60 protein-coding genes are annotated in these 53,097 nt (G+C 70.6%); 26 read left to right on the top strand and 34 right to left on the bottom strand.

The window, feature by feature from the left end:
- Positions 1 to 42: 42 nt before the first annotated feature.
- On the top strand, positions 43 to 276 hold the full coding sequence (locus ABE488_RS01975) for a glutaredoxin family protein (RefSeq protein ID WP_346446884.1): 234 nt from the start codon (positions 43 to 45) through the stop codon (positions 274 to 276).
- A 17-nt stretch (positions 277 to 293) separates the two neighbouring features.
- Here the strand turns inward: ABE488_RS01975 and ABE488_RS01970 are convergent, their stop codons facing one another.
- The 3 genes from ABE488_RS01970 to ABE488_RS01960 are packed head-to-tail and all read right to left on the bottom strand — an operon-like array spanning position 294 to position 2,098.
- Positions 294 to 854 (bottom strand): YceI family protein, encoded by a 561-nt coding sequence (locus tag ABE488_RS01970; RefSeq protein WP_346446883.1) that lies wholly within the window; start codon positions 852 to 854, stop codon positions 294 to 296.
- A 3-nt stretch (positions 855 to 857) separates the two neighbouring features.
- On the bottom strand, positions 858 to 1,436 hold the full coding sequence (locus ABE488_RS01965; RefSeq protein WP_346446882.1) for a cytochrome b: 579 nt from the start codon (positions 1,434 to 1,436) through the stop codon (positions 858 to 860).
- Positions 1,433 to 2,098, bottom strand: a complete 666-nt coding sequence (locus ABE488_RS01960; protein ID WP_346446881.1) for a YceI family protein — start codon at positions 2,096 to 2,098, stop codon at positions 1,433 to 1,435. Before ABE488_RS01960 ends, ABE488_RS01965 begins: the two co-directional genes overlap by 4 nt.
- A gap of 151 nt (positions 2,099 to 2,249) precedes the next feature.
- On the opposite strand from ABE488_RS01960, the gene ABE488_RS01955 reads away from it, so the two are divergent.
- The 5 genes from ABE488_RS01955 (at position 2,250) to pdeM (ending at position 11,842) form a co-directional block, all read left to right on the top strand.
- Positions 2,250 to 5,801, top strand: coding sequence for an ATP-binding protein (locus tag ABE488_RS01955; protein ID WP_346446880.1), 3,552 nt, complete (start codon positions 2,250 to 2,252; stop codon positions 5,799 to 5,801).
- 80 nt (positions 5,802 to 5,881) lie between these two features.
- Positions 5,882 to 6,886, top strand: a complete 1,005-nt coding sequence (locus tag ABE488_RS01950) for a ligase-associated DNA damage response exonuclease (RefSeq protein ID WP_346445115.1) — start codon at positions 5,882 to 5,884, stop codon at positions 6,884 to 6,886.
- A gap of 25 nt (positions 6,887 to 6,911) precedes the next feature.
- Positions 6,912 to 8,618, top strand: coding sequence for an ATP-dependent DNA ligase (locus ABE488_RS01945; protein ID WP_346446879.1), 1,707 nt, complete (start codon positions 6,912 to 6,914; stop codon positions 8,616 to 8,618).
- Between the two features lie 61 nt (positions 8,619 to 8,679).
- The gene (locus ABE488_RS01940; protein ID WP_346446877.1) at positions 8,680 to 11,178 is read left to right on the top strand and encodes a ligase-associated DNA damage response DEXH box helicase; all 2,499 of its coding nucleotides are present in this window, start codon (positions 8,680 to 8,682) and stop codon (positions 11,176 to 11,178) included.
- Entirely contained in the window at positions 11,171 to 11,842 is a 672-nt protein-coding gene (gene pdeM, locus ABE488_RS01935) for a ligase-associated DNA damage response endonuclease PdeM (RefSeq protein ID WP_346446875.1), read from the top strand. Before ABE488_RS01940 ends, pdeM begins: the two co-directional genes overlap by 8 nt.
- Positions 11,843 to 11,845: 3 nt before the next feature.
- Here the strand turns inward: pdeM and hemE are convergent, their stop codons facing one another.
- The 5 genes from hemE to ABE488_RS01910 form a co-directional block, all read right to left on the bottom strand.
- Positions 11,846 to 12,964, bottom strand: a complete 1,119-nt coding sequence (gene hemE, locus ABE488_RS01930) for a uroporphyrinogen decarboxylase (RefSeq protein ID WP_346446873.1) — start codon at positions 12,962 to 12,964, stop codon at positions 11,846 to 11,848.
- Positions 12,964 to 13,224, bottom strand: a complete 261-nt coding sequence (locus ABE488_RS01925) for a WGR domain-containing protein (RefSeq protein WP_346446871.1) — start codon at positions 13,222 to 13,224, stop codon at positions 12,964 to 12,966. Before ABE488_RS01925 ends, hemE begins: the two co-directional genes overlap by 1 nt.
- Before the next feature lie 68 nt (positions 13,225 to 13,292).
- Entirely contained in the window at positions 13,293 to 14,387 is a 1,095-nt protein-coding gene (gene aroB, locus ABE488_RS01920; RefSeq protein ID WP_346446870.1) for a 3-dehydroquinate synthase, read from the bottom strand.
- 89 nt (positions 14,388 to 14,476) lie between these two features.
- A complete protein-coding gene (locus ABE488_RS01915; RefSeq protein ID WP_346446868.1) occupies positions 14,477 to 15,037 on the bottom strand; it encodes a shikimate kinase in 561 nt (186 codons plus the stop codon).
- 68 nt (positions 15,038 to 15,105) lie between these two features.
- A complete protein-coding gene (locus ABE488_RS01910) occupies positions 15,106 to 15,915 on the bottom strand; it encodes a kinase (RefSeq protein ID WP_346445176.1) in 810 nt (269 codons plus the stop codon).
- Positions 15,916 to 15,974: 59 nt separating this feature from the next.
- Between ABE488_RS01910 and pdxH the strand changes: the two genes are divergently transcribed.
- Both pdxH and ABE488_RS01900 read left to right on the top strand, forming a co-directional pair.
- The gene (pdxH, locus tag ABE488_RS01905) at positions 15,975 to 16,613 is read left to right on the top strand and encodes a pyridoxamine 5'-phosphate oxidase (protein WP_346445221.1); all 639 of its coding nucleotides are present in this window, start codon (positions 15,975 to 15,977) and stop codon (positions 16,611 to 16,613) included.
- 117 nt (positions 16,614 to 16,730) lie between these two features.
- A complete protein-coding gene (locus tag ABE488_RS01900; RefSeq protein WP_346446867.1) occupies positions 16,731 to 17,348 on the top strand; it encodes an NAD(P)-dependent oxidoreductase in 618 nt (205 codons plus the stop codon).
- A 55-nt stretch (positions 17,349 to 17,403) separates the two neighbouring features.
- Here the strand turns inward: ABE488_RS01900 and ABE488_RS01895 are convergent, their stop codons facing one another.
- Positions 17,404 to 17,877 (bottom strand): DUF4426 domain-containing protein, encoded by a 474-nt coding sequence (locus tag ABE488_RS01895; RefSeq protein ID WP_346446866.1) that lies wholly within the window; start codon positions 17,875 to 17,877, stop codon positions 17,404 to 17,406.
- Positions 17,870 to 18,712, bottom strand: coding sequence for a pyrroline-5-carboxylate reductase (proC, locus tag ABE488_RS01890; protein ID WP_346446865.1), 843 nt, complete (start codon positions 18,710 to 18,712; stop codon positions 17,870 to 17,872). Before proC ends, ABE488_RS01895 begins: the two co-directional genes overlap by 8 nt.
- A gap of 170 nt (positions 18,713 to 18,882) precedes the next feature.
- Between proC and ABE488_RS01885 the strand changes: the two genes are divergently transcribed.
- The 4 genes from ABE488_RS01885 (at position 18,883) to ABE488_RS01870 (ending at position 22,807) form a co-directional block, all read left to right on the top strand.
- Positions 18,883 to 19,920, top strand: a complete 1,038-nt coding sequence (locus ABE488_RS01885; protein ID WP_337244275.1) for a type IV pilus twitching motility protein PilT — start codon at positions 18,883 to 18,885, stop codon at positions 19,918 to 19,920.
- A 106-nt stretch (positions 19,921 to 20,026) separates the two neighbouring features.
- Positions 20,027 to 21,157 (top strand): PilT/PilU family type 4a pilus ATPase, encoded by a 1,131-nt coding sequence (locus tag ABE488_RS01880; RefSeq protein ID WP_346446864.1) that lies wholly within the window; start codon positions 20,027 to 20,029, stop codon positions 21,155 to 21,157.
- A 108-nt stretch (positions 21,158 to 21,265) separates the two neighbouring features.
- Positions 21,266 to 22,045, top strand: a complete 780-nt coding sequence (locus ABE488_RS01875) for a M48 family metallopeptidase (protein ID WP_346446863.1) — start codon at positions 21,266 to 21,268, stop codon at positions 22,043 to 22,045.
- A 135-nt stretch (positions 22,046 to 22,180) separates the two neighbouring features.
- Positions 22,181 to 22,807 carry a superoxide dismutase gene (locus ABE488_RS01870; RefSeq protein WP_183427425.1) on the top strand — a complete coding sequence of 209 codons (627 nt, stop codon included), beginning with the start codon at positions 22,181 to 22,183 and terminating at the stop codon, positions 22,805 to 22,807.
- Between the two features lie 76 nt (positions 22,808 to 22,883).
- Here the strand turns inward: ABE488_RS01870 and ABE488_RS01865 are convergent, their stop codons facing one another.
- A complete protein-coding gene (locus ABE488_RS01865) occupies positions 22,884 to 23,423 on the bottom strand; it encodes a DNA-3-methyladenine glycosylase I (RefSeq protein ID WP_346446862.1) in 540 nt (179 codons plus the stop codon).
- 100 nt (positions 23,424 to 23,523) lie between these two features.
- On the opposite strand from ABE488_RS01865, the gene ABE488_RS01860 reads away from it, so the two are divergent.
- The 5 genes from ABE488_RS01860 (at position 23,524) to ABE488_RS01840 (ending at position 27,692) form a co-directional block, all read left to right on the top strand.
- Positions 23,524 to 23,979: a peptidylprolyl isomerase gene (locus tag ABE488_RS01860; RefSeq protein WP_346446860.1), complete on the top strand. Its 456-nt coding sequence runs from the start codon at positions 23,524 to 23,526 to the stop codon at positions 23,977 to 23,979.
- Positions 23,980 to 24,165: 186 nt separating this feature from the next.
- Positions 24,166 to 24,720 (top strand): YqgE/AlgH family protein, encoded by a 555-nt coding sequence (locus ABE488_RS01855; RefSeq protein WP_346445185.1) that lies wholly within the window; start codon positions 24,166 to 24,168, stop codon positions 24,718 to 24,720.
- Complete coding sequence (gene ruvX, locus ABE488_RS01850) at positions 24,717 to 25,205, top strand: Holliday junction resolvase RuvX (RefSeq protein WP_346445186.1); 489 nt, start codon at positions 24,717 to 24,719, stop codon at positions 25,203 to 25,205. The genes ABE488_RS01855 and ruvX overlap by 4 nt, the downstream gene beginning before the upstream one ends.
- 70 nt (positions 25,206 to 25,275) lie before the next feature.
- Entirely contained in the window at positions 25,276 to 26,223 is a 948-nt protein-coding gene (locus tag ABE488_RS01845; RefSeq protein WP_346446858.1) for an aspartate carbamoyltransferase catalytic subunit, read from the top strand.
- Positions 26,224 to 26,294: 71 nt separating this feature from the next.
- Positions 26,295 to 27,692: an amino acid permease gene (locus ABE488_RS01840; protein WP_346446857.1), complete on the top strand. Its 1,398-nt coding sequence runs from the start codon at positions 26,295 to 26,297 to the stop codon at positions 27,690 to 27,692.
- Positions 27,693 to 27,750: 58 nt separating this feature from the next.
- Here ABE488_RS01840 and ABE488_RS01835 read toward each other — a convergent pair whose 3' ends face one another.
- From ABE488_RS01835 to ABE488_RS01760, 16 genes are all read right to left on the bottom strand, one after another.
- Positions 27,751 to 28,581, bottom strand: a complete 831-nt coding sequence (locus ABE488_RS01835; RefSeq protein ID WP_346446855.1) for a prolyl oligopeptidase family serine peptidase — start codon at positions 28,579 to 28,581, stop codon at positions 27,751 to 27,753.
- 25 nt (positions 28,582 to 28,606) lie between these two features.
- Positions 28,607 to 29,245 carry a DUF1294 domain-containing protein gene (locus ABE488_RS01830; protein WP_346446853.1) on the bottom strand — a complete coding sequence of 213 codons (639 nt, stop codon included), beginning with the start codon at positions 29,243 to 29,245 and terminating at the stop codon, positions 28,607 to 28,609.
- Between the two features lie 11 nt (positions 29,246 to 29,256).
- Positions 29,257 to 30,618 (bottom strand): magnesium transporter, encoded by a 1,362-nt coding sequence (mgtE, locus tag ABE488_RS01825; protein WP_337244287.1) that lies wholly within the window; start codon positions 30,616 to 30,618, stop codon positions 29,257 to 29,259.
- 137 nt (positions 30,619 to 30,755) lie between these two features.
- The gene (gene ptsP / locus ABE488_RS01820; RefSeq protein ID WP_346445191.1) at positions 30,756 to 32,489 is read right to left on the bottom strand and encodes a phosphoenolpyruvate--protein phosphotransferase; all 1,734 of its coding nucleotides are present in this window, start codon (positions 32,487 to 32,489) and stop codon (positions 30,756 to 30,758) included.
- A gap of 58 nt (positions 32,490 to 32,547) precedes the next feature.
- Positions 32,548 to 32,817, bottom strand: a complete 270-nt coding sequence (locus tag ABE488_RS01815; RefSeq protein ID WP_241945511.1) for an HPr family phosphocarrier protein — start codon at positions 32,815 to 32,817, stop codon at positions 32,548 to 32,550.
- A 42-nt stretch (positions 32,818 to 32,859) separates the two neighbouring features.
- The gene (locus tag ABE488_RS01810; protein WP_337244290.1) at positions 32,860 to 33,252 is read right to left on the bottom strand and encodes a PTS fructose IIA subunit family protein; all 393 of its coding nucleotides are present in this window, start codon (positions 33,250 to 33,252) and stop codon (positions 32,860 to 32,862) included.
- Positions 33,253 to 33,365: 113 nt separating this feature from the next.
- On the bottom strand, positions 33,366 to 34,235 hold the full coding sequence (gene rapZ / locus ABE488_RS01805) for an RNase adapter RapZ (protein WP_346445192.1): 870 nt from the start codon (positions 34,233 to 34,235) through the stop codon (positions 33,366 to 33,368).
- Entirely contained in the window at positions 34,232 to 35,191 is a 960-nt protein-coding gene (gene hprK, locus ABE488_RS01800) for an HPr(Ser) kinase/phosphatase (protein WP_337244292.1), read from the bottom strand. Before hprK ends, rapZ begins: the two co-directional genes overlap by 4 nt.
- A complete protein-coding gene (locus tag ABE488_RS01795) occupies positions 35,188 to 35,661 on the bottom strand; it encodes a PTS sugar transporter subunit IIA (RefSeq protein WP_346445193.1) in 474 nt (157 codons plus the stop codon). The genes hprK and ABE488_RS01795 overlap by 4 nt, the downstream gene beginning before the upstream one ends.
- Before the next feature lie 185 nt (positions 35,662 to 35,846).
- A complete protein-coding gene (gene raiA / locus ABE488_RS01790; protein ID WP_183427396.1) occupies positions 35,847 to 36,173 on the bottom strand; it encodes a ribosome-associated translation inhibitor RaiA in 327 nt (108 codons plus the stop codon).
- A 135-nt stretch (positions 36,174 to 36,308) separates the two neighbouring features.
- Positions 36,309 to 37,751 (bottom strand): RNA polymerase factor sigma-54, encoded by a 1,443-nt coding sequence (locus ABE488_RS01785; RefSeq protein ID WP_346446852.1) that lies wholly within the window; start codon positions 37,749 to 37,751, stop codon positions 36,309 to 36,311.
- A gap of 36 nt (positions 37,752 to 37,787) precedes the next feature.
- On the bottom strand, positions 37,788 to 38,507 hold the full coding sequence (lptB, locus tag ABE488_RS01780) for an LPS export ABC transporter ATP-binding protein (RefSeq protein ID WP_346445195.1): 720 nt from the start codon (positions 38,505 to 38,507) through the stop codon (positions 37,788 to 37,790).
- Positions 38,507 to 39,073, bottom strand: a complete 567-nt coding sequence (gene lptA / locus ABE488_RS01775; RefSeq protein WP_346446850.1) for a lipopolysaccharide transport periplasmic protein LptA — start codon at positions 39,071 to 39,073, stop codon at positions 38,507 to 38,509. The genes lptB and lptA overlap by 1 nt, the downstream gene beginning before the upstream one ends.
- The gene (gene lptC / locus ABE488_RS01770; RefSeq protein ID WP_346445197.1) at positions 39,051 to 39,614 is read right to left on the bottom strand and encodes an LPS export ABC transporter periplasmic protein LptC; all 564 of its coding nucleotides are present in this window, start codon (positions 39,612 to 39,614) and stop codon (positions 39,051 to 39,053) included. The genes lptA and lptC overlap by 23 nt, the downstream gene beginning before the upstream one ends.
- Entirely contained in the window at positions 39,611 to 40,162 is a 552-nt protein-coding gene (locus tag ABE488_RS01765; RefSeq protein WP_346446849.1) for an HAD hydrolase family protein, read from the bottom strand. The genes lptC and ABE488_RS01765 overlap by 4 nt, the downstream gene beginning before the upstream one ends.
- Positions 40,163 to 40,195: 33 nt before the next feature.
- Positions 40,196 to 41,134, bottom strand: a complete 939-nt coding sequence (locus tag ABE488_RS01760; protein WP_346446988.1) for a KpsF/GutQ family sugar-phosphate isomerase — start codon at positions 41,132 to 41,134, stop codon at positions 40,196 to 40,198.
- 235 nt (positions 41,135 to 41,369) lie between these two features.
- On the opposite strand from ABE488_RS01760, the gene ABE488_RS01755 reads away from it, so the two are divergent.
- The 6 genes from ABE488_RS01755 (at position 41,370) to ABE488_RS01730 (ending at position 45,515) form a co-directional block, all read left to right on the top strand.
- The gene (locus ABE488_RS01755) at positions 41,370 to 41,618 is read left to right on the top strand and encodes a BolA/IbaG family iron-sulfur metabolism protein (protein WP_241945522.1); all 249 of its coding nucleotides are present in this window, start codon (positions 41,370 to 41,372) and stop codon (positions 41,616 to 41,618) included.
- Complete coding sequence (murA, locus tag ABE488_RS01750; protein ID WP_346445199.1) at positions 41,618 to 42,877, top strand: UDP-N-acetylglucosamine 1-carboxyvinyltransferase; 1,260 nt, start codon at positions 41,618 to 41,620, stop codon at positions 42,875 to 42,877. The genes ABE488_RS01755 and murA overlap by 1 nt, the downstream gene beginning before the upstream one ends.
- A 2-nt stretch (positions 42,878 to 42,879) precedes the next feature.
- Positions 42,880 to 43,179 carry an EF-hand domain-containing protein gene (locus ABE488_RS01745; protein ID WP_346446847.1) on the top strand — a complete coding sequence of 100 codons (300 nt, stop codon included), beginning with the start codon at positions 42,880 to 42,882 and terminating at the stop codon, positions 43,177 to 43,179.
- A 317-nt stretch (positions 43,180 to 43,496) separates the two neighbouring features.
- On the top strand, positions 43,497 to 44,477 hold the full coding sequence (locus ABE488_RS01740) for a transglutaminase family protein (protein WP_346446846.1): 981 nt from the start codon (positions 43,497 to 43,499) through the stop codon (positions 44,475 to 44,477).
- Positions 44,477 to 45,151, top strand: a complete 675-nt coding sequence (locus ABE488_RS01735) for a hypothetical protein (RefSeq protein ID WP_346446845.1) — start codon at positions 44,477 to 44,479, stop codon at positions 45,149 to 45,151. The genes ABE488_RS01740 and ABE488_RS01735 overlap by 1 nt, the downstream gene beginning before the upstream one ends.
- Positions 45,132 to 45,515: a hypothetical protein gene (locus ABE488_RS01730; RefSeq protein WP_346446844.1), complete on the top strand. Its 384-nt coding sequence runs from the start codon at positions 45,132 to 45,134 to the stop codon at positions 45,513 to 45,515. Before ABE488_RS01735 ends, ABE488_RS01730 begins: the two co-directional genes overlap by 20 nt.
- Here ABE488_RS01730 and ABE488_RS01725 read toward each other — a convergent pair.
- From ABE488_RS01725 to purM, 6 genes are read right to left on the bottom strand one after another with little or no spacing between them, the layout of a single operon-like run.
- Complete coding sequence (locus ABE488_RS01725; protein WP_346446843.1) at positions 45,512 to 45,682, bottom strand: hypothetical protein; 171 nt, start codon at positions 45,680 to 45,682, stop codon at positions 45,512 to 45,514. The two genes, ABE488_RS01730 and ABE488_RS01725, sit on opposite strands and share 4 nt — an antisense overlap.
- Positions 45,683 to 45,697: 15 nt before the next feature.
- The gene (locus tag ABE488_RS01720) at positions 45,698 to 46,414 is read right to left on the bottom strand and encodes a DUF3108 domain-containing protein (RefSeq protein ID WP_346445201.1); all 717 of its coding nucleotides are present in this window, start codon (positions 46,412 to 46,414) and stop codon (positions 45,698 to 45,700) included.
- On the bottom strand, positions 46,415 to 47,131 hold the full coding sequence (locus tag ABE488_RS01715; protein ID WP_346446842.1) for a DUF3108 domain-containing protein: 717 nt from the start codon (positions 47,129 to 47,131) through the stop codon (positions 46,415 to 46,417).
- A 7-nt stretch (positions 47,132 to 47,138) separates the two neighbouring features.
- Positions 47,139 to 47,798 carry a phosphoribosylglycinamide formyltransferase gene (purN, locus tag ABE488_RS01710; protein WP_346446840.1) on the bottom strand — a complete coding sequence of 220 codons (660 nt, stop codon included), beginning with the start codon at positions 47,796 to 47,798 and terminating at the stop codon, positions 47,139 to 47,141.
- The gene (locus ABE488_RS01705; protein WP_346446839.1) at positions 47,795 to 48,238 is read right to left on the bottom strand and encodes a hypothetical protein; all 444 of its coding nucleotides are present in this window, start codon (positions 48,236 to 48,238) and stop codon (positions 47,795 to 47,797) included. Before ABE488_RS01705 ends, purN begins: the two co-directional genes overlap by 4 nt.
- 9 nt (positions 48,239 to 48,247) lie before the next feature.
- The gene (purM, locus tag ABE488_RS01700) at positions 48,248 to 49,291 is read right to left on the bottom strand and encodes a phosphoribosylformylglycinamidine cyclo-ligase (RefSeq protein WP_346445205.1); all 1,044 of its coding nucleotides are present in this window, start codon (positions 49,289 to 49,291) and stop codon (positions 48,248 to 48,250) included.
- Positions 49,292 to 49,439: 148 nt separating this feature from the next.
- Between purM and ABE488_RS01695 the strand changes: the two genes are divergently transcribed.
- Genes ABE488_RS01695 through hda form a run of 3 tightly spaced genes read left to right on the top strand, consistent with a single transcriptional unit; the run spans position 49,440 to position 52,430 of the window.
- Positions 49,440 to 50,525 (top strand): DUF2066 domain-containing protein, encoded by a 1,086-nt coding sequence (locus tag ABE488_RS01695; RefSeq protein ID WP_346446838.1) that lies wholly within the window; start codon positions 49,440 to 49,442, stop codon positions 50,523 to 50,525.
- 16 nt (positions 50,526 to 50,541) lie between these two features.
- A complete protein-coding gene (locus ABE488_RS01690; RefSeq protein ID WP_346445207.1) occupies positions 50,542 to 51,729 on the top strand; it encodes an AI-2E family transporter in 1,188 nt (395 codons plus the stop codon).
- Complete coding sequence (gene hda / locus ABE488_RS01685) at positions 51,726 to 52,430, top strand: DnaA regulatory inactivator Hda (protein WP_346445208.1); 705 nt, start codon at positions 51,726 to 51,728, stop codon at positions 52,428 to 52,430. Before ABE488_RS01690 ends, hda begins: the two co-directional genes overlap by 4 nt.
- A gap of 25 nt (positions 52,431 to 52,455) precedes the next feature.
- On the opposite strand, the gene moaB is transcribed toward hda, so the two are convergent.
- Positions 52,456 to 52,974, bottom strand: a complete 519-nt coding sequence (gene moaB / locus ABE488_RS01680; protein WP_346445209.1) for a molybdenum cofactor biosynthesis protein B — start codon at positions 52,972 to 52,974, stop codon at positions 52,456 to 52,458.
- Between the last annotated feature and the right edge of the window lie 123 nt (positions 52,975 to 53,097).

The raw sequence follows: 53,097 nt of genomic DNA, 5'->3' as shown, positions 1-53,097 counted from the left end.
TTCTACGGCCCGCTTCCCGTTTTATGCCTGACGCGACGCCGCATGACGACCCCGGCCCTGATCCTGTACCAGCGCGACGACTGTCATCTGTGCGATCTCGCGCTCGAGGTGCTGGCGCAGGCGCGCGCGCCTGCGTTCGACAGCGTCTTCATCGATGACGACGACGCGCTTGAGACGCGCTACGGCAACCGGGTGCCCGTACTGCACGATGCCACGCGCGGCGTCGAACTGGACTGGCCGTTCGACGCCGACGCGGTGCGGCGGATGCTGGCCTGACGGCGGGCGGCGCGACGTCAGTTCGCAGGCTTGAGGTAGACCCGGGTGGCGACCGCGATTTCGTCGGGGATCGTGCCGGTGTCGGCCCATTCGCCGCCGCCGACGCCGAAATCCAGGCGACGCACGGTCGCCCGGCCCGAGAGCAGCGGGCGCGGGCCCGGGGTCCAGGTGAAGGTCAGCGTGACCGGCTTGCGCACGCCGCGCAGCGCGAGCTCGCCGTCGGCGGCGTATCGGCCGTTGCCCAGGTCGCGGAACCGGGTCGCGGTGTAGGTCGCCTGGGCGAAGCGGGCGGCATCGAAGAACGACGCGCCGCGCATCTCGCCGTCGTAGTCGTCGTTGCGGGTGGTCGCGGTCGCGATCGGGATCGTCACTTCAAGCTTCGCGCCGGTCAGGTCGGCCGGATCGAACGCGAGCGTCGTGCGAAAGTCGGGGAACGTGCCGGTGAACACCTCGCCCTGGTACTTGCCGGCGAAGGCCAACGACGAGCCTGCGGCCTGCACGTAATCGGCGGCGGAGGCGGAGAGCGGCATCGCGACGGCGAGCGCGGCCGCGAACAGAAAGCGGGGAGCGAGGGGCATCGGTCAGTCCTGGGGTGAGGGTGGGGAGGCAGAGCGTAACCATCCACGCGGCAGCATCCGTGCCAGCGTGGCATCGCGCAGGAACAGGTGGTGATACAGCGCGGCTGCCGCATGCAGCAGCGCCAATGCCACCAGCGTCCAGAACAGCAACTCGTGCGCCTGGCCGGCCAGGCCGCGCAAGTCCGGGCTGCGCGCGACCAGCGCCGGCAGGTTGAACAGGCCGAACCACTGCAGCGGGTAGCCGGCGGCCGAATTGAACGTCCAGCCGCTGAGCGGGATCGCCAGCAGCAGCGCGTACAGCAGCCAATGCGTGAGCGTGGCGAGGCGGTCCTGCCAGCGCGGGGTGCCGGGGACCGGGCGTGGCGCGCCGGCGAACAGCCGCCAGGCCAGCCGCAGTGCCGCGAGTGCGAGGATCGTCAGGCCCAGCGATTTGTGCAGCGCATAGACCTGGACCTTGGTCGGGCTGGGCCGCATGTCGCCCATCGTCAGGCCGATGATGCCGACCGCCAGGATCAGCACCACGACGGTCCAATGCAGCAGTTGACTGACCGCGCCCCAGCGCTCGACATTCTTCAGGGTCATGGGGTGTCGTCTCCAGGCGAGTGGGTGCCCGCCGCGGCGTCGTCCGCATCCGCGTCGGCATCGTCGCGGCCCGCGCCCCGCTCGCGCACTGCTTCGAGTTCGATGCGCAGGCCGACCGTGTCGCCGATCATCGACGGCCAGGCGTCGATCCCGAAGTCCGCCCGCGACAGCTGTGCGGTCGCCGAGAATCCGACCATGCGTCGGAACGGCGGCATCGGGTGGCGACGTGCGGCGTTGAACGTCGCATCGAGCGCGACCTCGCGGGACACGCCGCGCAACGTCAGCGTGCCGTGGACGATGGCATGCGTGGCATCGCGCGGCTCGATGCGGCTGGAGACGAACGTGGCGGACGGATGCTGCTCGGTGTCGAGCAGATTGCGCGCGCGGACGGCGCGGTTCCAGCGGTCGTCGCCGAAGTCGACGCGCTCGAGCGGCACCGAGACCTCGACCCGCGCGCTCGACCAGTCCGCAGGATCGAAGATCAGCGTGCCCTGGCTGCCCGACACCGTGCCGATCGCCTTCGACAGGCCGGCGTGTTCGATGTCGAGCATCACCCGGGTGTGCACCGGGTCGAGCGCGTACTGCACCGGTCGCGCGGCCGCTGGCGCGCAGCTCAGCGCCAGCAGCAGGCAGGGGACAAACAGGCGCCGCGGCAGTCGCATCGTCTCAGGCTCCGGTCGCCGCGGACGGCATGCGTGGATTCTAGGCCCGAATCGCACGGTCGCGCAGCTGCGGCGCCGCTTGCATCCGGGACGATGCGTTGCGAGCATCGCGCGTTGCGGGCAAGGCCGCGGGGAAAGGGATGTCGGGCCCATGTGGAAGCGTGTCGCCGCTCTGGCGCTGATCTGGACGTTCGCCTGCGGTGTCCTGGCCGCGACGCCGGAGATGCCGCGCCTGCGGGTGCTCGGCGTCGCCGACGGCCTGCCCACGTCAGACGTCACCGGCATCGCCCAGGACAGCGACGGCTTCGTCTGGATCGCCACCGCAGATGGCCTGGCCCGCTACGACGGCGCCGGGTTTGTGGTCTGGCAGCATGATCCCGAAGCGGCGGACGCCTTCCCCGGCAACAATCTGCAGGCGCTGCACGTCGACCACGAGGACCGCGTCTGGGTGGCCGCCCAGGAAGGCGGCGTGGCGGTGATGGACCGCGACCGCTCGGCGGGCTTTCGACCCTATCGGATCGACGCCCATCCCGAAGCGCGGCTCGGCGATGTCTGGGATTTCGCCAGCCGCCCGGGCGAGATCTGGATGGGCCTGGGCACCGATGGTGTCTACGGCCTGCGCGCCGATGGCAGCTTCGTGCATCTGCGTCATGATCCCGGCGACCCGCGCACGCTGCCCAGCGACAACGTCGTCAGTCTGTCATTCGACAGCGACGGCATGCTGTGGATCGCGACGATGGCGGGCCTGGCCCGTTACGACGGTCGCCGCGTCTGGCGCGAGCCGCTGCCGGGCGGCGACATGCCGCTGACGGTCACCGACGTCCAGGCGATGGGCGACGAAGTCTGGGCCTCGAGCGCGCGCGGGCTGTTTGTGCGCACGCGCGATGGTCAGTGGCACTGGCGTCCGTGGTCGGGCATGTTCGCCCGCCCCAACAGCGTGCTGTCGATGCTTGCCGATCCGCGCGGCGGCTACTGGCTGGGCACGCGTCGCGGCCTGTGGCGGTTGTCGGAGGATGGGATCCCGACCCCGGTGCCGGTCGGCAGGGACGCCTCGCGGCCGTTTCCGGCGCGGGCGATGTTCCTGCAGCCCGACGGCGCGCTGTGGGCATCGGCGCCGGGCGAGGGCGTCGGCTTCCTGCGCTCGGACTGGCGGCACGTCGCCGAGCTGGTACGCGGAGAGCGCGGCCTGCAGGGCCACGGATACGCGACGATCGCGCCGGCCAACGACGGTGGGCTGTGGCTGGGATCGGAAACCGGCGTCGTGGAACACGTCGACCAGGCGCTGCAGGTCTCCCGGCTCGACGGCACAGCACGCGCGCGCCTGGCCAACCAGCGCATCCTCGGCATGGCCGAGACGCGCAGCGGCGTGTTGTGGATCGGGCATGTCGGCGGGCTGTTCCGGCACGGACCCGACGGCACGCTGAGCGAGTGGGAGGGCGAGCCAGGGACCTCGGTCGCGCACGGCGTGGGCTACAACATCGTGCGCGCCGCCCCCGACGGCACGTTGTGGACCGGCAGCATGGGCGGCTACGGGGTCGAGCACCGCGACGGCGACACCGGCCGCATGCTGTGGCAGGCCGGCGACGATCCGCTGGTCCATGAGGGCGTCTACGGCTTCGACGTCGCGCCCGACAACACCGCCTGGGCGGCGTCCGTTCCGGGACTGGGCTACTTCGACCCGCAGGCCGGTCGGTTCGTGATCGTCAGCGGCGAGCAGCCGTACTACGCGGTCGCGGTGCAGGGCGAGGACACCGTCTGGGCGGCCGGGCGCGACGGCCTGGAGCGCTGGCAGCGCGCGGGCGGGAGCTGGGCGCGGCAGGAGCGGATCGGCACGCGCGAGGGGCTGCCGTCGGTGATGCCGATGGGGCTGGCGGTCGACGTGCGCGGACGGGTCTGGGTCTCCACCCGGCGCGGGCTCTACCGTTGGGATCCGCAGGCCCGGCGCATGCGCCGCTACGGCAGCGAGCACGGCCTGTCGTCGCAAGAGATGCTGTTCCGCTCGATCGCGGTCAGCAGCAGCGGCCTGCTCGCGGCCGGCACCGCGGTCGACTCGGTGGCCATCATCAACACCGCCTCGGAGGAGACCGGTCGGGTGAACGAGCCGAAGCTGCGCGTCCTGGGTCTGGACGTGCGCCGCGACGGGCTGTGGCAACCGCTGGATGGCACCAACCCCGAACTGTTCCCCGACGACCGCGAACTGCGCGTTTCGGCCCGGCTGCTGTCCTACGACGACCCGGGGTCGAACCACTACTGGACCTGGCTCCAGGGGCTGGACACTGGCTGGATCGACCAGGGCGCAAACGGCGACCGGGTGTTCTCGAGCCTACGACCCGGCAACTACGTGCTGCGCATCCGCGCCAGCGACGCCTATGGCAACGCCGCGCCGATGCAGGAACTGCGGTTCCGGGTGTTGCCGCCGTGGTGGCAGACCTGGTGGGCGCTTACCTTGTTGATCTGCGCGATGGGAGTGTTCGCACTGTGGGGCGCATCGATCTATCGCCGGCGTGTGCGGCGGCGCGCGGAACTGCAACTGGCCGGACGCCAGCGCGAACTCGCCGAGCAGGCGTCGCTGGCCAAGAGCCGGTTTCTGGCTACGCTCGGCCACGAGGTTCGCACGCCGATGACCGGTGTGCTGGGCATGAGCGAGTTGTTGCTCGACACGCCGCTCGATGCCCGGCAGCGCGGCTACACCGAATCCATCCGCCGCGCCGGCGACCACCTGATGCGCCTGGTCAACGATGCGCTGGATCTGGCGCGGATCGAAGCGGGCAAGCTCGAACTCGATCCACAGCCATTCGAGCTGCGCGCGCTGATCGAGGACATCGTCTCGCTCTCCGCGCCGATGGCCCGGCACAAGGCGCTGGGCTTTGAGGTCGTCTTCGACGATGGCGTGCCGGCCTGGGTGCACGGCGATGCGGTGCGTGTGCGGCAGATCCTGCTGAACCTGATCGGGAATGCGATCAAGTTCACCGACGATGGGCGGGTGGGGCTGCGAATCGCGCGTCCGCCCGAGGGCCTGCGCTTCCAGATCAGCGATACCGGGCCGGGACTCAGCCCCGAGCAATGCCAGCGGCTGTTCCGGCGCTTCGAGCAGGCCGACGGTGCGCGGACCGCGGCGCGCTACGGCGGCAGCGGCCTGGGGCTGGCGATCAGCCAGGAGCTGTCGCTGGCGATGGGCGGCCGGATCGATGTCGAGAGCACCCTCGGGGAAGGCACCCGGTTCACGGTCGTGCTGCCGCTGGCCGAGGTCGCCACGCCGCCGCGGCGCACGCGCTTCGAAGGCCACGAGCGCATCACTGCGGCGGTCGGGCTGGTGGTCCTGCTGGTCGAGGACGACCAGACCGTGGCCGACGTGATCCGGGGCCTGCTCGAGGCGCAGGGCCACCGGGTCGCGCATGCGATGCACGGGCTCGCCGCGCTGACCGAAGTGCGGACCCAGGTGTTCGACATCGCGCTGCTCGACCTGGACCTGCCCGGCATCGACGGCCTGACGCTGGCCGGCATGCTGCGTGCCCAGGGCTTCGACCGCCCGCTGGTCGCGGTGACCGCGCGCGCCGATGCCGAGGCCGAGCCGGCGGCGCGTGCGGCCGGTTTCGACGGCTTTTTGCGCAAGCCGCTGACCGGCGAGATGCTGGCCGACGCCCTGGCCCAGAGTTGGCGGCCGATCCACGAAGGCGGCGGCCTGGACGACCTCGAGGGCTGAGCGGCGGCTTGGCATCGCCTGCACGGCGGCGTCGCCAGACTGCCGCCATGGCCGCTTCCCGTCCGCCGTCCACCGCCCGCATGCCGAAAGCGCGGCGCGACGACCTCATCCAGTTGCGCCCCGAGGGCCTGTACTGCCCGGCCGGCGATTTCCATATCGATCCGTGGCGTCCGGTGCCGCGGGCGGTGATCACCCATGGCCACGGCGACCATGCGCGCACCGGCATGGGCGCTTACCACACCGCGCGCGCCGGGCTGCCGATCCTGGAGTGGCGCCTGGGCGAGCAGATCTACGTCGCGCACGACTACGGCGCGCCGTTCCAGATGGGCGCGGCGATGGTCTCGCTGCATCCGGCCGGCCACGTGCTGGGCTCGGCCCAGGTGCGGGTGGAGGTCGATGGCGAGGTGTGGGTCGCCTCGGGCGACTACAAGCGCCAGCACGACCCGACCTGCGCACCGTTCGAGATCGTGCGCTGCGACACCTTCATCACCGAGGCCACGTTCGGCCTGCCGGTGTACCGCTGGCCCGACACCGCGGAGGTTGCCGGTGAGATCGAGGCCTGGCGCGCGCAATGCGAGACGCGGGGCGAAGCGGCGGTGCTGTTCTGCTATGCGCTGGGCAAGGCGCAACGCGTGCTGGCCGAACTGGCCGCGCACACCGATCGGCCGGCGCTGCTGCACGGTGCGGTCGCGGCCGGCGTCGAAGTCTACAGGCGCGCCGGCATCGCGATGCTCGACACGCTGCCGGTCGCTGAGACCGACCGGGGCGCGGACCTCGCTGGCCGGTTGATCATCGCGCCGCCATCGGCGGCTGGCAGTGCGTGGATGCGCCGGTTCCGGCGCGCGCAGCAGGGCTTCGCATCGGGTTGGATGCGCATCCGCGGCAACCGGCGCCGCCGCAACTACGATCGCGGCTTCGTGGTGTCCGATCACGCCGACTGGCCCGATCTGATGCGGACCGTGCGCGAGACCGGCGCCGCGCGGGTGATCGCGACCCACGGCAACACCGATGCGATCATCCGCGCGCTGCGCGAAGACGGCATCGCGGCCGAAGCCTTCCGCACCGATTTCGGGGACGAAGAATGAGCGTCGGGCGCAGGAGGGCGGGCGTATGAGGCGTTTCGCCCGTCTGTACCGGGAGCTCGACCGCAGCACTGCCACGCTCGACAAGCGCGCGGCACTGGTCGACTACTTCCGCGACACGCCACCGCACGACGCGGCGTGGGCGTTGTTTCTGCTGGCCGGCGGCAAGGTGGCCGGGGCGGGCCGGCGCATCGCCAACACCCGCGAATTGCGCGAGTGGATCGGCCAGGTCGCAGGGTTGCCCGATTGGCTGGTCGACGACAGCTACGACCAGGTCGGCGACCTGGCCGAGACGTTGGCGCTGCTGCTCGATGACCCCACGGCGCCGGCCGAGGACGTGTCGTTGGCAGACTGGATCGAACGGCGGCTGATTCCGTTCGCCAATCGCGACCCCGAAGTCCGGCGCACGCTGGTGGTCGAGGCCTGGGCCTCGCTGGCCTTCGATGAGCGACTGGTGTTCAACAAATTGCTGACCGGTGCGCTGCGCGTGGGCGTCTCGCAGCGACTGGTGCAGCAGGCGCTGGCGGAGATGAGCGGGTTGGACATCGCGCGCATCGCCCAGCGCATGCTCGGCAGCTGGACGCCAAGCGCGCAGTTCCTGCGTGACCTGCTTTCGCCCGACGAACTGCCCGGCGATCGGCGCCAGCCGTATCCGTTCTTCCTCGCCTCGCCGCTGGAGCAGGCGCTGCGTCCCGACGCGGCGGGCGAGGACGCGGGCACCGATGTCGAGGCGGCTCCCGATACGGATGCTGCGGCACCGGCGCTGGCGAACGATCCCGATGCGGTCGCGCGCGCACTCGGTCCGATCGACGACTGGCTGCTGGAATGGAAGTGGGATGGCATCCGCCTGCAGCTGATCCGTCGCGGCGCGGACATCGCGCTGTGGTCGCGCGGCGAGGAACGCCTCGACGGGCGCTTCCCCGAGATCGAGGCGGCGGCACTGACGCTGCCGCGCGATTGCGTTTTCGACGGCGAACTCCTCGCCTGGCGGTCGGGCGAACCCGCGCCGATGCCATTCACCGCGCTGCAGACCCGCATCCAGCGCCGCAAGCCCGGGCCCAAGACGCTGGCCGACACGCCGGTCCGCGTGCAGGTCTACGATCTGCTTGAACTCGACGGCGAGGACTGGCGCGACCGGCCGCAGGCCGAGCGTCGGGCGATGCTCGAGGCCCTGGTCGCCGCGCACGACGATCCGCGCATCGTGATCTCGCCGCGCGTGGACGCCGCCGACTGGGCGCAGGCCGCCGCGCTGCGCGCCGATGCCCGCGCGCGCGGCGTCGAGGGCTTGATGCTCAAGCGCGCCGACGCCCGCTACCAGGCCGGCCGGCGTCGCGGCGACTGGTGGAAGTGGAAGATCGACCCGCTGACCATCGACGCGGTGCTGATCTACGCACAGGCCGGCCACGGCCGGCGCAGCACGCTCTACACCGATTACACGTTCGCGCTGTGGGACGGCGACGCGCTGGTGCCGGTCGCCAAGGCCTACTCGGGGCTGGACGACCGCGAAATCCTCGCGCTCGACAAGTGGATCCGCGCCCATACCCTGGAGCGCTTCGGCCCGGTGCGTTCGGTCACCGCGCACCACGTCTTCGAGCTCGGCTTCGAGGCGGTCAACCGTTCGAGCCGGCACAAATCCGGCATCGCCGTGCGCTTTCCGCGCATCCTGCGCTGGCGCCGCGACAAGCCGATCGCCGAGGCCGATCGGCTCGAGACCTTGCGGGCGCTCGCGCGGTGACGGCGTCGTCCGGCGATCGCGCTCGGGCTTGGCGCCTGTGGCTGCGTCGTGGTGGGAGCCAATGACGCGGCTGCGCGGCCCCGATGCGCCGCTGCGCGCCTGGTTCGCCGCCCAGGGTTGGCGTCCGGCGCCGTTCCAGCGTGAGGTCTGGCGTCGGTATCTCGCTGGCGAGTCGGGCCTGTTGCAGACCCCGACCGGCAGCGGCAAGACGCTGGCGGCCTTCGGCGGGCCGTTGCTCGAAGCGCTGGCCGCGCGTCGGCGCGCGTCCGGCCGAGCACCGGCGGCCCCGGTGAAGCGCCCCGCGCGCGGTGGCAAGGACGCGGCGCGCAGGCTGCAGGTGCTGTGGATCACGCCGCTGCGCGCGCTTGCCGTCGACACCGTGCGCGCGTTGCGCGCGCCGATCGAGGCGGTCGGCCTGGACTGGACGGTCGCCATGCGCACTGGAGACGCCAGCGCGCGCGACCGGCGGCTGGCGCGCAGCGGCCAGGCCGAGGTGCTGGTGACCACCCCCGAATCGCTGTCGCTGCTGCTGTCCTATGCCGACACCGCGCCGCTGCTGGCGTCCGTGCGCTGCGTGATCGTCGACGAATGGCACGAACTGCTCGGCAACAAGCGCGGCGTGCTGCTGCAGCTGGCGCTGGCGCGGCTGCGTCGGCTCGAACCGGCGCTGCGCATCTGGGGCGTGTCGGCGACGCTCGGCAATCTGGAGCAGGCGCGCGATGCGTTGCTGCCGCATTGTCCGCAGGCCCAGGTGGTCGCGGGCGTGGCGCCCAAGCGTTTCACGCTCGACACGCTGCTGCCCGGCGAGGACGAGCGCTTTCCGTGGGCCGGCCATCTGGGCCTGGCGCAGCTGCCGCGCGTGCTCGAGCGCTTGATGGCCGAGCGCACCAGCCTGCTGTTCGCCAACACCCGATCGCAGGCCGAACTGTGGCACCGCGCGCTGTCGGCGGTATGGCCGGAGGCGCCCGAGACACTGGCGCTGCATCACGGCTCGCTCGACCCGAAGCTGCGGGCGGCCGCCGAGCAGGGCCTGCGCGCCGGCAGCGTGCGCTGCGTGGTCGCCACCTCCAGCCTCGATCTGGGCGTCGACTTTCCCGCCGTCGACCAGGTGCTGCAGATCGGCAGCCCGAAAGGCGTGTCGCGGTTGCTGCAGCGTGCCGGGCGTGCGCGCCACCGCCCGGGCGAGGCCGGCCACGTGGTCTGTGTGCCCACGCATGCACTGGAGCTGGTCGAGTACGCCGCCGCCCGCGCCGCCGTTGCCGCGGGCACCATCGAATCGCGTCCGCCGCCGGTGCTCAGCCTTGATGTGCTGGCCCAGCATTGCGTGACGCTGGCGCTGGGGGGCGGCTTCGAGGCCGACGCACTCTACGAGGAGGTCCGCAGGACCCATGCATTTCGCACGCTCGACCCGCTGGCCTGGCGCGCGGTGCTCGATTTCATCGTCCAGGGCGGCGCGGCGCTGGCGCATTACCCCGACTTCCGCCGCGTGGTGCGCGGCGAGGACGGGGTCTACCGGGTCGAGGACCGGCGCATCGCGCTGCGCCATCGGCTGTCGATCGGCACGATCGCCAGCGACGGCGCGGTGCGTGTGAAGCTGCTGCGCGGTGGTGGACTGGGCTCGGTCGAGGAAAGTTTCGTCGGTCGGTTGCGACCGCACGACCGGTTCCAGTTCGCCGGCCGCACGCTGGAGTTGGTGCGGCTGGAAGACATGACCGCGTACGTGCGCGTGGCCAAGGCGGGCAGCGGCACGGTGCCCAAGTGGCAGGGCGGACGGATGTCGCTGTCGGGCATGCTGGCGCACGAGGTCGAGCGTCTGTTCGCCGGCCCGCGCGATGCGCCGGAGTTGCGCGCGATCGGTCGGCTGCTGGACCTGCAGCAGCGGCTGTCGGCGCTGCCGGCGCCGGGCCGCCTGCTGGTGGAATGGATCCGCGCGCGCGGTGCGCGGCACCTGTTCGTGTTCCCGTTTGCCGGGCGTCAGGTGCATGAGGGCCTGGCCGCGCTGCTGGCGCTGCGCTGGGGGCGCCTGCACGCCAACAGCTTCTCGTTCGCCGCCAACGATTACGGGTTGGTGCTCTCGCCGGCGCAGGAGGTCGAGTTGGACGCGCTCGATGTCGAGACGATGCTCTCGCCCGAGGCGCTGATCGATGACCTGCGCGAAAGCCTGAATCTGGCCGAGCTCGCCCGCCGCCAGTTCCGCGACATCGCCCGCGTCGCCGGTCTGCTGCCGCCGTCGCTGCCCGGACGTGCGCCGCGCTCGATGCGCCAACTGCAGGCCTCCAGCGGCCTGCTGTTCGACGTGCTGCGCCGGCACGACCCCGATCACATGCTGCTGGCGCTGGCCGAGCGCGAGGTGTTTGCCGCGCAACTGGACGTGGTGCACCTGCGCACCACGCTCGAGGACTGCAGTGCCCGCAGACTCGACCTGCACCCGCTGCGGACGTTCACCCCGCTGTCGTTCCCGCTATGGGCCGAGTCGATGCGCGGCCAGCTCAGCACCGAGGACTGGCGCACACGCGTGCAGCGCGCCGCCGCACAACTGGAGCGGCGCAACCGTGGCTGACGGCACTCTGGAGATCGAGATCGGCGGCGAACCGCTGCGGCTGTTCGCCGAGCGTGCGCTGCTGTGGCCGCGGCGGCGCACGCTGGTCGTGGCCGACGTGCATCTGGGCAAGGCGCAGCACTTTCGCGAGGCCGGCATCGCGCTGCCGCGGGGCGGGACCGAGCACGACCTCGAACGGCTCGACAGGCTGATCGAAGCCAGCGGCGCGACGCGACTGCTGGTGCTCGGCGACCTGTTGCACGCGGGTGCGCGCGACGCGCCGTGGCGCGCAGCCTGGCAGGCCTGGCGCGCCGGCCGCCCTGCGCTGTCGGTCGACCTGGTCGGCGGCAATCACGATCGCGCCCTGCGCGCCGCGCCCGAGCTGGCGCGCACGCTCGGCCTGCGCCTGCACGGCGCGCTGTTGCACGAGCCGCCGTTCGCGTTCGTGCATGACGTCGACGACGCGGTTGCGGCCGATGTCGCGGGCTACCGCCTCGGCGGCCACCTGCATCCGGTGGTGCGTCTGCCGGGCCTGCCCCGCTTGCCGGCCTTCGTATTCGCGCACGATGCCGGCCTGCTGCCGGCGTTCACCGCGTTTGCCGGCGGCCTGCCGATCGCACCATCGCCGGGCCTGCGTCTTTATCCCTGCGCGCCGGGGGCGGTGGTGGCGCTGCCGGTGGGTTGACCGTCAGCGCGCGCTGTAGGCGTGCACCTCGTCGACGAGCACCGCGACGTGGTCGGGGTTCATGTCCGGCGACATGCCGTGGCCGAGGTTGAACACGTGGCCGTCGCGCGAGCCCTGGTTGCCGGCGGCGTAGCTGTCGAGCGCTCGCCGCACTTCGCTGCGGATCGCATCGGGCGCGCCGTACAGCGTCGCCGGGTCGAGGTTGCCCTGCAGGGCGACGCGGCCGCCGGTGCGGCGCGCGGCATCGCCGAGCTCGATCAGCCAGTCCACGCCGACACCGTCGGCGCCGGTCTGTGCGAGGTCTTCGAGGTAGGCGGCGGTGCCCTTGCCGAACAGGATCAGCGGTGCGCGGTCGGCGCCGTCGCCGCGCTCGAGCTCCTTGGCGATGCGTGCCAGGTACGGCAGCGAGAACTCGCGGTACATCGCCGGGCTCAGCACGCCGCCCCAGGTGTCGAACACCTGCAGCGCCTGCGCACCGGCGGCGCGTTGTGCGGCCAGGTAGGCGATCACCGCGTCGGTGTTGACCGACAGCAGCGCGTGCAGCGCCTGCGGGTCGTTGAGCGCCATCGCCTTGATGCGCGCGAAGTCCTTGCTGCCACCGCCCTCGACCATGTAGCAGGCCAGCGTCCACGGGCTGCCCGAGAAGCCGATCAGCGGCACCGCACCGTCGAGCTCACGACGGATCAGCCGCACCGCGTCCATCACATAGCGCAGCTCGGTCTCCATGTCCGGCACACCGAGCCGGGCGATCGCCGCGGCGTCGCGCACCGGGTGGCGGAACTTGGGGCCTTCGCCTTCGACGAAGTACAGCTCCAGGCCCATCGCATCGGGGATGGTCAGGATGTCGGAGAACAGGATCGCCGCGTCGAGCGGGAAGCGGCGCAACGGCTGCAGCGTGACTTCGCAGGCGATGTCCGGCTGCTTGGCCATGCCCAGGAAGCTGCCGGCCTGGCGACGGGTCTCGCGGTACTCGGGCAGGTAGCGCCCAGCCTGGCGCATCAGCCAGACCGGCGTGCGGTCCACGGGCTCGCGGCGCAGTGCGCGCAGGAAGCGGTCGTTCTTCAGGGGTGCGGACAAGGCGTTCTTCCTTACTCGGTGCGTCGGCGTGCGCCGCGCGGGCATCAGGGGGCGGGCGGCACCGTCGTTGCGTGTGTGCCGACCAGATGGAAACCGCGCCGCAGCTGGGTGTCGCGCGCACGTTGGAGTGCGCTCAGCGCACTGGGCTCGTCGGCGTACTGCTGGCTGCGCAACTGGCTGCGACCGCCGATCTGCCCCGACTCGCGCACCAGCGTCCAGCCGCCGAGCAGGTCGGGCTGCAGCATCAGCTGGACGAAACGCGCGGCCTCGTGGCCCTGGGCCGGTTGTTGCAGCAGCAGTCGCATGGGCGGCATTGTACGGGGCGCAGGCAAGGCGCGGGCCGCGTTGCGGGGAACGCGGTGTCGCAACGGCGTCAGCCGGTGCGCAGCACGCCGATCACTGCGCTTTCGGGCACGTCGGCCAGCACCTGCGCGCGGCCGGCGCCGGACCAGACGATGAAACGCAGGCCGCCGGCCTGGGCCTTCTTGTCGAGCCGCATGTGCGCCAGCAGCCGTTCGGGATCGAGGCCTGCCGGCAGCGCGACCGGCAGGTCCAGGCGGGACAGCAACGCGGAAAGGCGTGCGGTGTCGTCGGCCGGCGCCAGACCCAGCGCTTCGGACAGGCGCGCGGCGAGCACCATGCCGACCGCGACCGCCTCGCCGTGGTTGAGTCCGTCGTAGCCCTGCTCGGTCTCGATCGCGTGGCCGAAGGTGTGGCCAAGGTTGAGCAGCGCGCGTTCGCCGTGCTCGAAGGGATCGCGCGCGACGATCGCGGCCTTGTGCGCGCAACTGCGCGCGACCGCCTCGGTCAGCACGGCCTCGTCCATGGCCAGCAGCGCTGGTGCTTGGGCATCGAGCCAGTCGAGAAAGGGGGCATCGGCGATCGCGCCGTACTTGACCACTTCGGCCAGGCCGGCGCGCAACTCGCGCGCAGGCAGGGTGCGCAGCGCCCCGGTATCGGCAATCACCGCGCGCGGCGGATGGAAGGCGCCGACCAGATTCTTGCCTTGCGGCAGGTCGACCGCGGTCTTGCCGCCGACCGACGAATCGACCATGGCCAGCAGCGTGGTCGGCAGTTGCACGCAGTCGATGCCGCGCATCCAGCACGCCGCGGCGAAGCCGGCCAAGTCACCGATCACGCCGCCGCCCAGGGCGAACAGGGTCGCATCGCGGCGCAACCGCGCCTGCGCCATCGCGTCGATGACCTGGGTGAAATGGGCCAGGGTCTTGGCCGACTCGCCGGCCGGCAAGACATGGCGATGCACGCGCAGGTCCGGGCGGGCGGCCTGCAGCGCGGCGGCGACCCGGTCGGCGTAGAGCGGGGCGACGTGGCGATCACTGACCAGCATCGCCTCGCCGCCGCGCACGTGACGGGCGAGCAGCGCGCCGTCGTCGAGCAGCGCAGGGCCGATGTGGATGGTGTAGGGGCGTTCGCCGGCGACGGCGACTTCACGAAGCGATGGGGGCATGGGGGATGACTCGGTTGCGCGTGGGGCCTGGCCCGTGGCATCGACGTGGCGCACGCCAGGCGGGGGACGTGGGGATGGCGCGGCGGCGCTCATGCGGCCGGCCGATCCGGTGTCGGGGATGTGGCGGGTCGCCAGTGGGTCTCGACCAGATGGCCGAGCGCGACCGCGGCTTCCGCGCAGCCGTAGACGCCGGTATCGAAGCGCAGATGGGCCGCCTGCGCATACAGCGGTGCGCGCACTTGTGCCAGCCGATGCAGCACGTCGCTGCGATCGTCACCGGCGATCAGCGGCCGTGCCCGGTCGCGGGCCAGGCGGGCGAGCTGGGTGTCGACATCGGCGTGCATATGGACCACGAAGCCGCGCTCGCGCATGCGCCGCCGGTTCTCGGCGTCGAGCACCGCGCCGCCGCCGGTCGCGATGATCTGGCGCGTGCCCTCGAGCACCGCGGCCAGCGTCGCCTGTTCGCGCGCGCGGAAGCCCGCTTCGCCCTCGCAGTCGAAGATCGTGGCGATCGTCGCGCCGGTGCGGACCTCGACCTCGTGGTCGACGTCGACGAACGCCAGCCCGAAGCGGGCCGCCAGACGGCGGCCGATTGACGACTTGCCGGCACCCATCGGACCGACGAGCACGAGGTTGGGGGCGGAATGCATGGCCGAATCCTAGCAGCGGTGCGCCTCGCATCGGTGCCGGTCGCACGTCGTTGCGGGCGCGGGGCCGATCAGTCGGGCGGGCATACGCGCCGCTGCGCGTCCAGAGCGATCACGACATCGGCCGCGTCCGGCAACGTGCGCAGCAGGCGCCGGCTGACGCGCTCGTAGTGCTGCACGAAGCGTTCGACCTGGGCGCGGTCCATGCCGGCCCGGTCGGGCGTCGCGCGGCGCAGCGCCTGTTCCTGCTGCCAGCGCCAGCTCGGTACCACCTCGAAGCCGGGCGGTTGCAGGAACAGCAGCCGGTCCATGCGCTGCCACAGCGCGGGGTAGTCGCGGGCGAGCGCGGTATTGCACCAGCGGCGCCACGTGCCGTCGGGATCTTCGTCGCGCTCCAGCGCGTTGATCGGCGTGGCGAGCGCGTCCGCAGGTTCAGGCGTCGCGCCCAGGCACCAGCCCTCGAATACGGTCAATGCGACCGGTCCGGCGCTCGCCCCGTCGGCCGGCGGCCGACGGTCGTCGCAGCCCTTGTCGAAGCGTGGCAGCCGGGCGATGCCGCCGGCGCGCAGCGTGTCGAGCAGCGCGCAGCCCAGTGCGACCGCATGCGTGCCTGGCGGGCCACGGGTGGCGAGCAGCGGATGCACGGTGCGGGCCAGGGTCTGCCGGGCATCACGGTCGAGATAGAGGTCGTCGAGCGAGAGCACCGCGATCGCGAGCCCGCGCGCCCGACCGGCGTCGGCGAGTTGGGCGGCCAGCGTCGACTTGCCCGTGCCTTGCAGGCCGCTGATGCCGAGCACGCGCGTGTCGTGCCGCAGGGCATCGTCGAGCACGCGCGCGACGAGCGCGTCGGGCCATTGCGTGGGCGAGGGCGGGGTGGCCATCGCGGCACGATACCCGAGCGTCGAGGCCGCCAGTGGCCAACTGCACGCCGACGTTCGACATCGCGACGCGGCGGCGCGATGATCGGCACATGACCACGCCCTGCGCCGCCTTGCTGACCGAAGCCCTGTCCACGTTTTCCGTGCTGTTCGACGAGGCCGCCGCGGCCGGCGAGCCCGACCGCACCGCGATGACCGTCGCCACCGCCGCCCTTGACGGGCGCCCGTCGGCGCGCGTCGTGCTGCTCAAAGCCTGGGACGAGCGCGGTTTCGTGTTCTACACCCATCTCGACGGCCGCAAGGGCCGCGAGCTGCAGGACAACCCGCAGGCGGCGTTGCTGTTCCATTGGCCGCGCGTGCGCCACGGCGTGCAGGTCCGCATCGAGGGGCCGGTGGTGATCGTCGGCGACGAGGAGGCCGACGCGTACTTCGCGTCGCGGCCGCGCGGCAGCCAGCTCGGGGCCTGGGCTTCGCGGCAGTCTGAAGAACTCGACGATCGCGCGACCTTCGAGCAGCGGCTCGACGATGTCGCCGGCGAGTTCGAGGGGCGCGAGGTGCCGCGCCCGCCGCGCTGGTCGGGCCTGCGCGTCCGCCCCGACCGCATGGAGTTCTGGTACGGCGCCGATTATCGCCTGCACGAGCGCTGGCTCTATGAGTGCGATGCCGCTGGCAATTGCCGCAAGCGGATGCTCTATCCCTAGAGCGCTCGCCGGCCCGACGCGGCCGGTGCGGGAACGGAACGCTGCTTTGCGCTGCCGATGGCCCGCCGCGGCGGCCTGCGCACTAGCATGCAGGCCCCCCGCTTCGAGAATCCCTCCATGCAACGCATCGCCATTATCGGCGTGACTGGTCGGGTCGGGGCGCGCCTGGCGCGCGAACTGCTCGCACGTGGCCACCGCGTGACCGGCATCGCCCGCAACACCGCCGATGTTCCCCCGCAGGCGGGGCTGAGCCTGCAGTCGGCCGATGCCTCGCGCAGCGCGTCGCTCGCGCCGGTGCTGGCCGGGCACGATGTCGTGGTCAGCGCCGCCCGCTTCGACGGGGGGCCGAGTGCGCAGGTCGTCGTCGACGCGGTCCGCGCAGCCGGTGTGCCGAGGCTGCTGGTCGTCGGCGGCGCGGGCAGCCTGGAGGTCGCGCCGGGCGTCGCCTTGATCGATACCCCGGAGTTTCCCGAGGCCTATCGCGCCGAGGCCGCTGCCGGCCGTGCGTTTCTGCAGGCCTTGCGTGACGTCGCCGACCTCGACTGGACCTTCGTCTCGCCGGCGGCCGTGTTCGAGCCCGGCGAGCGCACGGGCGTTTTCCGGGTTGGCGGCGACAGCCTGCCGGTCGATGCCCAGGGCCGCAGCGCGATCTCGATGGAGGATTACGCCATCGCGTTCGCCGACGAGATCGAGCGTCCGGCGCATCCGCGCCAGCGCATCAGCGTCGGCTACTGAGGCAGCTGCACGGCGTCGCGGGCGTGCCGCGGCGCCTGGAGGCCCTTGCGCGTGGTCAGCGCGGGATCTCGCGGCTGAAACGCAGCACGGTGCGGGCGCCGTCGGGGCCCGCGACCTCGAGCGCCAGCCGCAGGGTGTCGGGGCCGGACGCCCGGGCCATGGCGACATGCTCGACCTGCCCGTCGACGGTCACCGGGGCGAACGCCAGCGACTGACGCACACCGCGCAGGTCGCGCGCATGGCCGGTCACGCTCACCCGTGGCGCGGCATCGCCGTCGCGCACACTGACCAGTACGAGCACGCGGTCATCGCCGCGGTCGATGCCGTACTGGCGCGCGGCGGCATCGGAGATACGCGCAGTCGGCGCGACGCTGGCCTCGATCTCGGCCGTGCCGAGCATGGCGCGTTCGGGCATCGCGAGGGTGTTGCCGCCACTGTTGGTGCCTGGCGGGGGCGTCGACGGCTCGGCACCACAGGCGGCGAGCGCCAGCGCCAGCATGGCCACGAGCGGTCGCCCGCGTTCAGTCATTGGCGGCCGACAGTTCGGCGCCGCGCCGCGCCGCGCTGGCGATCGCCTCGGCCACCAATGCGCGCAGCCCGCCGGCCTCGAAGGCCTCGATTGCCGCCTGGGTGGTGCCGCCGGGCGAGGTCACCCGCTGGCGCAGCGCGGCGGGCGCCTCGTCGCTCTCGGTGAGCATGCGCGCCGCGCCGAGCACCGTCTGCAGCACGAGTGTGCGCGCATCGGCCGGCGGCAGGCCCTGGGCGACGGCTGCCGCTTCCATGGCTTCGGCGAGCAGAAAGACGTAGGCCGGGCCGCTGCCCGAGACCGCGGTGACCGCGTCCATGCGTGCTTCGTCCTCGATCCACACCGTGGGTCCGGCGCTGCGCAGCAAGGCATCGGCGCGCTGGCGCCCGGTCGGATCGACCTGTGCGTTGGCGAACAGGCCGGTCACGCCTGCGCCGAGCAGGGCAGGGGTGTTGGGCATCGTGCGCACGACCGCGACCCCGCCGCCGAGCCAGCGCTCGAGCTGTGCGGCGGTGATGCCCGCCGCGATCGACAGCACCAGCGGACGCGCTTCGGCGGCCAGCGGCGCGAGCGCCTCGCAGACCTCGCGCAACACCTGCGGCTTGGTCGCCAGCACCCAGGTCCCGGCGCCGGCGACCGCTTCGGCGGCGGTCTCGAATGTCAGGATGCCGAAGTCGCGGGCGAGCGCCTCGCGGGTACCGGCGTTCGGGTCGGCGACGCGGATCGTGCGCGGGTCGGCATCGCGCGCGAGCAGCCCGCCAATCAGGCTGCGCGCCATGTTGCCGCCGCCCACGAAGGCGGTCGCGGTGTCGGTGTCGGAGACGGAGGCTGGAGGCATGAGAAGTCCGGAAAATGGCAGGAAGGGCGCCGTCCCGGATGCCGTGCCGCGCAGTCCGGCGACGCGGCCGCATCGGGGCTGCGACGGCGGGGTCTATACTGCCGCCGGACACCGGGCGGCGCCAGCCGCCGCTGGCCTGCGCCGTCGCCGGACCACCAACGAGGAACCCCATGGACATCGCCGAACTGCTGGCGTTCTCGGTCAAGAACAAGGCCTCCGACCTGCACCTGTCAGCCGGCCTGCCGCCGATGATCCGTGTCGACGGCGACGTGCGGCGCATCAACATTCCCGCGCTCGACCACAAGCAGGTGCACGCGCTGATCTACGACATCATGTCGGACAAGCAGCGGCGCGATTACGAGGAGTTCCTCGAGGTCGACTTCTCGTTCGAGATCCCGGGCCTGGCGCGCTTCCGCGTCAACGCGTTCAACCAGAACCGCGGCGCTGGTGCGGTGTTCCGCACGATTCCGTCCGAGGTGCTGACCCTCGACGACCTCAACTGCCCGCCGATCTTCCGCCAGCTCATCGACCAGCCGCAGGGCCTGATCCTGGTGACCGGGCCGACCGGCTCGGGCAAGTCGACCACGCTGGCGGCGATGCTCGACCACATCAACAAGAACGAATACGCGCACATCCTGTCGGTCGAGGATCCGATCGAGTTCGTGCACACCTCGCACAAGTGCCTGGTCAACCAGCGCGAAGTCCACCGCGATACCCACGGCTTCAACGAGGCGCTGCGCTCGGCGCTGCGCGAGGATCCCGACTACATCCTGGTCGGCGAGTTGCGCGACCTGGAGACGATCCGCCTGGCACTGACCGCCGCCGAGACCGGCCACCTGGTGTTCGGCACCCTGCACACCAGTTCGGCAGCCAAGACCATCGACCGTATCATCGATGTCTTCCCGGCCGGCGAAAAAGCGATGGTGCGCTCGATGCTGTCGGAAAGCTTGCGCGCGGTGATCTCCCAGGCGCTGCTCAAGAAGGTCGGCGGCGGCCGCACTGCGGCCTGGGAGATCATGGTCGGCATTCCGGCGATCCGGAACCTGATCCGCGAGGACAAGGTCGCGCAGATGTACTCGGCGATCCAGACCGGCCAGCAGTCGGGCATGATGACCCTCGACCAGCATCTCCAGGACCTGGTCAGGCGTGGCGTCGTCGCACGCGCCCAGGCCAAGGAACATGCGAAGGACAAGCGACTTTTCGAGTGAGCCGGTGATTTGGGGGTCGGTGAACAGTGGTCCGTGACGGCGACGCGCGGCGGCTCGTTCCAATCACGAATTGCCCATGATCGATCACGGCGCCGCAGGAGCACTGATGAGCAGCCTCGACTTCACTTCGTTCCTCAAGCTGATGGCCCACCAGCGGGCCTCGGACCTGTTCATCACCGCCGGCCTGCCGCCGTCAATGAAGGTGCACGGCAAGATCTCGCCGATCACGCAGACACCGCTCACGCCGCAGCAGGCGCGCGACATGGTGCTCAATGTGATGACGCCGCCGCAGCGCGAGGAGTTCGAGCGCACGCACGAATGCAACTTCGCGATCGGGGTTTCCGGCGTGGGGCGGTTCCGCATCTCGTGCTTCTACCAGCGCAACCAGGTCGGCATGGTGCTGCGGCGCATCGAGACGCACATCCCGACGATCGAGGAACTGAACCTGCCGGCGGTGGTCAAGACGCTGGCGATGACCAAGCGCGGCATCGTGATCATGGTCGGCGGCACCGGCGCCGGCAAGTCGACATCGCTGGCGGCGATGATCGGCTACCGCAACCAGAACTCGACCGGCCACATCATCACGATCGAGGATCCGATCGAGTTCGTGCATCGGCACGCCGGCTGCATCATCACCCAGCGCGAGGTCGGCATCGACACCGACAACTGGGAGGCCGCGCTCAAGAACACCCTGCGCCAGGCGCCGGACGTGATCATGATCGGCGAGGTGCGCACGCGCGAGGGCATGAACCACGCGATCGCGTTCGCCGAGACCGGCCACTTGGTGCTGTGCACGCTGCACGCCAACAACGCCAACCAGGCGATGGACCGGGTCATCAATTTCTTCCCCGAGGACCGGCGCAGTCAGTTGCTGATGGACCTGTCGCTCAACCTCAAGGGCGTCATCGCCCAGCAGCTGATCCCCACGCCCGACGGCAAGGGCCGGCGCGCGGCGATGGAAATCCTGCTCGGAACCCCGCTGGTGCAGGACTACATCCGCGAAGGCGAGATTCCCAAGCTCAAGGAGATCATGAAAGAGTCGACCAACCTGGGCATGAAGACCTTCGACCAGTCGTTGTTCGAGCTCTACCAGGCCGGCGAGATCTCCTACGAGGACGCGCTGCGCTACGCCGATTCGGCCAACGAGGTGCGCCTGCGCATCAAGCTGGCGCAGGGGGGCGATGCGCGCACGCTGGCCCAGGGCCTGGACGGGGTGGAAGTCGCCGAGGTCCGCTGAGAGCGAGGAGCCGGACGCTTGATCGGCGAGGCGCGTGCGGCTGAAAATCCGCGCGCGGCGACGGGCCCGGTGCGCGTCGCCGATCCGATCCCATTACAAGGAAGCACCATGCACCACTTCGTTCCTCGCTGCGTCCTGGCTGTCTCGCTGCTGGCCGCAGCGGTCTCGGCCGCGCACGCGCAGAGCGCGCTCGACCGGCTCAAGGGGCTGGGCGGCGGTCGGGCCCAGACCGCGCTGGATGTCGGCAGCGACGTCGTCAAAGGGCTGACGCTCAGCGATGCGGACATCGCCATCCTCGGCGCCGAGGCCGCGCTCGCCTACGACGCCGAGAACCTCGTCGCGCCCGCCAACGATCCCTACGCGCAGCGGCTGGCGCGTCTGGTCTCCGGTTGGGAGAACGATGCCGGCCTGAATCTCAACTTCAAGGTCTACCGCACGCCCGAGATCAACGCCTTCGCTTTGCCCGACGGCTCGGTCCGAGTGTTCAGCGGCCTGATGGACGCGATGGACGACGACGAACTGCGCTTCGTCATCGGGCACGAGATCGGCCACGTCAAGCACGGCCACAGCAAGGCCCGGTTCCGGACCGCCTATCTCGCCCAGGCGGCGCGCAAGGGCGTGGCGAGTACCGGCAACGCAGCCGGCCGCCTAGCGGCGTCCGAACTGGGCGGCGTGGTCGAAGAGGTGGTCAAGGCGCAGCATTCGCAGTCCAACGAGCTCGAGTCCGACGGCTACGGCCTGGGGCTGTTGCAGCGCGGCGGCTTCAATCCGCAGGCGGCCGTGACCGCATTGCAGAAGCTCGACGACGGCGGCCCCAAGGCCGGCATGCTGTCCAGCCATCCCGATCCGGCGCGGCGCGCACAGCGCATCCAGGCGCAGTTGCGCTGAGGGCGCGGGGCACGCGTCGCGAAACGCTGCGTTGTTCCGATTTGGCACCGGCTATGCGTATCGTAGCCGGGCCTTGTCGCCAGTTTGACCTCCGTCGGAGGACAATGGCGCATTCATCTAAGAGGAGTCCCGCTGATGGCCTACACCCTTCCCGAACTTGGCTACGCCTACGACGCGCTCGAGCCGCACATCGACGCCAAGACGATGGAGATCCATCACACCAAGCACCACCAGACCTACATCAACAACGCCAACGCCGCGCTCGAAGGCACCGAGTGGGCGGATCGCCCGGTCGAGGAACTGGTGGCCAACCTCGACAAGCTGCCCGAGGACAAGCGCGGTCCGCTGCGCAACAACGCGGGCGGCCATGCCAACCACTCGCTGTTCTGGACGGTGATGTCGCCCAAGGGCGGCGGCGCGCCGGTCGGCGATGTGGCCAAGCACATCGACAGCGACCTGGGCGGTTTCGATGCGTTCAAGGAGGCCTTCACCAAGGCCGCCATCAGTCGCTTCGGCAGCGGCTGGGCCTGGCTGTCGGTCGACAAGGCCGGCACGCTGAAGGTCGAGAGCAGCGCCAACCAGGACAATCCGCTGATGCAGGGCATTGGCTCGGGCAACACCCCGATCCTGGGTCTGGACGTCTGGGAACACGCCTACTACCTCAAGTACCAGAACCGTCGCCCCGACTACATCGCCGCGTTCTACAACGTCGTCGACTGGAACGAAGTCGAGCGCCGCTACCAGGCCGCGGTCAAGGGCTGAGCCTGCGCCCACGCCTGTGGCAACCGTTCCGGCCGCGCAAGCGGCCGGAATGCGTTCGGGGTGCCGGATCCGGCGGTCAGCGCGCGGTCCGGCGCGCGAGCGTCCGTGCGACCGGGCAGTCGGCGCGGTGCGCGCCGGGCAGATAGCCCAGGCTCATCAGGAACTCGCCGGTGATCTCCCCGCCGGTGAACCGGAACGTGCGCTTGAACAGCTTCACCCACGATGCCTTGTCGCGCGGCCGGCCGTCTTCGTTGGCGTGCGCGTCCAGCCACGCGGCGAAGCCGCCATGACTTGCACGCAGGCCCTGTACGACCTGGGCGTTGTGGATCGCCGCGTCGATCTTGAGCCGGTTGCGGATGATCGCCGGGTCGGCCAGCAGGCGCGCGCGGTCGGCCTCGCCGTAGCCGGCGACAGTATAGACATCGAAGCCGTCGTAGGCGGCACGAAAGCCCGCGCGCTTGCGCAGCACTGTCTCCCAGCTCAGCCCGGCCTGGTTGATCTCCAGCAGCAGGCGCTCGAACAGCACCGCTTCCTCGCGCTGCGGAAAGCCGTACTCGGTGTCGTGGTAGGGCCCGTGCAGCGGATGGCCGGGCGCGATGTCGCAGTAGCCGCTCATGCGCGCAGCATAGGCAGGCCCGGCGCCGGGCGCCAGACACCGGCTTGCGCCCTTCACGGGGGCCGCGCGACCATGCGCCATCGCCCAGCAGGAACTGCCGATGGAAATCGCACACCGTCGTGTCGCCACGGTCCACTTCACGCTGTCGGACACCTCCGGCGCGCAGATCGCCACGACCCGCGGCCATGATCCGCTGGTCTACATGCACGGCAGCGGCGGGATCATCCGTGGACTGGAAGAGGCGCTCGAGGGGCACAGCGCCGGCGACACGTTCACCGTCGAGATCCCGCCCGAAGCCGGCTTCGGGCCGCGCCACGACGGCCTGGTGCAGCGCCTGCCGCGCAGCGTGTTCACCGGCAGCGCCGTGCCGGCGGTCGGCGAGAAGCTGCGCGCGCAGACCGAGAAGGGCCCGCTGGACGTCACCGTCACCGCGCTCGATGCCGACAGCATCACGGTAGACGGCAACAATCCGCTGGCCGGGCGCACGCTGCGCGCCGAGGTCGAGGTGGTCGGCGTGCGGGTGGCGACGCCGCAGGAGATCCAGTTCGGGCTGTGACGGCGCGGCGTCGAGCGCAGCCCGGCCCGGACCGGCGACTAATGTCAGTCGGTGATGCCGATGCGGACCGCCAGGGAAGGGCTTGCACGGCAGGCGGCGAGGGGGTGGGCAGTGGATCGCGCCTGCGCGATGCTGGCCTTCAGGTCGTGCACGGTCGCCTGCGGGGCGGCCGGCTAGAATGTCGCCATGTCGTTCTTCGCCAATCACCTGCTGGTCGCGCTGCCGGCGCTGCAGGATCCCGACTTCGCGCGTTCGGTCGCGCTGATCTGCCAGCATGACGCCGATGGCGCGATGGGTGTGGTCGTCAACCGGCCCTCGGAGTACACCCTGGGCGAGGTGTTCGAGCAGATGGGCATCGTGCTCATCGACCAGCGCCTGCGCGACCACCGTGTACTGGCCGGTGGGCCGGTGCATCCCGAGCGCGGCTTCGTGCTGCACGACGGCGACCCGCGCTGGGACTCGAGCCTGGCGATCGCCGAGGGGCTGAGCGTGACCACGTCGCGCGATGTGCTCGAAGCGATGGCGGCCGGCGAAGGGCCGGACAACGCGATCGTCGCGCTCGGCTGTGCCGGGTGGGGCGCCGGCCAGCTCGAGCAGGAACTGACCCAGCACAGCTGGCTGACCGTGCCCGCCGATGCCCCGTTGCTGTTCGACACCCCGCTCGACGCGCGCTGGCAGGCGGCGGCCGGCCGGATCGGCGTCGACATGACCCTGGTCGTCAGTCACGGCGGACGGGCGTGAGCGAGGCCGGGTCCGAATCCGCTGCCCCGGCGATCCGCCGCGACGGCACGGTGCTCGGGTTCGATGTCGGGGCGCGGCGCATCGGCGTGGCCGTGGGCAGCGCGTTCGGCCACGGCGCGCGCGCGCTGGCGGTGGTCGACGTGCATGGCGGCCAGATCGACTGGCCGGCGGTCGTGCGGCTGCACAAGGACTGGCGGCCCGACGGCATGATCGTCGGCGACCCATTGACCCTGGACGGCGGCGACCAGCCCGCACGGGTCCGGGCGCATGCGTTCGCGCGCGAACTCGTCGCCCGCTTCGGCCTGCCGGTCGTGCTGATCGACGAGCGGGCGAGTTCGATCGAGGCGGCCCGCCGCTTCGCTGTCGACCGGGCCGAGGGGCGCCGGCGCCGCCGCGACGCGGCGACACTCGACGCGGTCGCCGCGGCGGTCATCGTTGAGCGCTGGCTCGCCGCGCCGGACACCGGCACGCCGGTGATGCGCTGACCGACGCGCGCTATCCGCGCGGGCACCGGGTGCGGGACAATCGAGTTCCCGCCGCTGCCCGCCCACCGCGATGTCCCAGACCGCTTCTTCCGCGCAACTCGACGCCGACGGCCGCCTGCGCCATCTGCTGACCCTCGACGGCCTGCCGCGTGTGAGCCTGGAGATGCTGCTCGACCGCGCCCAGGCGATCCTCGACGGGGACGAGCGCAATGCGCGCTTGGCCGGCGTCGCGATCTGCACGCTGTTCTTCGAGCCATCGACGCGGACCCGGCTGAGCTTCCAGCGCGCGACCCAGCGCCTCGGCGCCGACGTGCTCGGCTTCGACGCGTCGACCTCGTCGACGACCAAGGGCGAGACCGCGCTCGATACCTTCCGCAACATCGAGGCGATGGGCGTGCGCGGTTTCGTCGTGCGCCACAGCGCCGATGGTGCGGTCGCCACGCTGGCGCAGGCCGCCGCGCCCGACACCGCGCTGCTCAATGCCGGCGACGGGCGCAGCGCGCATCCCACGCAGGGCCTGCTCGACATGCTGACCTTGCGCCAGGCCAAGGGCACGGATTTCTCGGGTCTGCGCGTGGCGATCGTCGGCGATGTGAAGCACTCGCGGGTCGCACGCAGCGACCTCCAGGCGCTGCGCACGCTCGGCGCCGGCGAGATCCGCGTGTGCGGCCCGGCGGCGCTGCTGCCGGACGAGACCACGCTGGCCGGCTGCGCGGTCTCGCACGATCTGGATGCCGCGCTCGACGGTGTCGACGCGGTGATGATGCTGCGGTTGCAGCGCGAGCGCATGGAGGAAGGCCTGGTCGGCTCGCTGGAGGACTATCACCGCGACTACGGACTCGACGCGCGCCGGTTGCGGCTGGCCGCGCGGGATGCGGTCGTGCTGCATCCCGGCCCGATGAACCGCGGCGTGGAGATCGCCGACGAGGTCGCCGACGGCCCGCAATCGTGGGTGCTGCGCCAGGTGCGCAATGGCGTCGCGGTGCGCATGGCCGCGCTGGAGGCGCTGCTGGCCTGAGCCCGGGCGCGGGCCGGTTACGGCGACGCGAATCGGGTATCGTGCCTGCCTTTCGACCCAGGCCGGCCCCGATGCAGCCCACCTCTACGCCCCGTCCCGAGGCCGCCCGCCCGGTCGCGGTCTCCGCGCACGCGCTCAAGCCGCGCCAGCTGGTGATGATGGGCCTGGGCAGCGCGATCGGCGCCGGTCTGTTCCTGGGCTCGGGGGTCGGCATCCAGGCCGCCGGTCCGGCGGTGCTGCTGTCCTACCTGATCGCCGGCGCGCTGGTGATCGTGGTGATGCACGCGCTGGGCGAGATGGCGGCGGCCAAGCCGGCCAGCGGCGCGTTCTCGGTCTACGCCGAGGACGCGATGGGCGCCACCGCGGGCGCGACGGTCGGCTGGCTGTGGTGGCTGCAAGTGGTGATCGTGATCGCCGCCGAGGCGGTCGGCGCGGCCGGCCTGCTGAAGACCCTGTGGCCCGGCCTCTCGGTGCCCGGGCTGGCGCTGACGTTCATGGCGGTGTTCACCGCGATCAATCTGCTGGGGGTGCGCAATTTCGGCGAGTTCGAGTTCTGGTTCGCGATCCTGAAAGTGGTCGCGATCCTGGCCTTCATCGCTGTTGGCGTCGCGCTGTTGCTGGGCTGGCTGCCGGACGTCGCATCGCCGGGGCTGGCGCATTTCCATGCCAATGGCGGCTTCGCGCCGAACGGGCTGATGGGCGTCGGCGCGGCGCTGCTGGTCGTGGTGTTCGCGTTCGGCGGCACCGAGATTGTCGCCATCGCCGCTGCCGAGACCGACGATCCGGCGCGCAGCCTGGCGCGTGCGATCCGCACCGTCGCCTGGCGCATCCTGGTGTTCTACCTGGGCTCGATCGCGGTGATCGTCGCCGTCGTGCCCTGGGACAGCCCAGCGCTGGCCTCGCCGTTCGCGGCGGTGTTGCAGGTGGCACGGATTCCCGGCGCAGCGGCCGCGATCACCCTGGTCGCGGTGATCGCGCTGCTGTCGGCGCTCAACGCCAACCTCTACGGCGCGTCGCGGATGATCTGGTCGCTGGCCCGGCGCGGCGAGGCGCCGGCGGTCCTCGGGCGCAGCGATCGCCGCCAGGTGCCGGTCGCCGCGGTGCTGGCCAGCGTCGCGTTCGGCTTCCTTGCAGCGGGCCTGGAACTGCTGTTCCCGCAGCGGGTGTTGCCGGTGCTGCTCAACATCGTCGGCGCGACCTGTCTGCTGGTCTGGACGATCGCGCTGGTCTCGCAGCTGATCCTGCGCCGCCGCGCGGATCGGGCAGGCACGGCGCTGCCGTACCGAATGGGCGGGTTCCCGGTGCCGACGCTGGCCGCGCTGGCGATCCTGGGGCTGATCTTCGTGCTGTTGATCGCATCCCCGGACACCCGCGCGCAGTTCCTGTCGATGGTGCTGTTGACCACGGTGGTCGCCGCGCTCGGCGCGCTGGCACGCCGGCTGCGGACCGGGGCGCGGTCCGCGCGCTAGTTGCCTATCGGGCGCGGCCGGCGATGCCGGCACGCGTTCTGCCCGGTCGACGCGTCGCTCAGCGCCGCTGCGCGAACAACCAGTCCCACATTGCCTGTGTGGCGTACGCCGCGTCCCAGCTGTTGTGATTGGCGTCGGGGAATTCGGTGTAACGCACGTCGGCGCCGACGCGCTGCAGCGCTGCGTACATCCGCCGCGACTGCTCCGGGGGCACGACGTCGTCGCGGGCGCCATGGAATAGCCAACTGGGGATGTCGCGCAGCCGTTGCGCGGCGGCATCGAACGGGTTGGGCGCCTCGCGGGTCGATTCGACCTGCAGGCTGTTGAGATCGGGGCGGGTGCCGGGCGGGGTGATACCGCCGCAGACCGGCACCAGGGCCGCGAAGCGCTCGGGCGCACGCAGGGCCAGCGACCAGGTGCCGTAGCCACCGCGGGACATGCCGGTCAGCGAGGTGCGGCGCCGGTCGCCGTCGAACTCGACCGTGGCGGCATCGAGCGCGGCCAGCGCCATCGTCGCCACGTCGCCTTCCCACGATGTGCCCTCGGGCGATTGCGGAAACACCACCAGGGCCGGGAAATCGGCCGCGTGCGCGCGCACGTGGGGCCCCAGGCCGGCGTGGGTCTGCTTGTCGCCGTCGCTGCCGCGCTCACCCGAGCCGTGCAGGAACAACACCACCGGCAGTGGCCGGGGCACGGCCGCCGCCGGCACGAAGACCTGGTAGGCATGGCGGCGTCCGCCGACCTCGACCGCGCGGCGCACGAAGTGGCCCGATGCCGGTGTGGACGACAACGAGCGGCAACCGGCGAGCCAGGCCGCGCCACCGGCGCCGGCGAGTGCGAGACCGCGCAGCACGCGGCGGCGGGACGTGGAATCGGGGGGCAGGGACATGGGAGGCTCCAGGACGGGGGCGCGCTCAGGAGGCGGGCCGGAGGACGAGGGCGAGGGCGATCGCATGCAGCGCGATCATCGTCACGAAGACATGTCGGTAGGCGCGCTTGGCACTCTTGTGCCGCAGCAGGCGTTGCGCGAGCCAGGCGGCCGGCCAGCCGCCGAGCAGTTCGAACAGGTGCAACTGGGCCTCGGGTGTGCGACGGCGCCCGGCCTGCGCGGCGCGCTTGTCGAGCGCGTACATCCCGAACGTCACCAGGTTGAGGACTGCCAGCGCCGGGACCAGCGCTGCGGGCAGGCGGCCGATGGCGATGCCCCAGGCCAACGCCGCGGCCCACAACGCGATCGCCAGCGTCATCGCCAGCGCGCCGCCGTGCCCTCGTGCGTGCAACCGGGCCGCTGGCGGCGCCTGGCGCCGCCGCCGATCGCGGGCGGCGGTCAGTGACACACGAACCACCCGATGGGCGCGCCAGCGGCCATCGGGCTGGCGTTCGGGCGTGTAGCGCACGATCTCGCCGACGTCCGGCCGGCGGCCGCCCTGGTCGTAGTCGCGGATGTGGAAGAACGCGCGCGGCCCGTCGGCAGGATCGAGCGGCTCGACGAAGCCGTAGCCGCGGCCGTCGTCCCAACTGGCGATCTTTCCCGGTTGCGAGGTCGGCGGCATCGATGCGGCCCTCAGCGCAGCATGATCGCAGTGGCCAGGCCCAGAAAGCTGAAGAAGCCCATGATGTCGGTCACCGCGGTGACGACCACCGTGCCGGCGACTGCGGGATCGACCCGCATGCGCTTGAGCAGCAACGGCAGCAGCACGCCAGCGGTCGCGGCCGAGCAGAAGTTGATCACCAGCGCGGTGAAGATCACCAGCGACAGCACCCAGTCGTGGAACCAGACCAGCGCGACCAGGGCGACCAGGGTGCCGATCAACATGCCGTTGATGAGCGCCACGCGCAGTTCCTTCCACATCAGGATGCGGGCGTTGCTGGCGCCCACCTGGCCCAGCGCCAGGCCGCGCACCATCAACGTGAGCACCTGCACCGCGGCATTGCCGCCGATGCCGGCGACGATCGGCATCAGCACCGCCAGCGCCACGACTTTTTCGATCGTCGCCTCGAAGCGACCGATCACGAAGGCGGCCATGAACGCGGTCAGCAGATTGATGCCCAGCCACACCACCCGGCCGCGCACCGCGCGCCGGATCGGCGAGAACAGATCCTCGTCCTCGTCCAGACCCGCCGCGCCCAGGGCCTGGTGTTCGGCCTGCTCGCGGATGATGTCGACCACGTCGTCGACGGTGATCCGGCCCAGCAGCACGTTACCGTCGTCGACCACCGGCGCGGACACCCAGTCGTTGTCGGAGAACTGGCGCGCGACCTGGTCGGCCGATTCGTCGACATGGATCGAGTCGAGCTCGTCGTCGATCAGCCGATTGATCGGGGTGCCGGGGTCGCGGGTCACCAGATCCTGCAGCGCGACCCAGCCGATCAACTGGTGCCGGCGGTTGACCACGTACAGGTGGTCGGTGTGGTCGGGCAGTTCGCCGCGCAGGCGCAGGAAGCGCAGCACGACATCGACCGTGGTGTCGGCGCGCACCGTCACCACGTCGGGGTTCATCAATCGGCCGGCGGTGTCCTCGGGATAGGAGAGCACCTGCTCCAGGCGCTCGCGGTTCTCCCGGTCCATCGACCGCAGCAGCGTGTCGATGACCGCATCGGGCAGGTCCTCGACCAGGTCGGCGAGGTCGTCGATATCGAGATCTTCGACTGCGGCGACCAGTTCGTCGGGGTCCATGTCCGCGATCAGGCTCTCGCGGACCTCGTCGCCGACGTGGACCAGCACCTCGCCATCGTCGTCGGCATCGACCAGCCCCCAGACCACGATGCGCTTGTCGTGGGGCAGGGATTCGAGCAGGTTGCCGATCTCGGCCGGCGCCAGCGTGTTGACCATGCGCCGCACCGGCCCCAGCCGCCCGCTGTCGAGGGCATCGGAGAGCAGACGCAGCTGGCGCGCGGTCTTGTCGTGGCGGACGGCTTCGGCCATAAACGGCTCCGTTGCGCGTCGCGACGCACGCGGCGCGACTGGGTCAGATGTGCATCGGCGCATTATCCGCGCTGCCTGCCCATCTGCACACCCCGGTCAAGCGCGACGGTTCGCGCGCGTTGGGGTGGGGCACCGGCTCAGCCGGCTGTGCGCTCGGGCTGCGCGGCATCGAGCCAGCGTTCGATCGACGCACGGTCGCGTGCGCGCAGCAACGCCGGCGTCCGCGATCGCAGGGCGCCCAGGTCGATTCCGCGGATCGCGCGGCGCACTTCCAGCAGCGGGGCGGGGTGCAGGCTCAGTTCCTCGATGCCCAACGCCAGCAGCAGCGGGGTGAAGCGCGCGTCGCCGGCGATCTCCCCGCAGACCGAGGCCGAGATGCCGCGCGCGCGCGCCACGCGCACGATGCCGTGCAGCAGCCGGATCACCGCCGGGTGCAACGGTGAGTACAGGTCGCCGAGCGCATCGTTGTTGCGGTCGGCGGCCAGCAGGTACTGCACCAGGTCGTTGGTGCCGATCGACAGGAAGTCGAGCTCGCGCACGAACGTGGGCAGCGCGATCGCCGCCGACGGCACCTCGATCATCGCCCCCATCGCGATCCGCTCGGCGGTCTCGTGCCCCTCGGCGCGCAGGTCGCGCTGGACGCGGTCGAGCAACCGGCGCACCGCGACGATCTCCTCGCGGCCGCTGACCATCGGCACCAGCACGCGCACCGGGCCGTAGCCCGAGGCGCGTGCGATCGCCCGCAATTGGGTCTCCAGTAATCCGTTGCGCGCCATCGACAGCCGGACCCCGCGCAGCCCCAGTGCGGGATTGGGCTCGTGACGCAGGGCCAGGCCGGTGTCGTCGGCCTTGTCGGCGCCGATGTCGAGGGTGCGGATCGTGACCGTGCGGCCGGTCATGCCCAGCACCAGATCGCGGTAGGCACGGAACTGCGCGTGCTCGTCGGGGATCTCGCGGCTCTGCAGGAACAGGAATTCGGTGCGGTAGAGGCCGACGCCGGCCACGCCGAGCGCATGCGCCTCGGCGACGTCTTCGCGCGATTCGGCATTGGCCCACAGCTTCATGTCGACGCCGTCGAGCGTCTTGCTCGGCTCGCGACGCAGTCGGCGCAACTGCTTGCGCTCGCGCTTCTCTTCACGCACCCGCGCGCGATAGGCGCGCAGGTCCTCGGCATTGGGCTCGACGACGATCTCGCCGGTGGCGCCATCGACGACCAGCACCGCGCCATCGTTGATCTGGGCCAGCGCCTGCGGCGCGTTGACGATGAGCGGCAACTGCAGGCTGCGGGCGAGGATCGCCGAATGCGACAGCGTACTGCCGGTCGAGGTGACGATGGCCAGCACGCCCTGGGCCTGCAGCCGGCCGACCTCCGATGGCGCGATGGCATCGGTGACCAGGATCTCGCCGGCCACGCCCTGCAGCTCGGCCTCGTGCGCATGCAATGCGGCGTGGACCCGTCCGATGACGTGATCGATGTCCTCGATGCGGCTGCGGAAGTAGGCATCGTCCATGCCCTCGAACACCGCGGCCAGGCGGTCGCGCTGCAACCGCAGGGCGTAGTCGGCGCCATAGAGCCCGGTGCCGACGAGCTCGTCCAGGCCCTGCAACAGCTCGGGATCGTCGAGCAGCAGCGTGTGCAGATCGAGGAACTCGCCGACTTCGTGGGCCAGCGCGCCGTGCAACTGGTCGCGCATGATGCGGATCTCACCACGCACCTGGGCGATCGCGGCATGCAGCCGCGCCAGCTCGTCCGGCGCCTGCTCGGGGCCGATCCGCTCTTCGGCGACCTCGAGCGCATGCGGCTCGCGGACGCGCGCACGTCCCAGCGCGTTCCCGCGCGAGGCGCCGTGCCCGTGCAGCGACTGTCGCATCAGGCGCGCTCGCCCGCTACCGGACGGCAGGTCGCGCGCGCGGCCAGCGGGGTATCCATCATCCTTCCTCGTCGAACCGGCGTTCGAACAGCGCGGCGGCTGCGTCCATGGCGGCGGCCTCGTCATCGCCATCGAGCCGCAGCACCACCCGGGTGCCGTGACCGGCGGCCAGCAGCATCACCCCCATGATGCTCTTGGCGTTGACCTCGCGGCCCTTGGCGAGCAGCGTCGCATTGCAGCGGAAGCCCGACAGCACCTGCACCAGCTTGGCGGTGGCGCGCGCATGCAGGCCGAGCTTGTTGGCGACGAGCAGTTCACGTTCGATCATCGGGGGTGGGGCCTGTCCTGGAAGCGGGAGATGGGGGGCGCGTCAGGCGTCGTCGAGCACGACGCCGTTGCGGGCGCCCGCCGCGGCGGTGGCCGGCAAGGTGTCGAGCGCCTGCTCAGGATAATTCATCACCCGCAGCAGCATCGGCAGGCTGAGCGCGGAAATGCGCCGGGCCGGGGTGCCGAGCCGCGCGAGCTGCGCGGCGACGTTGCTGGGGCTGGCGCCGTAGAGGTCGGTGAGGATCAGCACGCCGTCGCCATCGTCCACCGTGCGCATCGCCGCGCTGGCCTTGGGCAGCGACACCTCGAGCGCTTCGTCGAAGGGCACCTCGAACACCGCGGTGCGCAGCGGCAGTTGCGTCAACAGGCGCACGGCCACGGCATGCATCGCCGTGCCGATGCCTTCGTGGGTCAAGAGGAGTACGCCGACGGCCATGCGTGGACGTTACCAGAGCGAGGGGACCGCCCGGAAGCGTCGCGGCCGTGATGCAGCGTCCGCGCCCGCCGCGCGGCCGCTTGCGCCGCATGCGCTGGGTCGGGCGACAGCGCTCAGTCGAGCTCGCGGTGCCAGGTCGCCACGTCCGGCCAACCGGTCTCGCGGGCATGGCGCGCGAGCGCCTCGGCCAGGTAGACCGAACGGTGCCGGCCGCCGCTGCACCCGAACGCGACGGTGACATAGCTGCGCGTGGCACTGCGCATGCGCGGCAGCCAGGTGTCGAGGAACTGCGTGACCTGGGTCGCGAACTCGCCGACCTCGGCATGGGCCTCGAACCAGGTCCGCACATCCACATCGCGTCCCGACAGCGGCCGCAGGCGCGGATCCCAATGCGGGTTGGGCAGCGCGCGCGCGTCGAACACGAAATCGGCATCGGGCGGCACGCCGCGCCGGTAGGCGAAGGATTCGAACAGCAACGACAGCGCGTCGTCGTCGGCGAGTTGCAGCTCGGTGACCACGCGCCGGCGCAACTGGTGGACATTGAGGTCGCTGGTGTCGATCACCGTATCGGCCAGCGCGCGCAGCGGGCGCAGCAAGGTGCGCTCGAGCGCGATCGCGTCGGCCAGCGACACGCCGACGCGGCTGAGCGGATGGCGGCGGCGGGTGTCGGCATAGCGGCGCAGCAGGATCTCGTCGCCGGTCTCGAAGAACACCAGGCGCGGGTCCAGGCCCATGCGGCCGACCTCGGCCAGCCAGGTCGGGATCCGCGACAGGTCGGTGTGCCGGTTGCGCACGTCGATGCCGACCGCGAGCCGACGCGGCGGCTCGTCGGCGCGGGTCACGTTGCCGACGAACTCGGCCAGCATGCCGGCCGGCAGGTTGTCGACGCAGTAGAAGTCCAGGTCCTCGAGCGTGCGCAGCGCGACCGACTTGCCGGCCCCCGACAGGCCGCTGACCACATACAGCAGCGGGGCGTCGGTCATGGCGCGCCTCGCTCGAGAAACTGCGAATGCCGGGCCAGGAACGCCGCTGCCGGGTCCAGGCCCTTGGTGCGCAGTACATGCGTGCGGGTCGCGGCTTCGGCGAGCACCGCCAGGTTACGGCCCGGCATGACCGGCAGCGTGATCAGGGGCACGTCCAGGTCGAGCACGCGGCGGATGCCCAGATCGCCAGTCAAGCGCACCATGCCGTCGCCGTCGCCGGCCAGGGGATCGGCATTGGGCCGGCTCAGATGCACGATCAGCCGCAGATACTTGTTCCGCTTGACCGCGGTGTCGCCGAACATCTCGCGGATGTTGAGCACGCCCAGGCCGCGCAGTTCCAGCAGGTCCTGCAGCAGCTCGGGGCAGGTGCCGTCGAGCACGTCGGGTGCGATCTGGGTGAACTCGGGCGCGTCGTCGGCGACCAGGCGGTGTCCGCGGGTGATCAGCTCGAGCGCCAGTTCGCTCTTGCCCGAGCCCGATTCGCCGGTGATCAGCACGCCGATCGAGTAGATCTCCATGAAGACGCCGTGCAGCGTGATTCTGGGCGCGAGCACGCGCGCCAGGTGGTACTGCAGCAGGTTCAGCAATTCGTGCCCACGGTTGGGCGAGCTCCACAGCGGCGTCTGCGATTCTTCGGCCGCCTCGCGCAGGTCTTCGGGACAGGGCTGGTCCTTGCTGATGACCAGCGCCAGCGGCCGGTACTGGACGATGCGCTCGATGGTCTCCCAGCGCAGCCGCGAATCCAGCCCGTCGAGCCAGGCCAGTTCCTCGGTGCCCAGGATCTGCACCTTGTTGGGATAGATGATGTTGAGGTAGCCGGCGAGCGACGGGCGGCGGGCGATCGTCTCCACCGCCTCGAGCGAGCGCTGCGCGCCATGCTGGCCGGCCAGCCAGCGCAGCCCCAGCCGATCGTGCAACTGGGCGAACAGCTCCTGCGCTTCGATGGTCGCGTTCATGCGTCGGCTGCGGTGGATTGCCCGACGTCGTCGAGCAGCAGCGCCTGCAGCGCATGGCGGTCGCGGGCACCGCGCAGCGCGTCGCGGAAGGTGCCATCGGAGAAGCGCTCGACCAGGCCCGAGAGAAACTGCAGGTGCTGCTCGACCAGATGCTCGGGCACGCACATCGCGAACACCAAGTCGACCGACTCACCGTCCGCGGCGCCGAAGTCGACCGGCGACGACAGCCGCAGGAACGCCGCGCGCGGCTCGTGGAATGCGCCGCTGCGTGCATGAGGAATGGCGACGCCGCGTCCGATGCCAGTGCTGCCCAACTGCTCGCGTTCACGCAGCGCGCGGCCGAGCAGCGGAGTCATGGTCGGCGAATTGCCGGACAGCAGACGCGCAGCCGAATCGAGCACAGCGTCGCGGGAACCGGGCGCAACCAGCATCACGATGCGGTCGGCCGAGAGCAGATCGGAAAGAGGCATGCCGAGCGGGCTCGAGGACGGGCGTGGGGCCAGCAGTCTAGCCCGATTCGACGCCGGGCCGCCGCCGCGCGCGGTCCGCGCCGCGGCGGGCAGGTCGCTTGCGGCCTGGGAGCGGGCGGTACGGGGCGGCGTCGAGGGTCCGCGGTGCTGGCCGGCCGCATCGCAGCGGCCGGCCAGGGTTGCGATCAGCCGAACGTGCCGTCGCGTGCGGGATTCTCGCCGCGATGGTGGTCGACGATCTTCTTGCGATGCTTGACGACGATCCGGTCGAGCTTGTCGGTCAGCAGGTCGATCGCGGCGTACATGTCGACCGCGCTGGCATCGACGTGCTGGGTCTTGCCGGCGATCGTCAGCGTCGCCTCGGCCTTGTGATCGGGCTTTTCCAGGCTGAGCTGGACGCGGACCTCGAGCGGGCCGTCGAAATGCCGGGAGAGCTTCTGCAGCTTGGTCTCCACGTACTCGCGCAGCGCGGGCGTCACTTCGATCTGATGGCCATGGGTCTCGACGTGCATCGGCAACCTCCTTCAAGGTAGGAAACGGACCGTCGGCGCATGTCGCGGCGGTCCGGGTTCAGAGTAGCGCGGCCGGCGTGGCTGACAAGCGGCCACCGGTCGCACCCTTAGAGACCATCGTGCGGGGCGGGAAGTTCAGGCGATGCGAACACGCTCGTGGGACGAGGCGATCTGCATCGCCTCGCGATACTTGGCCACGGTGCGGCGTGCGACCGGCACCCCGGCGGCCTTGAGCGAGTCGGCCAGACGCGCATCCGACAGCGGCTTGCGCGGGTCTTCGGCGTCGATCAGGCCACGGATCATCTGCTGGATCGCGGTGCTCGAGGCTTCGCCGCCGCCTTCGGTGCCGATGCCCGATGCAAAGAACGCCTTCAGCGGCAGGGTGCCGCGCGGGGTGTGCACGTATTTGCGCGCGACTGCGCGCGAGACGGTCGACTCGTGCAGGCCGATCTCATCGGCGACCTCGCGCAAGGTCAGCGGCCGCAACGCGCGTTCGCCGAACTCCAGGAACCCCGACTGCTGGCGCACCAGACAGCGCACGACCTTGAGCAGGGTGTCGCCACGCGCCTGGAGATTGCGCAGCAACCAGCGCGCCTCCTGCAGGCGCCCGCGCAGATAGCCCGCGTCGCTCCTGCAGGCGTGCTCGATCATGCGCTCGTAGCCGCGGTGGATCGTCAGCCGCGAATGCTGACGGCCAGCCAGCGTCACGCGCCAGACGCCGCTGTGGCGGCTGATCACGCAGTCGGGGGTGACGTAGTTGTCGTGCGGCACGCCGCCGATCCGCGCGCCGGGCCGCGGGTCGAGGCTGCGCAGCAGCTGCAAGGCGGTCTGTGCCTGCTCGAGCGTGTGGCCCAGCGCGTCGGCCAGGCCCTGCGGGCCGAGTCTGGGCAGTCGCTCGATATGCGTGGTCGCCGCCTGCAGCGCGAGGGTGCGTCCGGGCGTGTCGGCGGGCAGCGCCTCGAGCTGCAGCCGCAAGCACTCGCCCAGGTCGCGCGCGCCAACGCCGGGCGGATCGAAGCGCTGGATCCGGCACAGCACCGCAGCGATCTCCGCCTCGGTGGCGCGGGTCTCGGGCAGCAGCGCCTCGGCAATGCCCGCGAGCGTTTCGCGCAGGTAGCCGTCGTCGTCGATCGCATCGATCAGGGCGATGCCGATGTTGCGGTCCCGCGGCGAGACCGGGCTCAGGTGCCACTGCCAGGACAGGTGGTCGCGCAGGTCTTCGGACTGGACGATGCGATCGGCGGGATCGCCATCGCTGTCGCTGTCAGCGTCGCCCCGCTGTCCGCCGGACGCCCGCCAGCCATCGTCGCTGTCCCAGTCGGACGCTGCAGTCTCGTCGTGCGTCGAATTCTGCGTGTCGGGCGTGTCGTCGCTGGCGGCCGCGCCGCCGTGCTCGCCGGCAGCAGAGCTGTCCGGGGTCGGCGCGTCATCCCAGTCGAGCAACGGGTTGCTCTCCACCGCCGCCGCGATCTCGGTCTCCAGTTCCACCGCCGAGAGCTGCAGCAGATGCAGCGCCTGACGCAACTGCGGCGTCAGAACCAGGTGCTGCCCCTGCGATGTCTGCAACCGTGGCTTCATCGTCCCCGGATCTCCATGGCCGGATACGCGAGCACGTTACAGACGGAAGGAATCTCCAAGGTAAACGCGGCGCACGTCCGGATCGGCCAACAGCGCCTCGGGCGCTCCCTGCGCGAGCACGCCGCCATCGCTGAGGATATACGCGCGGTCGCAGATTCCCAAGGTCTCGCGGACGTTGTGGTCGGTGATCAGCACGCCGATACCGCGTTCCTTGAGATGGGTGACGATACGCTGGATCTCGCCGACGGAGATCGGATCGACGCCGGCGAACGGCTCGTCGAGCAGGATCATCCGCGGATTGGCAGCGAGCGCGCGTGCGATCTCCACCCGGCGGCGCTCGCCGCCCGACAGGCTGGCGCCGGTCTGGTCGGCGACGTGGCTGATCTGCAATTCGTCCATCAGATCGGCCAGCGCCTTGTCGCGGCCCGGCTTGTCGAGGTCTTCGCGCAGTTCGAGCACCAGCATGATGTTGTCGGCCACGCTGAGCTTGCGGAACACCGAGGGTTCCTGCGGCAGGTAGCCGACGCCGCGCTTGGCCCGGGTGTACATCGGCTCGGCGGTGATGTCGTGGCCGTCGAGCACGATGCGGCCGGCATCGGCCGGCACCAGGCCGACGATCATGTAGAAACACGTGGTCTTGCCGGCGCCGTTGGGGCCGAGCAGGCCGACGACCTCGCCCGCTTCGAGCGTCAGCCCGAACTCCTTGACGACCTCGCGCTGCTTGTAGCGCTTGCGCAACCCCTCGGCGACGAGCATCAGCGGCCGCCTTCCGGCGTCGACCGGGGCGCAGGCTGTGCGGCGGGCGTGGCGGACGGCTGCGCCGGCTGGCGGTTGCGTGGCTCGAACTGCATGCGCACGCGGCCCTGGCCGTCGCCGCCCCCCTGCACCTGACCGGTGGACATGTTGTAGACGATGCGCTCACCTTCCATGCGGCCGCGGCCGGGCTGGTTGACGACCGCATTGCCGGTCAGCACGACCGTGTCGTTGGGCATGTTGTAGTCGGCCTGGGCGGCGGTGGCGTCGACCCAGCCGCCATCGTCCATCTGCTGCTTCATCTTGACCGGGCCGCCGGTCAGGATCACGCGCTGGAACTCGCCCCCACGGCGGCGCACATCGGCGCGGCTGGCCTGGATCTCGAGCGTGCCCTGGCTGATCGTCACGCCGTTGGTGAACAGGCAGGGCAGCTGCTCGTTGCTGACCGAGCAGTCGCTGCCGCCGGCGTCGACCGACAGCGTCTGGTTGCGGTCGGCCGCCTTGGCCAGGACGGTGCCGGGCACGAGTGCCAGGACGAGGAGCAGGCTAGCGGCGGGAATTGGGTTCATTGCGGAATTTGACCTGGGAAAGGAGTTCGATCCGCCCCGACGTAAGATCGGCGCGCATGCCCGTGCCTTGCATTGTAGAGCCGGGCTGGACCACGTCCACGAGCGCGTCGGAGGCCGCCTGGTTGCGTTGCGGGAACACATCGAGCGCCTCGGTGCGCATCGTCGTGGGGCGCGGCGCGCCGTCGGGGCTGGTCGCGGTGACCTCGCCGCGCAGACGCACCAGTTCGTTGTCGTCGGACACCCAGCCGGTCTTGGAGCGCACCTGCCAGTGGCCGCCGGACTCGGCAGGAATGTTGAACACCGGAGTGACCAGTTCCAGCGTGCGCGCGCCCGGAGTCTGCTGCAGTTGCGGCGCCTGCACCGCGAACGCTTCGCGGCCGTCGCTGTCGAGCGCGACGAGGTCGAAATCGCGCAGCAGATAGTCGGTGCGGGTGTCCGCGGGGCCGTCGATGGTCAACCGGTCCTTCTGGCGCCAGGCCGACCAGCCCGATATCAGCGCGCCGGTGAGCAGCAACAGGGTGAGTCCCAGGCGCCAGTTCACGAGACCCGTCCGTCGGCGTGGATCGTCGCCAGGCGACCCTGCGCATGCAGGATCAGGTCGCACAGCTCGCGGCCCGCACCGCGTCCGCCGGGCGCACGCGTGCACCAGTGCGCCGCCGAGACGGCGCAGGCGTTCGCGTCGGCGGGTGCCACCGCCAGGCCCGCTTCGCGCATCGCGCCGACGTCGGCCAGGTCGTCGCCCATGAACGCGACCTGGTCGTCGCCCAGGCCGAGCTCGGCGCACAGCGCAATGACCCGGGCCCGCTTGTCGGCGACATGCACGTGCGCCTGCACGCCCAGGTCGGCGGCGCGGCGCTCGACGATGCCGCCGGGGCGCGCAGTGACCATTGCCACCGTGATGCCGGCCTTGCGCAGCAGCACCAGGCCCTGGCCGTCGTGGACGTGGAAGGTCTTGATCTCCCGTCCCTCACTGTCGAAGCCGAGCCTGCCGTCGGTCAGCGTGCCGTCGACGTCGAAGCACGCCAGGCGCACGCGCGCCGCGCGCGCGAGCACATCGGGCGGCACGTGGTCGAACAGGGAGGCGGGCATCGGTATCGTTTTGTCCATGAATGGAGAGTGGGGTTACACCACGCGGGCGCGCAACAGGTCCTGAATATTGAGCGCGCCCACGACCCGGCGCCCGGCGTCGAGCACCGGCAGCATCGTGATCTTGCGCGTCTCCATCAGCCGCGCGGCTTCCACCGCCAGCGCATCGGCGTCGATCGCGATCGGGTCGCGGGTCATGACGTCGGCGATACGGGCATCGCGCACATCGATGCCCGGGTCGGTGAGCGTGCGCCGCAGGTCGCCGTCGGTGTACAGGCCGATCAGCCGCTGGGCCTCGTCCACGACGACGGTCATGCCCAGCCGCTTGCGGCTCATCTCCATCAGCGCATCGGCCAGCGAGGCGTCCGCGCGCACGGCGGGCACCTCGTCGCCGCCGTGCATGACGTCGCGGATGTGCAGCAGCAGGCGCCGGCCGAGCGCGCCGGCCGGGTGGGAGCGGGCGAAGTCGTCGGCGGTGAAGCCGCGCGCGTCCAGCAGCGCCACCGCCAGCGCATCGCCCATGACCAGCGAGGCGGTCGTGCTGCTGGTCGGCGCCAGCGCCAGTGGGCAGGCCTCGGCCGGCACGCTGATGTCGAGATGGATGTCGGCGGCCGTGGCCAGCGTCGATGTCGGGCGGCCGGTCATCGCGATCAGCCCGTTGCCCTGGCGCTTGAGCACCGGCAGCAGCATCAGGATCTCGTCCGATTCGCCCGAGTACGACAGCGCCAACACCACGTCGGCGTCGGTGATCATGCCCAGGTCCCCGTGCCCGGCCTCGCCCGGATGCACGTAGAACGCCGGGGTGCCGGTCGAGGCCAGGGTCGCGGCGATCTTGCGGGCGACATGGCCGGACTTGCCCATGCCGGTGCACACCACCCGCCCGCGGCACTCGAGGATGCGCGCGCAGGCTGCGGCGAAGGCGCCGTCGAGGCGGGCGGCCACCGCGTGCAGGCCCTGGACCTCGACCTCGAACACTTGGCGACCGCTGTCGGCGAACGCCGCCGTGGGCGTGGCGGGGCGGGCGGAGACGGCCTGGGCCGCGTCGTCGAACGTATCCGGCAAGGGTCTTTTCCGTTAGGCTAAGCCATTCATTTTATGCGCTTCCCGGCGTGAATGCCCCGCGACCGTCGGCGGCGTCGAAGACGGCTCATCCCCGCTTCACGCGAGGCGGCGCCCGGCCCCGTCCTGCGGCGCCCACAGGATCGAAGACTTGGATACCCGCACCATCACCGCACTCATCCAGCAGGGCATGCCCGACGCCCATGTGCACGTCGAGGGCGCCGACGGCGTCCATTTCGAAGCGCTGGTCGTCTCGCCCGCGTTCGCCGGCAAGCTGCCGCTGGCTCGCCATCGCATGGTGTATGCCACGCTCGGCACGCGCATGGGCGGCGAGATCCATGCGCTCGCGCTGCGCACGCTGACCCCCGACGAGCACGCGCGGCAGACGGGGCAGGGCTGATGGACAGCATCATCGTCTCCGGCGGCGCCACGCTGCAGGGCGAGGTCCGCATCTCCGGCGCCAAGAACGCGGTGCTGCCGATCCTGTGCGCGACGCTGCTGGCCGACGCGCCGGTCGAGATCGGCAATGTCCCGCATCTGCACGACGTGCTGACCACCGCCAAGCTGCTGGCCGGCCTCGGCGCCGGCGTCGAGCACGACGTCGACGGCGCGCGGGTGATCGTCGATCCGCGCGGCGTGCACAGCCATGTCGCGCCGTACGAACTGGTGCGCACGATGCGCGCCTCGGTCCTGGTGCTGGGCCCGCTGCTCGCGCGCTTTGGCGCGGCCGAAGTGGCGCTGCCCGGCGGCTGCGCGATCGGCGCCCGGCCGGTGGATCTGCACATCAAGGCGCTCGAGGCGCTGGGGGCGACGATCACCGTCGAGCACGGCTTCATCCGCGCCCGGGCGCAGCGCCTGCGCGGCGGGCACGTGGCGTTCGAGACGATCAGCGTCGGCGCGACCGAGAATGTGCTGATGGCCGCCACGCTGGCCGATGGCGACACGGTGATCGACAACGCCGCGCGCGAACCGGAGATCGTCGATCTGGCGCAGTGCCTGGTCGCGATGGGCGCCGACATCCGCGGCGCCGGCACCTCGCGGATCGAGGTCCGCGGCGTGGAGACGCTGCACGGGGCGCAGCACGCGGTCGTCGCCGACCGCATCGAGACCGGCACCTTCCTGGTCGCCGCGGCGATGACCGGTGGGCGGGTGACCGCCACGTCCGCGCGTCCCGATACGCTCGGCGCGGTGCTCGACAAGCTGCGCCAGGCCGGCGCCGAGGTGACCATCGACGGCGATCGCATCACGCTCGACATGCACGGCCGCCGCCCGCGCGCGGTCGACATCGTCACCGCGCCGCATCCCGGGTTCCCGACCGACATGCAGGCCCAGTTCATGGCGCTCAACTGCATCGCCGAGGGCCGCGGCACGATCGACGAGACGATCTTCGAAAACCGCTTCATGCACGTCAATGAACTGATGCGCCTGGGCGCGGAGATCGACATCGACGGGCCGCGGGCTTCGGTCACCGGGGTCGAGCGCCTGAGCGGTGCGCCGGTGATGGCGACCGATCTACGCGCTTCGGCGTCGCTGATTCTCGCCGGCCTGGTCGCCGAGGGCGACACCACGATCGACCGCATCTACCACCTCGACCGCGGCTACGAGCACATCGAGCGCAAGCTCGGCGGCCTCGGCGCGAACATCCGGCGGGTGCGCTGACGATGGCCTTCCGCGGTCGCATGTCGAGCCGGCGGGTGGCGCTGTTCGCGACGCTCGCCGTGGTGTTGCTGGCGCTGGGCTGGATGCGCTACACCGGCGCGGCGGCCCTGAGCGGCATCGAGTTCAAGGACATGGATTGGAACGAGGACGGTGAGTTGACCCGCAGCGAGGTACTGCAGGGCTTCTTCACGATCGTCGCGGTGCACACGACCGACGGCGCCCGCAGTTGCGTCGACTACCGCCGGCGCGGCTCGGGCGAATCGATCCGCGTCGAGTGCCGGACCACGCCCGCCGCGCCGTAAGCGCGATGCCGTCGTTCTCCAGGCCCGGGGGAGAACAAGGGTTCTCGCCGACATCGACGACATCCTGCTGCTGCGCGCTCAGCTGGGCCAGCTTCACGGGGTCCAGCCTGGCCCCGGAAGTGATGGCGTGGAATGCGGCCGCTTCGTTGGGGGGTTAGGCGCTCAGGGCCCGAAAGAGTGAATCCGACACCTGCATCTCCCCTGGATCGATACTTCCAGTGTAGTTGGGCTTGGCTATAGCGCCAGCCCTGGCGAGTCGCTAGAGTGGCCAGCAGGGTAGGAGGGGGATCGTGGGAAGACGGATCTACCATCGCGCAATGGAATTGCTGATCCTGGCTATCTGGGCTGCCACCAGTTGGGCCTCTGCACCCCAGGAAACGACGCTACGCTTGCTGCTGCAGCAGCCTGAAGGCTCCATCGACCTGGCACGCGCCAAGATCACCATCGATCGCATGGTGGATCCTAGCATCGATACGGATGCCGTCCTGCGCGAAGTCGATGAATGGGCCGCCAAGGCTCGCGCCCGGTTCCCGGCCAATGCGTCTGCGTCGAACAAGGCGAAGATGGATGCGTTGATTTCGACGCTCTACGAGCCGGGCCCCTGGAACGACAATCGCCCCTTCGGCTACGACTACACCGACCCCTTCGGCCAGGACGTCAAGAAGGGGCTGCTGTCGACCTACTTTGCGACGCGAAAGGGCCAGTGCGTCATCATGCCCATCGCCTTCCTGGTCATCGGGCAGCGCCTTGGTTTGCCACTGACCATGACCACCGCGCCCTACCACCTGATCGTCAAGTATGGCGACGAGGAGCAGGGGGCATGGACCAACTTCGAAGCCACCAGTGCCCTGTTCCATGCCGATAGCGGCTACGAACAGGCATTGCGCATCCCGCTCGAGGCGACCAGGAACGATACGTTCTTGCGCCCCTTCACCCAGCGCGAAAGCGTGGCCTTGTTTGCCACTGCATCCCTTCTTCCCTACTACCGCCAGAACAAATGGGCTGAGCGAATGCTGGCTGCCACTGACCTGATCCTTCAAGCCAACCCCAGGGACGTGAATGCCATGACGTTCCGTGGGGATGCCTACTATCTGCTGATCGAACAACAGTTCAAGTCCGAGTATCCCCAGGCCGAGCAGATCCCCCAGGACCTGCGCGCCACCTACATTGACTACAGCAAGCAGAACTTCGAATGGTATGAGAAGGCCGAAGCCCTAGGCTGGCGCCAGTGGGGTCCGGAAGACCGGCAGCGCTACTTGCAGCACTTCAACAACATGAAAGCAAAGGACGGATCGTGATGCGCGCAATCCTGACATTGACTGCAGTGGTCCTGGTGGCTTCGATTGCCCATGCATCGAATGATCCGGTGAAGGCCAACCCCAACACAGGGAAGAACTTCAACCGCTACGCCTATGCAGCCAACAACCCTTACCGGTTCACCGATCCCGACGGCAGGGAAATCCGGGCGGTCAATCCTGGCGATCGCGTGCGCATCGAGCGCATGGTCAATTCGATGGCCCTAGGCGTCTACAAGTTCAACAGTGGTGGGCAGTTGCAGCAGGTCCAAAGCACTGGCGACACTTCGCGCTTCTCGCAGTATTACTCCGACCGGCTCAACCAGGCGATCGCAAGTCCCAATACGATCAATGTCAATATTGCCAACACCTACACCGACGCCTTCACCGGACAGACGATGGATGTGCGTGGCGGCTTGACCCAGGCGCTAGGAAACGGGCTTTCGGATCAGAATGTGGTGATCACTGGTCAAAACTTCACCGGCGACATGCAGACTTCCACAGGCGCGCCATTGACGCAGACGCCTGCCACCATCTTGATGCATGAAATGGTGGGCCATGCCATCCCTGGCGCAGTGGGCTCTGATACGGGCAACGCCGTGAGCAACGAAAACAAGGTCCGTATCGAGATCCCCGATATGGACTTAAGGATGCGGGATGAACGCCACATCGAATAACTTGCTGGCCGCACTGCTGCTGACCCTTTCAGGCGGCGCTTGCGCAGTCGAGCGCCCCAATCCGTCGCTTGAGGAACGGGTGCAGGGTGCGGAGCTGGTCGTGGTGGCCGATAGTGCCGAGCCCCAGCCGTTCACAGGAAGGGAGTTCGACAAGTTCTATCGCGTCAAGGTGCGCGTGGCAGGCGTGCTGAAAGGCGATGCCAAAATGGGCGATCGCATCGAGGTGGTGGTCAACAACACCATCGCCGAGCATCGCAACGACTGCTGCGTAGCCGGCAAAGCCTATGCCATGTTCCTGCAGCAGCAGGATGGGAAATACCTGTTCGTCGGCAGCCCCCTGGGTGCCGTTCCGATCGAACTTTAGATCAATCCACCCTGCACAGGCGGCAGTGCGACATCCGGTGCCCTCTTGTTCGCAATCATCTTGGCGTAGGCCTCGCGGGTACGCAGGATGATGACGTGCTCAAGAGCAGTTGCGCGGCAGCGCAACTGCTCCATTCGCTCCTGTTCGGTGCCCTCGGCGAAGGTCAAGTTGGCCAGCGGCGCTCAGTTCACCGACTGCAGGCGCATGTCGATATGGTCGCTGCCGTCGCGGCGCTGCAGCAGCCGGGCCGGGACCGGCAGGTCGTCGACGATCCAGGCCACGATCTCGCGTCGCCCGTCGGTGCGCACCACCTTGGTCGCTTGCAGCGTCCGGCCGCCGACGGTGACCGCCTCGGTCCCCTGGCGCTCGAACACCTGACGCTTGCTGCGGCCGTCCTCGACTAAGCGATAGCGCAGCGGTGAACGGCCGGCCTGCACGTCGCGCACCAGCACCAGGTTCATCAGCATGCCGTCCAGGTCGCCGGGCTGCAGCTTCACCGGACCGCCCTGGTCGTCCTTGACGTCGCCGCGCCAGCGCGCCTCGCCGGCGTTCCAGTCGTAGGTCGCGTTGACGGCGCGGCGCTTGACCAGCATCGCCGCCAGGCCCGACTCGCCACGCTGGGAATCGGTGCTGCTGATCGGCCGCCATTGCTCGCCATTGGCCTCGAACACCGTGCTCTGCTCGAGCCGGGCGCCGGCACCTGCGACATTGAGGCTGTACTTCCAGCGGTCGCTGCCTTCGCGGGCGAGCTTCATATCGGCCTGCGCGCGCAAACCCATGAAGGTCGTCTGGTAGGTCGCGGTGAAGGGCTCGAGCGCCAGCGCCGGCAGCGCGGCGAGCGACAGCAGGGCGGCGCCGCAGGCGGCGAGCAGGCGGGGGCGGCGGGTCGTCTGAGGCATTCAGGGGGCTCCTTGGTATTCAACGAGACGCAGGTCGATCGCGTCCTCGCCGTCTTCGCGTTGCAGGATGCGGATGGGGGTGGGAACGCCATCGGCGATCCAGACGATCATCTCGTCATTGCCGCCGTTGGTCCGTGAAACCCGCAACGCCGAGTAACTGACGTCGGCGACCTGGACGATCTCCGGCTCGGGCGCGGTGAGGTAGGCATAGTCGCGTGCGCGGCCGCCGTCAACGAAACGGTACTGCAGCGCAGCGCCGGGAGCGGCATCGCGGATGAGCGCCAGGTTGATCAGCAGCGCGCTCATGTCGCCGGGCTGCAGCGGCACCGGGGCACGGCGGCGCTTGCTGATGTCACCGGTCCAGGTCGCCACACCGCGTGTCCAGTCGTAGACGCCTTCGGTGCGACGGTTGAACAGCACCGCCGCCTTGCGCAGCGTGTGCTGGGTCAGCGGGCGGAAGGTCTCGCCGACGAGGTCGAAGCGGGTGCCCTGTTCGACGTTCAGCCCGAGGATGCCGGCGAACCCGCGGTTGCCGCGGATGCTTAAGTCGATCCGCCAATTCGGTCCGTCGGGCTGCAGGCGCATGGTCGCAGCGCCCGCCTGGCGGCCCTGGTACCAGGCCTCGTAGGTCGCGACGAACGGCTGCAGCGGCGCCGCGTGCCCGGCGGGCATCCAGGCGATCAGCAGGCCGGCAACGAGGGCAAGGAGAGGGCGCATCCCACCATCATGAGAAGCGCTGGTTGGCTGCCAGCTGAAGCGGCGCCGCCGCATCCCGGCCGTCGATCTGCACCGCGCCGGCCGCGTTCAGCCGGACCCGCCCGGCGGCGATCCAACGCAGCGTTTCCAGCAACAGCGGGTGCTCGCGCGCCAGCACCCGCTGGGCGAGCGTGGCCTCGTCGTCGCCGGGGTGTACCGGGACGCGCGCCTGCGCAATCACCGGCCCCCCGTCGAGGTCGGCGGTCACGAAATGCACGCTGGCCCCGTGTTCGTCGACCCCGGCCGCCAGTGCCTGGCGATGCGTGTGCAGGCCCTTGAAGGCCGGCAGCAGCGAGGGGTGGATGTTGATCATCCCGCCCGCGCGCCCCGCGACGGCCGCCGCGCCGATCAGGCGCATGTAGCCGGCGCAGACGATCAGGTCGGGCGCGGCGACGTCGATCGCCGAGAACAGCGCGGCGTCGTGGGCGCGGCGGTCGGCGTGATCGCGGGGGCGTATGGCCTGCGCGGGCACGCCCGCGGCGCGTGCGCGATCCAGTGCGCCGGCATCGCTGCGGTCCGACCACACGCCGGCGACCGTCGCGTCGAGCGTGCCGGCGGCGACCGCGTCGAGGATCGCTTGCAGATTGCTGCCCCGGCCCGAGGCGAGCACCGCGATGCGCAGCGTCATCGTGCAGTTCCCGTGGCAGCGAACGCGGCGCGCACGTCGGGGCGCGAGAGCACGAGCAGCGCATAGACCCCGAGTGCGGTGCCGAGCGGGATGTTCAAGCACACGAGCGCGGCGACCGCCACGCACAGGCCGTGGCGACGGCGGCGGGCGAGGTCGAGCCCGGCGCGGATGCACAGCGCGCCACCGGCCAGCGCGGCCACAACCAGGGCCCCGACCACCGCGATCATGCCGATCCCGGCGGGGTCGGCGAAATCGTCTGCCGCTTCATTGGCGATTCCGAAGACCAGCAGCACCACCAACGGCAGGCTCCCGGCCAGCGACAGCGCCCCCAGGACGTGGTGCAGCACCGACAGCGTGCGCAGTTGCCCGTCGATCTGCGCCGGCACCGTCACCGGCGCCCGGGGCGGCGCGTAAGGTGCGTGGTCGAGGTCGGCGCGCATGCGGCCGGCTCAGCCGATGCGCACGCGCTCGCCGTCGCCGTGCGCGACGACCTCGCCGATCGCCCAATGCGCCAGGCCCAGCCCGTCGAGCGCGGTGCCGAACGCCCCGACGCTGTCGGCCGGCACCACCAGCACGAAGCCGATGCCGCAGTTGAAGGTGCGCCACATTTCGTGGTCGGCCACCGCGCCTTCGCGCTGCAGCCAGTCGAACACCGGCGGCAGCGGCCAGGACGCGGCGTCGATCGTCAGGCCGAGGCCGTCGGGAATCACCCGGATGATGTTCTCGGTCAGGCCGCCGCCGGTGACGTGCGCCATCGCGTGCAACTGCGGCCCGAGCGGCCCGCGCAGCAACGCGAGCACCGGCTTGACGTACAGCGTGGTCGGCGCCATCAGCGCATCGACCAGTTTCACCCCGCCAACCTCGACATCGGCCGGGCTGCCCGCACGCTCATAGATACGGCGGATCAGCGAATAGCCGTTCGAATGCGGGCCGCTGGACGCGATGCCGACCAGCACATCGCCGGCCTGGACCTTGCCGCCGTCGCGCAGCTCCGACTTCTCGACCGCGCCGACCGTGAAGCCGGCCAGGTCGTATTCGCCAATGCCGTACATGTCCGGCATCTCGGCGGTCTCGCCGCCGATCAGCGCGCAGCCCGACAGCTCGCAGCCGCGAGCAATGCCGCCGATGACCGCGGCGGTGGTGTCGATGTCGAGCTTGCCGGTGGCAAAGTAGTCGAGAAAGAACAGCGGTTCGGCGCCCTGCACCAGCACGTCGTTGACGCACATCGCGACCAGGTCGATGCCGATGGTGTCGTGGCGGCCCAGCTGCTGGGCGAGCTTGAGCTTGGTGCCCACGCCGTCGGTGCCCGAGACCAGCACCGGCTCGCGGTACTTGCCCGACAGGTCGAACAGCGCACCGAATCCGCCCAGGCCACCCATGACCTCGGGTCGGAAGCTGCGCTTGACCAGCGGCTTGATGCGTTCGACGAGTGCATTGCCCGCGTCGATGTCGACGCCGGCATCGCGGTAGGTCAGGGGAGTGGGGGCGGTCACGGCGGCCGTCGCGAAGCGGAAAGGACCGGGGATTCTAGCAGCCGCGGCCCGCTCGCCGCGGCTGGCGCGGGAATGGATCGCGACGGACCGCTCGCACGGTTTGTGGCACCATCCCGCGTCGATGTCCCCCCGACCCAGGATCAACCGGATGCACCGCCCGAAGCGCTCGTTGGGAATGATGGCGTGGCTGCTGGCCGCCTTGCTGCTGGCCGCCGGCCAGGCGGCTGCACAGCGCGTGGAAGGCGACCGCGCCGAAGGGACCGGCCTGTACTCGGCCGAGATCCCGGTGCGCAGCCAGAACGAGAACGAGCGCACCGCGGGCTTTTCGCGCGCGCTGGCCCAGGTGCTGGGCAAGCTGTCGGGCGACCGCGGCGTCGCCCAGCGGCCGGGCGTATCGCAGGAACTGCGGCGTGCAGAACAGTACGTGGAGGGCTACGACTACCGCCAGGACGAGGGCGTGTCCTCGCGCGGCTCGCCGACCTTCACCACGACCCTGGTGGTGCGCTTCCGCCCCGAGGACGTCGACGGCGTGGCCGCTGCGCTCGGCCTGCCGGTGTGGCCCGACCCGCGGCCCAAGCCGGTGCTGTGGCTGGCGATCGACGACGGCTCCGGGCCGCGGCTGGTCGGGCTGCAGCAGAACAACGTCGCCCGGCCCGTGCTCCAGCGCGCGATCGAACGCGGCTACAGGTTGGGCCTGCCCGGCGGCAGCGCCGCCGAGCAGGCCGCCGTCGGCGCGATCTGGCGCGGCGACACTGCCGCGATCGCCCGCATCTCGGCGCGCTACAACCCGCCGATGCAACTGGTCGGCAAGCTCTACCGCGACGGCAGCGGCTGGAAGGCCGACTGGATCTTCGTTGATGGCGGCCGCGTGCTGGCGCGCTGGAGCGAAACCGGCGACGACGCCCGGCGGATCCTGCCCACTGGCGCCGATGGCGCCGCCGACGCGCTGACCCGCCGCTATGCCAAGGCCAGCCCGGCGGGCGCGCCCTCGACCGAGGCGATCCTGTTCACCGGCATCAATAGCAGCGCCGATTTCATCCGCTTGTCGGCGCAGTTGCAGCGCATGTCGGTGGTCCGTGCGATCCGCCCGGTGCGCGCGACCCCGCGCGGGCTGGAGGTCCAGCTGGACCTGCTGACCGGTCTGAGCGGGTTTCGCCGCATGGCCGACGAGAATGTGCTGGTCGAGGCCGACGGCACCCCCGAGGGCGTGACCCCCACCTTCCACCTGCGCTGACCGCGCCAGGATCGCCATGACCGAGCACGATCCCGCGACCGCCGACATCGCGCGTTTCCTCCGGCGCCTGCAGTGGGGGCTGGCGCTGGTTGTGGTCGCCTGGGTGATCGGGCAACTGGGCCCGGTGCTCACCCCGTTCGTGCTGGCCGCATTACTGGGCTGGCTCGGCGACCCGCTGGTCGACCGCCTCGAACGCCGCGGCCACTCGCGCACGCTGTCCGTCTCGCTGGTCTTCGCGCTGATGACGCTGTTGTTGGCGCTGGTGCTGATCATCCTGGTGCCGATGATCGAGCGGCAGATCGTGACCCTGGTCGACAGCCTGCCGGCGTATCGCGACTGGATCATCGGCACCGCGCTGCCGTGGATCGAACAGCGCACCGGCTACGAAGTGGTCGCCTGGCTCGACACCGATCGGCTGATCGAGTTGATCCGCGAGCACTGGCAGCAGGCCGGTGGCGTGGCCGCAGCGGTGCTGGGCTACCTGTCGCGCTCGGGCTTCGCGCTGTTGGCGGTGGTCATCAACCTGGTGCTGGTGCCGATCCTGACGTTCTACTTCATGCGCGACTGGGACCTGCTGGTCGAGCGCTGCGCGTCGCTGGTGCCGCGCGACCACATCGGCACCGCCAACCGGCTGGCGCGCGAGACCAGCGACTCGCTCGGCGGCTTCCTGCGCGGCCAGTTCCTGGTGATGCTGGGGCAGGGGGCGATCTACGCGGTCGGCATGTCGCTGGTGGGCCTGCGCCTGGGCCTGCTGATCGGCATGATTGCAGGCCTGATCAGTTTCATTCCGTACCTGGGCGCGACCGTCGGCATCGCGATGGCGTTGATCGCCGCGATCGTCCAGGTCCAGGGCTTCGACTGGACGCTGCTGATCCTGATCGGCGTGGTGTTCACGATCGGCCAGCTCGTCGAGAGCTATGTGCTGACCCCGCGCCTGGTCGGCGACCGGATCGGCCTGCATCCGGCCGCAGTGATCTTCGCGGTGCTGGCCGGTGGCCAGTTGTTCGGGTTCCTGGGCATGCTGCTGGCGTTGCCGATGGCAGCGGTGGCCAACGTGCTGTTGCGCTATGCGCACGAACGCTATACCCAGAGCAAGCTGTACGCGGGCGACAAGCCGACGATCGCGTTGTCGGGCCGCACGATCGTGCTGCCCGCCGACAGCCGCGACGGCCGCGACGACGAGCCGGTCGATCCGACGCGATGAGTGCGCCATCGCCGCAACTGCCGCTGGCGCTGCGCTATCCGCCGGACCAGCGGCTGGACACGTTCGTCGCAGACGATCCGGCGCTGCTGCCGCAGCTGCGCGATTTCGCACTCGCCGGCGTTCGCCGCGCGCTGTACGTCGCCGGTCCGGCGGGGACCGGGAAGACCCATCTGGCGATCGCGCTGTGCGCGCAGGCCGAACAACTGGGACGCAGCGCCGTCTACCTGCCACTGCGCAGCCTGGCCGGGCGCGTGCGCGCCGCCGCCGAGGCGTTGCAGGGCCATGATCTGGTCGCGGTCGACGGCCTGGAGGCGATCGCCGGGGACCGCGACGACGAGGTTGCGCTGTTCGACCTGCACAATCGCCTGCATGATGCTGGTCGCAGCGTGTTCTACACCGCCGACCAGCCGCCCGAGGCGCTGGCGCTGACCTTGCCCGACCTGCGTTCTCGCCTCGGCCAGAGCGTCCGCGTGGTGTTGACCCCGCTCGACGACGCCGGCCGGCACGCGTTGCTGCGCCTGCGTGCGGAACGCCGCGGTCTGCAGGTGGATGCGGCGACGATCGACTGGTTGCTGCGGCGTGTCGATCGCGACCTGCCTGCGCTGACCGCGCTGCTCGACCGGCTCGACCGGGCCTCGCTGGCCTCGCAGCGCCGGCTCACCGTGCCGTTCGTGCGTCAGGTGCTGGCCGAGGCCTCGTAGCGGCAGTCGCGGCGCCTGCGCGCCGTCATTCCTTCAGACGCGGGCGGATCGTCGCCAGGTTGCAGGGGCGGGTGGTCGAATCGAGTTGGTGGCGGATGATCCGCTCCCAGGCCGTCGTGCAGGCCGAGGTCGAACCGGGCAGGGCGAAGATGAAGGTCGCGTTCGCCAGACCGGCGAACGCGCGCGACTGCAGCGAAGAAGTGCCGATCTCCTCGAACGACACCGCGCGGAACAGTTCGCCGAAGCCCGGCATCTCCTTGTCGAGCAGCGGCAGCAGCGCCTCGGGCGTCGAATCACGGCCGGTGAAGCCGGTGCCGCCGGTGACCAGGATGCCGTCGACATCGGGATCGGCGATCCAGCGCGAGACCAGCGCGCGCATCGCGTAGCGGTCGTCGGGCAGCAACGCGCGCTCGGCGACACGATGACCATCGCTGCGCAGCGCGTCGGCGAGGTAGTCGCCCGAGGTGTCGTTGGCGGCGGTGCGGGTGTCGGAGACCGTCAACACACAGATGGACAACGGAATACGTTCGTTCAGTGCGCTCATGCGGTCAGATTACCACTGGTGCTTGCATCGCCCCATTTGTCTGTCGGCTCGGGCCTGGAGGTGGCATCGCGGTACGAGGGAGCGGGGTCACTTGTCACGAGTTCGCGGGCGCAAGACACAGGT

The organism is Luteimonas sp. TWI662 (assembly GCF_039673825.1).
Taxonomy (GTDB): Bacteria; Pseudomonadota; Gammaproteobacteria; order Xanthomonadales; family Xanthomonadaceae; genus Luteimonas.
Note: the sequence above shows the minus strand (reverse complement) of the source record. Positions and strands in the feature narration are given on the sequence as shown.

What these genes read in the sequence shown, in the direction of transcription:
- ABE488_RS01785 (WP_346446852.1), bottom strand. Translation starts at nt 37,751, where the DNA reads ATGAAGCCACGGTTGCAGACATCGCAGGGGCAGCACCTGGTTCTGACG.
- ABE488_RS01720 (WP_346445201.1), bottom strand. Translation starts at nt 46,414, where the DNA reads ATGCCTCAGACGACCCGCCGCCCCCGCCTGCTCGCCGCCTGCGGCGCC.
- lptA (WP_346446850.1), bottom strand. Translation starts at nt 39,073, where the DNA reads ATGAACCCAATTCCCGCCGCTAGCCTGCTCCTCGTCCTGGCACTCGTG.
- ABE488_RS01865 (WP_346446862.1), bottom strand. Translation starts at nt 23,423, where the DNA reads ATGAGCGGCTACTGCGACATCGCGCCCGGCCATCCGCTGCACGGGCCC.
- ABE488_RS01695 (WP_346446838.1), top strand. Translation starts at nt 49,440, where the DNA reads ATGCACCGCCCGAAGCGCTCGTTGGGAATGATGGCGTGGCTGCTGGCC.
- ABE488_RS01730 (WP_346446844.1), top strand. Translation starts at nt 45,132, where the DNA reads ATGAACGCCACATCGAATAACTTGCTGGCCGCACTGCTGCTGACCCTT.
- ABE488_RS01830 (WP_346446853.1), bottom strand. Translation starts at nt 29,245, where the DNA reads ATGCCGCCGACCTCGCAACCGGGAAAGATCGCCAGTTGGGACGACGGC.
- ABE488_RS01880 (WP_346446864.1), top strand. Translation starts at nt 20,027, where the DNA reads ATGAGCAGCCTCGACTTCACTTCGTTCCTCAAGCTGATGGCCCACCAG.
- ABE488_RS01860 (WP_346446860.1), top strand. Translation starts at nt 23,524, where the DNA reads ATGGAAATCGCACACCGTCGTGTCGCCACGGTCCACTTCACGCTGTCG.
- ABE488_RS01975 (WP_346446884.1), top strand. Translation starts at nt 43, where the DNA reads ATGACGACCCCGGCCCTGATCCTGTACCAGCGCGACGACTGTCATCTG.
- ABE488_RS01705 (WP_346446839.1), bottom strand. Translation starts at nt 48,238, where the DNA reads ATGCGCGCCGACCTCGACCACGCACCTTACGCGCCGCCCCGGGCGCCG.
- ABE488_RS01815 (WP_241945511.1), bottom strand. Translation starts at nt 32,817, where the DNA reads ATGATCGAACGTGAACTGCTCGTCGCCAACAAGCTCGGCCTGCATGCG.
- ABE488_RS01745 (WP_346446847.1), top strand. Translation starts at nt 42,880, where the DNA reads ATGGCCTTCCGCGGTCGCATGTCGAGCCGGCGGGTGGCGCTGTTCGCG.
- ABE488_RS01835 (WP_346446855.1), bottom strand. Translation starts at nt 28,581, where the DNA reads ATGTCCCTGCCCCCCGATTCCACGTCCCGCCGCCGCGTGCTGCGCGGT.
- ABE488_RS01715 (WP_346446842.1), bottom strand. Translation starts at nt 47,131, where the DNA reads ATGCGCCCTCTCCTTGCCCTCGTTGCCGGCCTGCTGATCGCCTGGATG.
- ABE488_RS01840 (WP_346446857.1), top strand. Translation starts at nt 26,295, where the DNA reads ATGCAGCCCACCTCTACGCCCCGTCCCGAGGCCGCCCGCCCGGTCGCG.
- ABE488_RS01875 (WP_346446863.1), top strand. Translation starts at nt 21,266, where the DNA reads ATGCACCACTTCGTTCCTCGCTGCGTCCTGGCTGTCTCGCTGCTGGCC.
- ABE488_RS01765 (WP_346446849.1), bottom strand. Translation starts at nt 40,162, where the DNA reads ATGCCCGCCTCCCTGTTCGACCACGTGCCGCCCGATGTGCTCGCGCGC.
- ABE488_RS01690 (WP_346445207.1), top strand. Translation starts at nt 50,542, where the DNA reads ATGACCGAGCACGATCCCGCGACCGCCGACATCGCGCGTTTCCTCCGG.
- ABE488_RS01870 (WP_183427425.1), top strand. Translation starts at nt 22,181, where the DNA reads ATGGCCTACACCCTTCCCGAACTTGGCTACGCCTACGACGCGCTCGAG.
- ABE488_RS01855 (WP_346445185.1), top strand. Translation starts at nt 24,166, where the DNA reads ATGTCGTTCTTCGCCAATCACCTGCTGGTCGCGCTGCCGGCGCTGCAG.
- ABE488_RS01945 (WP_346446879.1), top strand. Translation starts at nt 6,912, where the DNA reads ATGAGGCGTTTCGCCCGTCTGTACCGGGAGCTCGACCGCAGCACTGCC.
- ABE488_RS01795 (WP_346445193.1), bottom strand. Translation starts at nt 35,661, where the DNA reads ATGCCTCTTTCCGATCTGCTCTCGGCCGACCGCATCGTGATGCTGGTT.
- ABE488_RS01740 (WP_346446846.1), top strand. Translation starts at nt 43,497, where the DNA reads ATGGAATTGCTGATCCTGGCTATCTGGGCTGCCACCAGTTGGGCCTCT.
- ABE488_RS01970 (WP_346446883.1), bottom strand. Translation starts at nt 854, where the DNA reads ATGCCCCTCGCTCCCCGCTTTCTGTTCGCGGCCGCGCTCGCCGTCGCG.
- rapZ (WP_346445192.1), bottom strand. Translation starts at nt 34,235, where the DNA reads ATGACCGACGCCCCGCTGCTGTATGTGGTCAGCGGCCTGTCGGGGGCC.
- mgtE (WP_337244287.1), bottom strand. Translation starts at nt 30,618, where the DNA reads ATGGCCGAAGCCGTCCGCCACGACAAGACCGCGCGCCAGCTGCGTCTG.
- hprK (WP_337244292.1), bottom strand. Translation starts at nt 35,191, where the DNA reads ATGAACGCGACCATCGAAGCGCAGGAGCTGTTCGCCCAGTTGCACGAT.
- ABE488_RS01735 (WP_346446845.1), top strand. Translation starts at nt 44,477, where the DNA reads ATGCGCGCAATCCTGACATTGACTGCAGTGGTCCTGGTGGCTTCGATT.
- ABE488_RS01925 (WP_346446871.1), bottom strand. Translation starts at nt 13,224, where the DNA reads ATGCGACTGCTGCTGCAACAACCGGCCCAGGGCCACGAGGCCGCGCGT.
- hda (WP_346445208.1), top strand. Translation starts at nt 51,726, where the DNA reads ATGAGTGCGCCATCGCCGCAACTGCCGCTGGCGCTGCGCTATCCGCCG.
- ABE488_RS01965 (WP_346446882.1), bottom strand. Translation starts at nt 1,436, where the DNA reads ATGACCCTGAAGAATGTCGAGCGCTGGGGCGCGGTCAGTCAACTGCTG.
- proC (WP_346446865.1), bottom strand. Translation starts at nt 18,712, where the DNA reads ATGCCTCCAGCCTCCGTCTCCGACACCGACACCGCGACCGCCTTCGTG.
- raiA (WP_183427396.1), bottom strand. Translation starts at nt 36,173, where the DNA reads ATGCACGTCGAGACCCATGGCCATCAGATCGAAGTGACGCCCGCGCTG.
- ptsP (WP_346445191.1), bottom strand. Translation starts at nt 32,489, where the DNA reads ATGCGACAGTCGCTGCACGGGCACGGCGCCTCGCGCGGGAACGCGCTG.
- ABE488_RS01845 (WP_346446858.1), top strand. Translation starts at nt 25,276, where the DNA reads ATGTCCCAGACCGCTTCTTCCGCGCAACTCGACGCCGACGGCCGCCTG.
- ABE488_RS01960 (WP_346446881.1), bottom strand. Translation starts at nt 2,098, where the DNA reads ATGCGACTGCCGCGGCGCCTGTTTGTCCCCTGCCTGCTGCTGGCGCTG.
- ABE488_RS01955 (WP_346446880.1), top strand. Translation starts at nt 2,250, where the DNA reads ATGTGGAAGCGTGTCGCCGCTCTGGCGCTGATCTGGACGTTCGCCTGC.
- lptB (WP_346445195.1), bottom strand. Translation starts at nt 38,507, where the DNA reads ATGCTCGTCGCCGAGGGGTTGCGCAAGCGCTACAAGCAGCGCGAGGTC.
- murA (WP_346445199.1), top strand. Translation starts at nt 41,618, where the DNA reads ATGGACAGCATCATCGTCTCCGGCGGCGCCACGCTGCAGGGCGAGGTC.
- ABE488_RS01885 (WP_337244275.1), top strand. Translation starts at nt 18,883, where the DNA reads ATGGACATCGCCGAACTGCTGGCGTTCTCGGTCAAGAACAAGGCCTCC.
- purN (WP_346446840.1), bottom strand. Translation starts at nt 47,798, where the DNA reads ATGACGCTGCGCATCGCGGTGCTCGCCTCGGGCCGGGGCAGCAATCTG.
- ABE488_RS01900 (WP_346446867.1), top strand. Translation starts at nt 16,731, where the DNA reads ATGCAACGCATCGCCATTATCGGCGTGACTGGTCGGGTCGGGGCGCGC.
- moaB (WP_346445209.1), bottom strand. Translation starts at nt 52,974, where the DNA reads ATGAGCGCACTGAACGAACGTATTCCGTTGTCCATCTGTGTGTTGACG.
- hemE (WP_346446873.1), bottom strand. Translation starts at nt 12,964, where the DNA reads ATGCCCGCGCGGCGCACGCCGACGCACCGAGTAAGGAAGAACGCCTTG.
- ABE488_RS01895 (WP_346446866.1), bottom strand. Translation starts at nt 17,877, where the DNA reads ATGACTGAACGCGGGCGACCGCTCGTGGCCATGCTGGCGCTGGCGCTC.
- ABE488_RS01910 (WP_346445176.1), bottom strand. Translation starts at nt 15,915, where the DNA reads ATGGCCACCCCGCCCTCGCCCACGCAATGGCCCGACGCGCTCGTCGCG.
- ABE488_RS01940 (WP_346446877.1), top strand. Translation starts at nt 8,680, where the DNA reads ATGACGCGGCTGCGCGGCCCCGATGCGCCGCTGCGCGCCTGGTTCGCC.
- ABE488_RS01810 (WP_337244290.1), bottom strand. Translation starts at nt 33,252, where the DNA reads ATGGCCGTCGGCGTACTCCTCTTGACCCACGAAGGCATCGGCACGGCG.
- ABE488_RS01915 (WP_346446868.1), bottom strand. Translation starts at nt 15,037, where the DNA reads ATGCATTCCGCCCCCAACCTCGTGCTCGTCGGTCCGATGGGTGCCGGC.
- ABE488_RS01950 (WP_346445115.1), top strand. Translation starts at nt 5,882, where the DNA reads ATGCCGAAAGCGCGGCGCGACGACCTCATCCAGTTGCGCCCCGAGGGC.
- aroB (WP_346446870.1), bottom strand. Translation starts at nt 14,387, where the DNA reads ATGCCCCCATCGCTTCGTGAAGTCGCCGTCGCCGGCGAACGCCCCTAC.